General features: G+C 71.0%; 53 protein-coding genes and 1 riboswitch (1 of these 54 running past the window's edge). Of the genes, 31 read left to right on the top strand and 22 right to left on the bottom strand.

Translation table 11 applies throughout. The annotated features are described in order from the left end of the window. The 3 genes in view from ACFT32_RS40795 to ACFT32_RS40785 are tightly spaced (each overlapping or abutting the next) and all read left to right on the top strand, a layout consistent with a single transcriptional unit that may run on beyond the window. Positions 1 to 529 carry the end of a hypothetical protein gene (locus tag ACFT32_RS40795; RefSeq protein WP_382499287.1) on the top strand. Its footprint begins 983 nt before the window's first position, so the window shows 529 of its 1,512 coding nt (coding positions 984-1,512); the start codon falls outside the window, past its left edge; the stop codon is at positions 527 to 529. Next, a complete protein-coding gene (locus ACFT32_RS40790) occupies positions 526 to 1,185 on the top strand; it encodes a spherulation-specific family 4 protein (protein WP_382499284.1) in 660 nt (219 codons plus the stop codon). The genes ACFT32_RS40795 and ACFT32_RS40790 overlap by 4 nt, the downstream gene beginning before the upstream one ends. Next, complete coding sequence (locus ACFT32_RS40785) at positions 1,182 to 1,964, top strand: endo alpha-1,4 polygalactosaminidase (protein WP_382499282.1); 783 nt, start codon at positions 1,182 to 1,184, stop codon at positions 1,962 to 1,964. The genes ACFT32_RS40790 and ACFT32_RS40785 overlap by 4 nt, the downstream gene beginning before the upstream one ends. On the opposite strand, the gene ACFT32_RS40780 is transcribed toward ACFT32_RS40785, so the two are convergent. After that, positions 1,924 to 2,529 carry a hypothetical protein gene (locus ACFT32_RS40780; protein ID WP_382499280.1) on the bottom strand — a complete coding sequence of 202 codons (606 nt, stop codon included), beginning with the start codon at positions 2,527 to 2,529 and terminating at the stop codon, positions 1,924 to 1,926. The two genes, ACFT32_RS40785 and ACFT32_RS40780, sit on opposite strands and share 41 nt — an antisense overlap. A gap of 83 nt (positions 2,530 to 2,612) precedes the next feature. Then, complete coding sequence (locus tag ACFT32_RS40775; protein WP_382499278.1) at positions 2,613 to 3,395, bottom strand: adenosylcobinamide-GDP ribazoletransferase; 783 nt, start codon at positions 3,393 to 3,395, stop codon at positions 2,613 to 2,615. A 60-nt stretch (positions 3,396 to 3,455) separates the two neighbouring features. Between ACFT32_RS40775 and ACFT32_RS40770 the strand changes: the two genes are divergently transcribed. After that, positions 3,456 to 4,220, top strand: a complete 765-nt coding sequence (locus ACFT32_RS40770; RefSeq protein WP_382499277.1) for a hypothetical protein — start codon at positions 3,456 to 3,458, stop codon at positions 4,218 to 4,220. On the opposite strand, the gene ACFT32_RS40765 is transcribed toward ACFT32_RS40770, so the two are convergent. Further along, entirely contained in the window at positions 4,160 to 4,858 is a 699-nt protein-coding gene (locus tag ACFT32_RS40765; RefSeq protein WP_382499275.1) for a hypothetical protein, read from the bottom strand. The genes ACFT32_RS40770 and ACFT32_RS40765 overlap by 61 nt on opposite strands. A 141-nt stretch (positions 4,859 to 4,999) precedes the next feature. After that, on the bottom strand, positions 5,000 to 6,100 hold the full coding sequence (gene cobT, locus ACFT32_RS40760) for a nicotinate-nucleotide--dimethylbenzimidazole phosphoribosyltransferase (protein WP_382499273.1): 1,101 nt from the start codon (positions 6,098 to 6,100) through the stop codon (positions 5,000 to 5,002). Positions 6,101 to 6,256: 156 nt separating this feature from the next. Between cobT and ACFT32_RS40755 the strand changes: the two genes are divergently transcribed. Continuing rightward, the gene (locus tag ACFT32_RS40755; protein ID WP_382499271.1) at positions 6,257 to 7,294 is read left to right on the top strand and encodes a class I SAM-dependent methyltransferase; all 1,038 of its coding nucleotides are present in this window, start codon (positions 6,257 to 6,259) and stop codon (positions 7,292 to 7,294) included. Between the two features lie 116 nt (positions 7,295 to 7,410). On the opposite strand, the gene ACFT32_RS40750 is transcribed toward ACFT32_RS40755, so the two are convergent. Continuing rightward, positions 7,411 to 8,610 (bottom strand): bifunctional adenosylcobinamide kinase/adenosylcobinamide-phosphate guanylyltransferase, encoded by a 1,200-nt coding sequence (locus ACFT32_RS40750; protein WP_382499269.1) that lies wholly within the window; start codon positions 8,608 to 8,610, stop codon positions 7,411 to 7,413. Positions 8,611 to 8,831: 221 nt separating this feature from the next. Between ACFT32_RS40750 and ACFT32_RS40745 the strand changes: the two genes are divergently transcribed. Beyond that, positions 8,832 to 9,044, top strand: coding sequence for a hypothetical protein (locus ACFT32_RS40745; protein WP_382499266.1), 213 nt, complete (start codon positions 8,832 to 8,834; stop codon positions 9,042 to 9,044). 58 nt (positions 9,045 to 9,102) lie between these two features. Here ACFT32_RS40745 and ACFT32_RS40740 read toward each other — a convergent pair whose 3' ends face one another. Together ACFT32_RS40740 and ACFT32_RS40735 are read right to left on the bottom strand one after the other, a co-directional pair. Further along, positions 9,103 to 9,843 carry a class I SAM-dependent methyltransferase gene (locus ACFT32_RS40740; protein WP_382499630.1) on the bottom strand — a complete coding sequence of 247 codons (741 nt, stop codon included), beginning with the start codon at positions 9,841 to 9,843 and terminating at the stop codon, positions 9,103 to 9,105. Positions 9,844 to 9,923: 80 nt separating this feature from the next. Then, positions 9,924 to 10,523, bottom strand: coding sequence for a DUF3043 domain-containing protein (locus tag ACFT32_RS40735; RefSeq protein WP_382499264.1), 600 nt, complete (start codon positions 10,521 to 10,523; stop codon positions 9,924 to 9,926). A gap of 325 nt (positions 10,524 to 10,848) precedes the next feature. Here ACFT32_RS40735 and ACFT32_RS40730 point away from each other — a divergent pair, with 325 nt between their 5' ends. From ACFT32_RS40730 to ACFT32_RS40710, 5 genes are all read left to right on the top strand, one after another. After that, complete coding sequence (locus ACFT32_RS40730) at positions 10,849 to 11,634, top strand: PspA/IM30 family protein (protein ID WP_382499628.1); 786 nt, start codon at positions 10,849 to 10,851, stop codon at positions 11,632 to 11,634. A 23-nt stretch (positions 11,635 to 11,657) separates the two neighbouring features. Further along, the gene (locus ACFT32_RS40725; RefSeq protein WP_215121952.1) at positions 11,658 to 11,936 is read left to right on the top strand and encodes a hypothetical protein; all 279 of its coding nucleotides are present in this window, start codon (positions 11,658 to 11,660) and stop codon (positions 11,934 to 11,936) included. A gap of 163 nt (positions 11,937 to 12,099) precedes the next feature. Further along, a complete protein-coding gene (locus ACFT32_RS40720; RefSeq protein ID WP_382499262.1) occupies positions 12,100 to 13,320 on the top strand; it encodes a sensor histidine kinase in 1,221 nt (406 codons plus the stop codon). Continuing rightward, positions 13,317 to 14,000: a response regulator gene (locus tag ACFT32_RS40715; protein WP_382499260.1), complete on the top strand. Its 684-nt coding sequence runs from the start codon at positions 13,317 to 13,319 to the stop codon at positions 13,998 to 14,000. The genes ACFT32_RS40720 and ACFT32_RS40715 overlap by 4 nt, the downstream gene beginning before the upstream one ends. 159 nt (positions 14,001 to 14,159) lie before the next feature. Then, the gene (locus ACFT32_RS40710) at positions 14,160 to 17,282 is read left to right on the top strand and encodes an efflux RND transporter permease subunit (protein ID WP_382499258.1); all 3,123 of its coding nucleotides are present in this window, start codon (positions 14,160 to 14,162) and stop codon (positions 17,280 to 17,282) included. A gap of 345 nt (positions 17,283 to 17,627) precedes the next feature. On the opposite strand, the gene nadA is transcribed toward ACFT32_RS40710, so the two are convergent. After that, on the bottom strand, positions 17,628 to 18,812 hold the full coding sequence (gene nadA / locus ACFT32_RS40705; RefSeq protein ID WP_382499256.1) for a quinolinate synthase NadA: 1,185 nt from the start codon (positions 18,810 to 18,812) through the stop codon (positions 17,628 to 17,630). Between the two features lie 282 nt (positions 18,813 to 19,094). Here nadA and ACFT32_RS40700 point away from each other — a divergent pair, with 282 nt between their 5' ends. Then, positions 19,095 to 19,451 carry an iron-sulfur cluster assembly accessory protein gene (locus tag ACFT32_RS40700; RefSeq protein ID WP_261682919.1) on the top strand — a complete coding sequence of 119 codons (357 nt, stop codon included), beginning with the start codon at positions 19,095 to 19,097 and terminating at the stop codon, positions 19,449 to 19,451. Between the two features lie 95 nt (positions 19,452 to 19,546). Here the strand turns inward: ACFT32_RS40700 and ACFT32_RS40695 are convergent, their stop codons facing one another. Both ACFT32_RS40695 and ACFT32_RS40690 read right to left on the bottom strand, forming a co-directional pair. Then, on the bottom strand, positions 19,547 to 21,508 hold the full coding sequence (locus ACFT32_RS40695) for a hypothetical protein (protein WP_382499254.1): 1,962 nt from the start codon (positions 21,506 to 21,508) through the stop codon (positions 19,547 to 19,549). A 145-nt stretch (positions 21,509 to 21,653) separates the two neighbouring features. Continuing rightward, positions 21,654 to 21,863 carry a hypothetical protein gene (locus ACFT32_RS40690; protein WP_189724603.1) on the bottom strand — a complete coding sequence of 70 codons (210 nt, stop codon included), beginning with the start codon at positions 21,861 to 21,863 and terminating at the stop codon, positions 21,654 to 21,656. 132 nt (positions 21,864 to 21,995) lie between these two features. On the opposite strand from ACFT32_RS40690, the gene ACFT32_RS40685 reads away from it, so the two are divergent. Continuing rightward, complete coding sequence (locus ACFT32_RS40685; protein WP_382499252.1) at positions 21,996 to 22,970, top strand: carbohydrate kinase family protein; 975 nt, start codon at positions 21,996 to 21,998, stop codon at positions 22,968 to 22,970. Positions 22,971 to 23,061: 91 nt separating this feature from the next. Here ACFT32_RS40685 and ACFT32_RS40680 read toward each other — a convergent pair whose 3' ends face one another. After that, the gene (locus ACFT32_RS40680; RefSeq protein ID WP_382499251.1) at positions 23,062 to 24,438 is read right to left on the bottom strand and encodes a cysteine desulfurase/sulfurtransferase TusA family protein; all 1,377 of its coding nucleotides are present in this window, start codon (positions 24,436 to 24,438) and stop codon (positions 23,062 to 23,064) included. Positions 24,439 to 24,703: 265 nt separating this feature from the next. On the opposite strand from ACFT32_RS40680, the gene coxB reads away from it, so the two are divergent. The 4 genes from coxB to ACFT32_RS40660 all read left to right on the top strand — a co-directional run bounded on the left by coxB (position 24,704) and on the right by ACFT32_RS40660 (position 29,192). Further along, complete coding sequence (gene coxB / locus ACFT32_RS40675) at positions 24,704 to 25,669, top strand: cytochrome c oxidase subunit II (RefSeq protein ID WP_328338044.1); 966 nt, start codon at positions 24,704 to 24,706, stop codon at positions 25,667 to 25,669. Beyond that, positions 25,666 to 27,402 (top strand): cytochrome c oxidase subunit I, encoded by a 1,737-nt coding sequence (gene ctaD, locus ACFT32_RS40670; RefSeq protein ID WP_382499249.1) that lies wholly within the window; start codon positions 25,666 to 25,668, stop codon positions 27,400 to 27,402. Before coxB ends, ctaD begins: the two co-directional genes overlap by 4 nt. Beyond that, positions 27,399 to 27,797 (top strand): cytochrome c oxidase subunit 4, encoded by a 399-nt coding sequence (locus ACFT32_RS40665; protein WP_382499246.1) that lies wholly within the window; start codon positions 27,399 to 27,401, stop codon positions 27,795 to 27,797. Before ctaD ends, ACFT32_RS40665 begins: the two co-directional genes overlap by 4 nt. Before the next feature lie 132 nt (positions 27,798 to 27,929). Further along, positions 27,930 to 29,192, top strand: coding sequence for an Ig-like domain-containing protein (locus ACFT32_RS40660; RefSeq protein ID WP_382499244.1), 1,263 nt, complete (start codon positions 27,930 to 27,932; stop codon positions 29,190 to 29,192). 80 nt (positions 29,193 to 29,272) lie between these two features. On the opposite strand, the gene ACFT32_RS40655 is transcribed toward ACFT32_RS40660, so the two are convergent. Beyond that, a complete protein-coding gene (locus ACFT32_RS40655) occupies positions 29,273 to 29,674 on the bottom strand; it encodes a hypothetical protein (protein ID WP_382499242.1) in 402 nt (133 codons plus the stop codon). Positions 29,675 to 29,819: 145 nt separating this feature from the next. Between ACFT32_RS40655 and ACFT32_RS40650 the strand changes: the two genes are divergently transcribed. The 6 genes from ACFT32_RS40650 (at position 29,820) to ACFT32_RS40625 (ending at position 36,909) form a co-directional block, all read left to right on the top strand. Then, the gene (locus ACFT32_RS40650) at positions 29,820 to 30,440 is read left to right on the top strand and encodes a heme-copper oxidase subunit III (protein WP_184596414.1); all 621 of its coding nucleotides are present in this window, start codon (positions 29,820 to 29,822) and stop codon (positions 30,438 to 30,440) included. Positions 30,441 to 30,521: 81 nt separating this feature from the next. Continuing rightward, positions 30,522 to 31,334, top strand: a complete 813-nt coding sequence (locus ACFT32_RS40645; protein WP_382499239.1) for a c-type cytochrome — start codon at positions 30,522 to 30,524, stop codon at positions 31,332 to 31,334. Further along, a complete protein-coding gene (locus tag ACFT32_RS40640) occupies positions 31,331 to 32,401 on the top strand; it encodes a Rieske 2Fe-2S domain-containing protein (RefSeq protein ID WP_382499236.1) in 1,071 nt (356 codons plus the stop codon). The genes ACFT32_RS40645 and ACFT32_RS40640 overlap by 4 nt, the downstream gene beginning before the upstream one ends. Beyond that, positions 32,398 to 34,020 (top strand): cytochrome bc complex cytochrome b subunit, encoded by a 1,623-nt coding sequence (locus tag ACFT32_RS40635; protein WP_382499234.1) that lies wholly within the window; start codon positions 32,398 to 32,400, stop codon positions 34,018 to 34,020. Before ACFT32_RS40640 ends, ACFT32_RS40635 begins: the two co-directional genes overlap by 4 nt. A 125-nt stretch (positions 34,021 to 34,145) precedes the next feature. Continuing rightward, positions 34,146 to 35,210, top strand: a complete 1,065-nt coding sequence (trpD, locus tag ACFT32_RS40630; protein WP_382499233.1) for an anthranilate phosphoribosyltransferase — start codon at positions 34,146 to 34,148, stop codon at positions 35,208 to 35,210. A 73-nt stretch (positions 35,211 to 35,283) separates the two neighbouring features. Beyond that, positions 35,284 to 35,400: riboswitch (SAM riboswitch) on the top strand. Between the two features lie 126 nt (positions 35,401 to 35,526). Beyond that, positions 35,527 to 36,909 (top strand): aminotransferase class V-fold PLP-dependent enzyme, encoded by a 1,383-nt coding sequence (locus ACFT32_RS40625; protein WP_382499231.1) that lies wholly within the window; start codon positions 35,527 to 35,529, stop codon positions 36,907 to 36,909. On the opposite strand, the gene ACFT32_RS40620 is transcribed toward ACFT32_RS40625, so the two are convergent. From ACFT32_RS40620 to ACFT32_RS40590, 7 genes are all read right to left on the bottom strand, one after another. Beyond that, a complete protein-coding gene (locus ACFT32_RS40620) occupies positions 36,864 to 38,057 on the bottom strand; it encodes a glycerate kinase (RefSeq protein ID WP_382499229.1) in 1,194 nt (397 codons plus the stop codon). The two genes, ACFT32_RS40625 and ACFT32_RS40620, sit on opposite strands and share 46 nt — an antisense overlap. Positions 38,058 to 38,066: 9 nt before the next feature. After that, complete coding sequence (locus tag ACFT32_RS40615) at positions 38,067 to 39,482, bottom strand: SLC13 family permease (RefSeq protein ID WP_382499227.1); 1,416 nt, start codon at positions 39,480 to 39,482, stop codon at positions 38,067 to 38,069. A gap of 160 nt (positions 39,483 to 39,642) precedes the next feature. Next, entirely contained in the window at positions 39,643 to 40,302 is a 660-nt protein-coding gene (locus ACFT32_RS40610; protein ID WP_215121980.1) for a response regulator transcription factor, read from the bottom strand. Then, complete coding sequence (locus tag ACFT32_RS40605) at positions 40,299 to 41,807, bottom strand: ATP-binding protein (protein ID WP_382499625.1); 1,509 nt, start codon at positions 41,805 to 41,807, stop codon at positions 40,299 to 40,301. Before ACFT32_RS40605 ends, ACFT32_RS40610 begins: the two co-directional genes overlap by 4 nt. Next, on the bottom strand, positions 41,737 to 42,048 hold the full coding sequence (locus ACFT32_RS40600) for a small secreted hydrophilic protein (protein ID WP_382499225.1): 312 nt from the start codon (positions 42,046 to 42,048) through the stop codon (positions 41,737 to 41,739). The genes ACFT32_RS40605 and ACFT32_RS40600 overlap by 71 nt, the downstream gene beginning before the upstream one ends. 87 nt (positions 42,049 to 42,135) lie before the next feature. Beyond that, positions 42,136 to 42,417 carry an Lrp/AsnC family transcriptional regulator gene (locus tag ACFT32_RS40595; protein WP_382499224.1) on the bottom strand — a complete coding sequence of 94 codons (282 nt, stop codon included), beginning with the start codon at positions 42,415 to 42,417 and terminating at the stop codon, positions 42,136 to 42,138. Next, entirely contained in the window at positions 42,414 to 43,166 is a 753-nt protein-coding gene (locus ACFT32_RS40590) for a rhomboid family intramembrane serine protease (protein WP_382499222.1), read from the bottom strand. Before ACFT32_RS40590 ends, ACFT32_RS40595 begins: the two co-directional genes overlap by 4 nt. A 159-nt stretch (positions 43,167 to 43,325) precedes the next feature. On the opposite strand from ACFT32_RS40590, the gene ACFT32_RS40585 reads away from it, so the two are divergent. The 5 genes from ACFT32_RS40585 (at position 43,326) to ACFT32_RS40565 (ending at position 48,674) form a co-directional block, all read left to right on the top strand. Continuing rightward, positions 43,326 to 43,565 carry a hypothetical protein gene (locus ACFT32_RS40585; protein WP_184596435.1) on the top strand — a complete coding sequence of 80 codons (240 nt, stop codon included), beginning with the start codon at positions 43,326 to 43,328 and terminating at the stop codon, positions 43,563 to 43,565. A 39-nt stretch (positions 43,566 to 43,604) separates the two neighbouring features. Beyond that, positions 43,605 to 44,954: an NYN domain-containing protein gene (locus ACFT32_RS40580; RefSeq protein WP_382499220.1), complete on the top strand. Its 1,350-nt coding sequence runs from the start codon at positions 43,605 to 43,607 to the stop codon at positions 44,952 to 44,954. A 247-nt stretch (positions 44,955 to 45,201) separates the two neighbouring features. Next, positions 45,202 to 46,242, top strand: a complete 1,041-nt coding sequence (locus ACFT32_RS40575; protein ID WP_382499218.1) for an NlpC/P60 family protein — start codon at positions 45,202 to 45,204, stop codon at positions 46,240 to 46,242. A gap of 200 nt (positions 46,243 to 46,442) precedes the next feature. Then, the gene (locus ACFT32_RS40570; protein WP_382499217.1) at positions 46,443 to 47,456 is read left to right on the top strand and encodes an NlpC/P60 family protein; all 1,014 of its coding nucleotides are present in this window, start codon (positions 46,443 to 46,445) and stop codon (positions 47,454 to 47,456) included. Between the two features lie 33 nt (positions 47,457 to 47,489). Further along, positions 47,490 to 48,674, top strand: coding sequence for a hypothetical protein (locus tag ACFT32_RS40565; protein WP_382499215.1), 1,185 nt, complete (start codon positions 47,490 to 47,492; stop codon positions 48,672 to 48,674). On the opposite strand, the gene ACFT32_RS40560 is transcribed toward ACFT32_RS40565, so the two are convergent. Then, positions 48,662 to 49,192 carry a PadR family transcriptional regulator gene (locus tag ACFT32_RS40560; protein ID WP_382499213.1) on the bottom strand — a complete coding sequence of 177 codons (531 nt, stop codon included), beginning with the start codon at positions 49,190 to 49,192 and terminating at the stop codon, positions 48,662 to 48,664. The two genes, ACFT32_RS40565 and ACFT32_RS40560, sit on opposite strands and share 13 nt — an antisense overlap. 123 nt (positions 49,193 to 49,315) lie before the next feature. On the opposite strand from ACFT32_RS40560, the gene ACFT32_RS40555 reads away from it, so the two are divergent. Further along, positions 49,316 to 50,641: an MATE family efflux transporter gene (locus tag ACFT32_RS40555; protein ID WP_382499211.1), complete on the top strand. Its 1,326-nt coding sequence runs from the start codon at positions 49,316 to 49,318 to the stop codon at positions 50,639 to 50,641. Here ACFT32_RS40555 and ACFT32_RS40550 read toward each other — a convergent pair. Then, positions 50,599 to 51,837 (bottom strand): glycosyltransferase 87 family protein, encoded by a 1,239-nt coding sequence (locus ACFT32_RS40550; protein ID WP_382499208.1) that lies wholly within the window; start codon positions 51,835 to 51,837, stop codon positions 50,599 to 50,601. The genes ACFT32_RS40555 and ACFT32_RS40550 overlap by 43 nt on opposite strands. Positions 51,838 to 51,956: 119 nt before the next feature. On the opposite strand from ACFT32_RS40550, the gene ACFT32_RS40545 reads away from it, so the two are divergent. Together ACFT32_RS40545 and ACFT32_RS40540 are read left to right on the top strand one after the other, a co-directional pair. Further along, complete coding sequence (locus ACFT32_RS40545) at positions 51,957 to 53,099, top strand: glycosyltransferase family 4 protein (RefSeq protein ID WP_382499206.1); 1,143 nt, start codon at positions 51,957 to 51,959, stop codon at positions 53,097 to 53,099. 103 nt (positions 53,100 to 53,202) lie between these two features. Next, positions 53,203 to 54,789, top strand: coding sequence for a GMC oxidoreductase (locus ACFT32_RS40540; protein WP_382499202.1), 1,587 nt, complete (start codon positions 53,203 to 53,205; stop codon positions 54,787 to 54,789). A 13-nt stretch (positions 54,790 to 54,802) separates the two neighbouring features. Here the strand turns inward: ACFT32_RS40540 and ACFT32_RS40535 are convergent, their stop codons facing one another. Continuing rightward, positions 54,803 to 56,599 carry an AMP-dependent synthetase/ligase gene (locus ACFT32_RS40535; protein ID WP_382499199.1) on the bottom strand — a complete coding sequence of 599 codons (1,797 nt, stop codon included), beginning with the start codon at positions 56,597 to 56,599 and terminating at the stop codon, positions 54,803 to 54,805. Positions 56,600 to 56,711: the final 112 nt, after the last annotated feature.

Raw genomic sequence — 56,711 nt, 5'->3', positions numbered from 1 at the left:
CGTGCTGTACGCGGCCCTCGGCGACGTCCTCGCCGGTGAGACCGGCAGCGCGGTCGCGGCCCCTGCCGCCGTGGCGCTCACCCTCAGCATGGGCCCCGCGGAGTGGCTGCTGTATCGATTCCGCGGCGAGAGCCTCGCCGCACTGCGTTCCAGCCGCACCGCCGGGGCCTTCCGGCGCACCACCGCCCTCACCGTCGTCGCGTGCCTGGCCGCCTACCTCGCCACCCTGCTCTCACTGAGCCTCGCCGCCTCCGCCCTGTGGCCGCACTCCCCGGTCCCCGGCGGCCTTCGGCTGGCCGGGCTGCTCCTGCTGGGCGTGGTGCTGTGGACGGGCCTGCTCCTCCAGTCGTTCGGCGCGGTGACCGGCGCGACGGCGGTGTGCTGCGCCGCCGCCCTCGCCCAGACCCTGCTCCTCGTCACGCACACCGGGGATCCGCACATGGCGGGCCCGGCCGTGTACGGCACGGCGGCCGTCGTCCAAGGCGCCCTGGTGTGCGCCCTGCTGGGGAGGGCAACAGCCCACCGATGAGCACTCTCCTGGTCCCGTACTACGAGCACCCGTCCGTACGCCCCGCCGAATGGGAGGCGATCGTGGCGGCCGCGTCCCGCCTCTACGGGGTGGTCCTCAACCCCGCCAGCGGGCCCGGCGACCGCCCCGACGCGGCCTTCGCCGAGGTCGCCGCCCGGCTGCGGGACGCGGGCGTCCGGGTCCTCGGGTACGCCGACACCGACTACGGCCGCCGCGCCACCACCGACGTCCTCCGCGACCTCACCCGGCACCGCGACTGGTACGGCACCGACGGCGCCTTCCTCGACCAGGTCCCCTCCGGGCCCGAGCAGTTCGAGTACTACCAGCGCCTGGCGGTGGCCGCCTGGGGCGTCGGCTGCGGCACCCTCGTCCTCAACCACGGCACGGCACCGCACCCCTGCTACGCCCGCATCGCCGACGTCCTCGTCACCTTCGAGGGCAGCTGGGCGTCGTACCGCGCGCTGTGCCCCGAGCCGTGGCCCGGCGGCGGCGACGTCCGGCTCTGCCACCTGGTGTACGACGTGCCGCCCGACGCCGACCCGGAGGGCCTGGCCAGGGCGCGGGGCGCGGCGGTGCATTGTGCGGTGCCCGGCAGCGGCGATCATCCTTGGGGCACACTGCCGTACACCCTGCACCACCCGGAGAACACCCCGTGAGACGCACGTCCTTGCTCGTCGCCCTGCTCCTCCTGCTGCTCGCCGGCTGCACCCAGAAGGAGGCCGACGACAAACCGGGCCCCCGCTGGCAGCCCCGCCCCGGCACCGGCTGGCAATGGCAGCTCAGCGGGCGCCTGGACACCTCCGTCGACGTGCCGGTCTACGACATCGACGGCTTCGACCACTCCGAGGCCACCGTCACGCGCCTGCACCGCGACGACCGCAAGGTCATCTGCTATCTGTCCACCGGCGCCTGGGAGAAGTTCCGCCCGGACGCCGGGAAGTTCCCGAAGTCCGTCCTCGGGCGCGGCAACGGCTGGAAGGGCGAGCGCTGGCTGGACATCCGCCGCACCGATGTCCTTGAGCCCCTCATGGCGGCCCGGATCGACATGTGCCGCGACAAGGGCTTCGACGCGGTGGAGCCCGACAACATGGACGGCTACCGCAACGACACGGGCTTCCCGCTGAAGGCCGCCGACCAGCTCCGCTACAACCGCCTCATCGCCCGCCTGGCCCACGACCGGGGCCTGGCCGTAGGCCTCAAGAACGACCTGGACCAGATCCCCGAGCTGGTCGGGGACTTCGACTTCGCGGTCAACGAACAGTGCGCCCAGTACGGCGAGTGCGCGGCCCTGAAGCCGTTCGTCGACGCGGGCAAGGCCGTCTTCCACGTCGAGTACGAGGTGCCCACCCGCCGCTTCTGCGCCGAGTCCCGCCGTCTGAAGCTCAGTTCGCTGCTCAAGAAGTACGAACTAGGGGTGTGGCGACAGGCCTGCTGAGCCCGACGCCGGAGACCGCCGTGCCCGCCACCTGGTCGGCGAGGGAACGCCGGCCGGGGGAGAGGACCGGCAGCGCGTTCAGCAGGAACAGCACCACCGCGACCGCCCACACCAGCACCGACAGCACGATCCGGCCCTCGACCAGCAGCACGCAGGCCACCGCGTACACGGCGACGTCCGCGGCGGTGGTGACGGCCGCCCGCCGCGCGGCCCGGCGTGGGAGGCTCGGCGTGACCTTCAGCCCGACCAGGGCCTTGCCGACCGTGCGCCCGGCCAGCGCCAGGCACGCCCACTGGTAGAGGAACACCGTCAGCACCAGCAGCCCGAAAGCCTGCTCGACGTACAGCACCGACTTGTCCCACAGCCTGAGCCCCAGGTCCTGGGAGGCGTCGAGCATGTCGCCGCGCGAGGTCAGCAGGTCAAAGCCGCCGCGGGCGGCGAGTTCGGGCACGTCGGTGACGAGCGCGGAGATCCGGTGGAAGGTGAGCACGGCGAGCGCCGAGGCCAGCGCCACCACCAGCGCGAAGTCGACGGACCAGGCCACGGCACGGCGCAGCTTCGGCATGAACATCCCCCGATCACTTGTGTGTTCGGGGGACGAAGCTAGCGGCCGGGCGGCCGGTGCAGGAGAGGGACGAGGAGATCGTTTCAGCCCAGTGACAGAACGACCAGCGCCGTCGTCGCCGCCGTCTCCGCGAGCCCGCCGAACACATCCCCGGTGACCCCGCCGAAGCGGCGCGTGCAGTGCCGCAGCAGCGCTTCGGCGGCGGCCAGGGACAGGACGACCGCGCACACGGTCCGGACCACGTCGAACGGCCCCCAGAAGGCACTCCCCGCTGCCGCCGCCCCCGTGACGGCGACGGCGGTGAGCAGCGCCCCGCGCAGGGGCACCACGCCCGCGACCGCCGCCCCCAGCCCCTCCGGCCGGGCCGCCGGCACCCCGGCCCGGGCCGCCAGGGTCAGGGCCAGCCGGGCGACCGTGGCGGAGACGACCGCCGCGAAGGCGCCCCGGGCCCAGGAGGCGTCGTAGGCCTGGGCGAGGGCGGCGACCTGCGCGAGCAGGACGAGGACGAGGGCGATGACCCCGAACGGCCCGATGTCCGACTGCTTCATGATCCGCAGCGCGTCCTCGGCGGGCTTCCCGCTGCCCAGCCCGTCGGCGGTGTCCGCGAGCCCGTCGAGATGCAGCCCCCGGGTGAGGACGGCCGGCACGGCCGCGGTGGCCACGGCGGCGAGCAGCCCGCCCGCCCCGAGGAACAGCAGCACCAGCCCGACGGCGGCGGCGGCCACGCCGACGGCCAGCCCCGCGAGCGGAGCGCTGAGCATGCCCCCTCGCGCGGCCTCCCGGTCCCACCGGGTCACCCGGACCGGGAACACCGTGAGGGTGCCGAAGGCGAAGCGGAGGCCGTCGAGGGGCGAGGTTGCGGGCACCGGCGCAGGCTACCGGTCGGTCAGGAGAGCGGGCACGGCGGCCGAGGATAAAGTTCACATATGGGATGGTTCGAGCGGAACATCATGGAACCCGGCAAGCTGCCGCTGCTTCTCGCTCTCATCTCCTTCGTGATGACCTTTCTGATCACCCGGGGCATCACCCGTCTGATCCGGGCGGGCAAGGGTCCCTTCCGCAACATCAGCGGCAGCGGGGGTGTCCACGTCCACCACGTGGTCCCCGGCGTCATCCTGACGATCGTCGGCGGCTTCGGCGCGGTCGCCGGCGGCCAGGAAGGCGTCGGCTCGTGCCTGGCCGCGGTGCTCTTCGGCATCGGCGCGGGACTCGTCCTCGACGAGTTCGCCCTGGTCCTGCACCTCGCCGACGTCTACTGGACCCCGGACGGCCGCAAGAGCGTCGAGATGGTCGTCCTCACCGCCTCCCTCGTCGGCCTGCTCCTGCTCGGCTTCTCGCCGCTGGGCGTCAACGACCTCTCCGAGGACCAGCAGCAGAACCGCGCCGTCGTCCTCGCGAACGTCGTCGTGAACTTCGGGTTCGCCCTGATCGCCCTGTTCAAGGGCAAGGTCCGTCTCGCCGTCCTGGGCGTGATCATCCCCCTGGTCGCCCTGATCGGCGCCGTACGGCTGGCCCGCCCCACCTCGCCGTGGGCCAAGCGGTTCTACCGCAACCGCCCCCGCGCGCGGGCGAAATCCGGCCTGCGGGCCTACCACCACGACCGCCGCTGGGTGGGCCCCCGGCGCAGATTTCAGGACTGGATCGGCGGCGCGCCCGACCCCGAGCCCGTCCGGTCCCTCGAACACCACTGACGCAGCGCACCGGCCGCGTACAGCACCAGCACGGCCGTGATCGCCGCCAGATGCTCCTTGCCCGCGAGGTTCTCCTTCAGGGCGACCTCGGCCACCATGGCCACGATCACCACCGCCGCCGTGACATACGCGCGATAGCGCAGGCCCAGGTAGACGGCGAGACCCACCACCGCCGCCGAGGGCCCGGTGTCCACGACCCACGCGTCCGAGGCGGGCAGACCCAGCGGGGAGTCCGGGCCAAGCCAGATGCCCAGCCGGGCGTAGAGCGTGCCCGCGAGCGTCGCGAGGTAGGCGATGAACAGGGCCCGCCGCCACCCCAGGCAGAGCTCCGCGATACCGAACACCAGCAGGAGCTGCGCCAGCGCGCCCCACACCGGCAGATCCAGCGCGGGCACGAACAGCGACAGCGGAGTCCGCAGCAGCGCGAGCCACAGCGGGTCCTCGGCCCGCACGGCACCGACGTTCTGAACGAACTGGTACCCCCACGACTGGTTGTGCGCGAAGTGCAGCACGGACGTCAGGCACACCGCCCCGGCCGCCATCGGCACCGCCCGCAGCCGCCGCTCCCGCAGCGGCCCGCGCACCGCGGCGTACAGCGGCCCCCATTCGGCACGGGCCCGGCGGGCGAGCGTGGTCATCGGGTCGTCCTCGTCCATGGGCCGGTGCGGCAGCGGGTGTGCGCGGTGTCTGTGGCTCAGTCAAACCGACACCACACGCGAAGACCGACCGGAACGGGACGAAGTTGAGCCAGGTGTGCGTGACCTGGATCTCCCGGGCGTTTACTCCTCCGAGGGAACCTCGGAGTCGTCCGTGACCTCCGGCTGCTCCGACTCCTTCGGCTTCTCGGGCAGCTCCGCCGCCAGCGCCGCGGCGGCCTGCACCAAGGGGAGCGCCAGCAGACCGCCCGCGCCCTCGCCGACGGTCACACCCTGGGTCAGCAGCGGCTCCAGGGCCATCCGGTCCAGCGCCTTCGCCTGCCCGGGCTCGCCACTGTCGTGCGCGGCCAGCCACCAGTCCGGCGCCCGGAACGCGATCCGCTGCCCGACCAGCGCGCACGCGGCCGTCACGACCCCGTCGAGCACCACCGGCAGCTTCCGCACGGCACTCTGCAGCAGGAAGCCCGTCATCGCCGCGAGATCGGCCCCGCCCACCGTCGCCAGCAGCTGCAACTGGTCCCCGAGCACCGGCCGGGCCCGGCGCAGCGCGTCCCGGATCGCCGCGCACTTGCGCATCCAGGCCAGGTCGTCGATCGCCAGCCCGCCGCGCCCGGTGACCACCGACGCGTCGACGCCGCACAACGCCGCGACCAGCACACCCGCCGCCGTCGTCCCGCCGACGCTCACATCGCCGAGCACCACCAGATCCGTACCGGAGTCGGCCTCCTCGTCGGCCACCGCGACCCCGGCCCGGAACGCCGCCTCGGCCTCCTCCAGGGTCAGCGCGTCCTCGATGTCGATCCGCCCGCTGCCGCGCCGCACCCGATGCCGTACGACGTCCTCGGGCAGGACCTCGGGGTCACAGTCCAGGCCCATGTCGACGATCCGCACCGGCACGCCGAGCCGCCGCGCCAGCACCGAGACGGGCCTGCCGCCCTCCAGCACCTCACGCACCAACTCCCCGGCGCCGCCCGCCGGCCGGGCCGAGACGCCCAGCTCCGCCACGCCGTGGTCACCGGCGAAGAGCACCACCCGCGGCCGGTCGACCGGCCGCACCGGCACCGCGGACTGCGCCGCCGCCAGCCACTCACCCAGGTCATCGAGGCGGCCCAGCGATCCTGGCGGCACGATCTGCCGCTCCCGGCGCGCCTCGGCGTCACGGCGGACCCCGCCGTCCGGACGCTCGATCAGATCGGTGAAGTCGTCGAGATTAAGCGAGCTCATTCGCCGAACAGTACCGGCAGCGATCGAACAGCACGGCGCCACATCGCGACTCCGTCACGGCGACGTCGTTGCACCCAAGATCGGCATCCCATACGTTCCCGTTTGCAGCGGATTGTCGTACGTCCCTGCCGTACGTCTCGCGCCCGGGAGCCGCCCATGCCCGAACTTCCCGCCCCCTCCGTCCCCCAGGCGCCCGCGCCGGTCCACGAACCGCGCCGCGAGGACTGCCCCTGGTGCGGCTCCGGTCGGCTGCGCAACCGGCTTCGCACCGGTGACCTGCGGCAGTACAAGCCGGGCAACTTCACCGTCGACGACTGCCGCGACTGCGGCCACACCTTCCAGAACCCCCGCCTCACGGCCGAGGGCCTCGCCCACTACCGCCGGACCGTGCGCGGAGCGCCCAGGGACCCCACGGCCGACGCCCTCGTCGCACTGCGCGCCGGACAGCACCGCCACCGGTCGGCCGCCCGGGCGATGCTGCCGTTCGGGGAGCCGGAGAGCTGGCTGGACGTGGGGACGGGCCACGCGCGCTTCCCTGCGACGGCCCGGGAGTTCTTCCCGTACACCTCGTTCGACGGCCTGGACGACACCCCGGACGTGGTCCGGGCCGTCCCGGCCGAACGCGTCGAGGAGGCCCACGTCGGCCGGCTGTCGGACCCCCGGATCTCGGGCCCGCTGCGCGCCCGCTACGACGTGGTCAGCATGCTCCACCACCTGGAGGGCGCCCCCGACCCCCGCGCGGAACTCCGCGCCGCCCTCCACGTCCTGCGCCCCGGCGGCCATCTGCTCATCGAGACCCTCGACCCCCGCAGCGTCTTCGCCGCGCTCCTGGGCCGCTGGTGGCTCCCCTACGACCAGCCCCGCCACCTCCACCTGCTGCCCCCGCGCAACCTACGGGCCGAACTGGAGACGACCGGCTGCACGGTCCTCACCCTCGACCACCGCCCCACTCACATCCCCCACGACCTCTCCGGCGCGACGTCCCTGGCCCTCTCCCACGCCCTCCCGGCCCCGGACACCCCCTGGCGAGCCATCCCCCCACCCCCCTTCCGCCGCCACGCCCGCGAGGCCCTCCTCCGAGCGGGCCTCCCCCTGGTGGGGGCAGCGGCCCTGGCAGACCACCTACTGGCCCCGGTGGCCCGCCGCACACGCTTGGCGAACACGTACCGAGTCATCGCCCACAAACCGGCCTAGCTCGCGCCCTAGCTGCGGGCATGCGTGCCGCTAGGGGCGGCACGGGTGGGCGCAGCGGCACCTCGTCGCGCCGAGCTGCGCACCCACCCGGCCTCAGCCCCCACCCACAGCACCGGTCATCCCCGCAGCACCAAGGCCTGCCCCGCCACCACCAACAGCACCTGCTCACACTGCTCCGCGAACCCCGCGTTCAACCGCCCCAGTTCATCCCGATACCGCCGCCCCGACGCGGTCGACGGCACAATCCCCGACCCCACCTCGTTCGACACGGCGACAACGGCCCGCCGACTCGAACGCACCGCCTCCGTCAGCTCCCGCACCCGCTCCCGCAACGCCTTCTCCCCCCGCTCCGCCCACACCGCGTCGTCCCACGCCCCGACGGAGTCCATCGCGTCCGTCAGCCACAACGACAGACAGTCGACCAGCACCGGTGGCCCCTCCTCAGCCAGCAGCGGCACCAGATCGCAGGTCTCCACCGTCCGCCACGACCCAGGCCGCCGCTCCCGATGCGCGGCCACCCGCACCGACCACTCGGTGTCCCCGTTGCGCGACCCGCCCGTCGCCACGTACAGCACGTCGGGAAAGGCCTCCAGCCGGCGCTCGGCCTCCACCGACTTGCCCGACCGCGCCCCGCCCAGCACCAGGGTCCGCCGCGGTACGTCCGGCACGTCCTCGTACGCCCCCACCGCCAGCGTCGTCCCGTCCGGCACCGTCCGCGCCCCGGCCGCCGCGAGCCGCCGCCCGAGCTCCGGGCCCGGCGGCACGTCGTGGTCCAGATGGACGGCGACCACATCGGTCGTCGGCCCCACCGCCCCCACCGCCCGCAGCTTCGCCAGCGCGTCCGGCCGCCCCGCGACATCCGCGAGGACCATGTCGTACGGCTCCGCCGGTTCCGCCAGCCCCGCCGGCGCCCCGCCCGGCGGCAGATACAGCAGCCGCTGGCCCTCCGGCCCGGTCACCGCGTACCCGGTGCCCGGCGCGTCCATCGCCACCGCCCGCACCCGGTGCCCCGTCAGCAGCGTCAACTCCTGCCGGTCCGGCACCCGTCCGGGTTGCGGCAGCCCGGCAGGCACCTCGACCGCGGGCCCGTCATGCGGATGCGACAACAGCACCTGCCGCACACCGGTCAGCGAACGCCCCGCCCGAGCCGCCGCGAACGCCGCCCCGGGCGTCAGATCGAGCAACAGCGCCCCGTCCAGCAGCAGCGCGGTGGCCGCCCGGGAATCCGGCCCGAGAGCAGCCGCACAAGCCGCACAGGGACAATCGGGACGGGGAAGCCCCGCAGGAGCGCCAGTACCAAGCAGAGTGAGTTCCACGCCCCGATTCTCACCCCTGGCCCTGGGGCATGCGTGGCGGAGACGCCCCTAAGGGGCGCGGGGAACTGCGCGACCAGCCCAATGCGGCCCGCGCACGCCCAATCACCCGCACTCCTGGGACGCCTGTCCCGCCCAACCCAGCGGACCGCTTACGCTCGGGGCAGGAGCCGGACCAAGATCCGGCTCCCGCTGTGCAGTGTGCTCACACATGGGAGGCGTACATGGCGGCATGGACGTGGCGGTTCGAGAAGACCGACGGGGCGGAGGTCCAGCCCGCGGTACCGCCGGAGGACTTCCCCACCCAGGGGGATGCCGAGTCCTGGATCGGGGAGCACTGGAAGGCCCTCCAGGAGGGCGGCGCCGACCAGGTGCGGCTGTTCGAGGACGCCACGGAGATCTACGGCCCGATGAGTCTGCACGCGGCCGAGGCGTGAGCCCGGGGGCGGGGGCCGACGGCCCTCGCCCACCTCCTCTTCCGTGGCCCCGGGGGCGTCAGCCCCGCACACCGCACAGGTGCAGCAGCGCCGCCACCCCGCGGTACGGATCCGTCCGCCCGGCCTTCTCCTCCACCGCGAGCAGCGTCGGCGCGTCACCCGGGACCTCGGCGTCGTCCGCCACCGAGTCGGTGAACACGCTCACCCCGTACCAGGCGTGCAGCGGCGCCCCGATCCCCGCGAGCGTGGACGTCAGATCCTTCAGCCGGTCGGCCCGTACGTCGAGCCCCAGCCGGATGGGGGTCCCCTCGTTCGAGTCTTTTCGAGAATGGGGGAGGTTGGCCGTCGTGTCGAAGGCGGTCAGCGCGTCGGCCCAGGCGCCGGACAGCCCCGGCCGCAGCGCCAGCGCGTCCCCGTTGCGCACGAGCAGGGACAGCAGCCCGCCGTGCGCCAGCATCCGGGCGAGACCCGCCAGCAGCGGGTCGGGCTCCTCCACGTACATGAGCACGCCATGACACAGCACCACGTCGAAAGCGCCCGGCAGGAAGTGCACACCGGTGTCCCGGCCGTCGCCCTCGATGATCCGCATCCGCTTCCGGATGCCCTCGGGTTCCCCCGCGAGGGACTCCCGGGCCACGGCGACCATCTTCGGGTCCTGCTCCAGACCGGTCACCTGGTGCCCGGCCCGGGCCAGCCGCAGCGCCTGCGTGCCCCGGCCCATGCCCACGTCGAGCACCCGCAGCCGCTGCCCGACTGGGAACCGCCCGGATATCTGCTCGTCCAGCTGGCGGGCGACCAGCTCCTGCCGGACCACATCGCGCAGCCCGCCCGGCCCGGTCACCCGGGCATCCGCCGCGCTCTCGGAAAACGGCGTCGCGGTCAGGGCCGCTCTCCGCGCTTGACCTGCGGCTTCGGCAGCCGGAGCCGACGCATCTGGAGAGAGCGCATCAGGGCGTAGGCGACCGCGCCACGCTTGTTCTCGCCGGCGAACCGCTCGGCCAGCTGCTTCTTCAGGCGGAAGGCGGAGATGAACGAGTCGAGCACGATCATCACGATCACCACGAGCCACAGCAGCAGCGCGACGTTCTGCAGCGAGGCCACGCGCACCATGCTCAGCACGAGGATGACCACGGCCATCGGCAGGAAGAACTCCGCGATGTTGAACCGCGAGTCGACGAAGTCGCGCGCGAACCGGCGGACCGGTCCCTTGTCGCGGGCGGGCAGATACCGCTCGTCGCCGCTGGCCAGCGCCTGACGCTGGCGCTCCATCGCGGTACGGCGCTCCGCGCGCTGTCGCTTGGCGGCCTCCTTGCGCGTCGTCGACGTGTTGGCCACGCTGCGGCGCTGCGACTGGGCCGCGCTGCGCTTGGGCGTGGGGCGGCCCTTGCGGGCCTCGGGGTGACGGGGCTGACTGGAGTCGGTCTCCGGCGCCTTCACGGCGTCCTGGGCCTTCTCATCCTTCGCACGGCTACGGAACACAAAACCCAAGGGTAAGGGCTTCCGGGCATGGACCCCAGTCCCGTGGGGAACGATCCGGCAACACCAGTCGTCTGTATGGGGACAGAGGGGACGATGTGTACGGCTCCGACGGTTTCCCGGGATGTAGGCCTCCGGTAACCCCGGGGACCACCTACTCCCTACGCCGGAGCGGGACCGTCCACAGTCGTCCTTGGGGATGAGCGCATCCGTCCCCGAACAGTGCGGTAATGGATGCAGGGCCCGTACTGTGGGTTCTGTCGCAGGAGCTGGAGCCGGTTCGGTCAGAAGGGGGCGCGCGAAGCCCATGAGCGGTGTCATGAAGCGTATGGGGATGATCTTCCGCGCGAAGGCGAACAAGGCCCTTGACCGGGCCGAGGACCCGCGCGAGACCCTCGATTACTCGTACCAGAAGCAGCTGGAGCTCCTCCAGAAGGTGCGCCGCGGCGTCGCCGACGTGGCGACCAGCCGCAAGCGCCTGGAGCTGCAGCTCGCCCAGCTGAACAAGCAGTCCACCACGCTGGAGGACCAGGGCCGCAAGGCGCTCGCGCTGGGCCGTGAGGACCTGGCCCGCGAGGCGCTGTCCCGCCGGGCCGCCCTCCAGCAGCAGGTGACCGACCTGGAGACCCAGCACGCGACGCTCCAGGGCGAGGAGGAGAAGCTCACCCTGGCGGCCCAGCGGCTCCAGGCCAAGGTCGACGCCTTCCGTACGAAGAAGGAGACGATCAAGGCGACGTACACGGCGGCCCAGGCGCAGACCCGGATCGGCGAGGCCTTCTCCGGCATCTCGGAGGAGATGGGCGACGTCGGCCTGGCCATCCAGCGTGCCGAGGACAAGACGGCCCAGCTCCAGGCCCGCGCCGGCGCGATCGACGAGCTGCTCGCCTCCGGGGCGCTGGACGACCCCTCCGGCATGCACAAGGACGACATCCAGGCCGAGCTGGACCGGCTCTCCGGTGGTACGGATGTAGAGCTGGAACTGCAGCGGATGAAGCAGGAGCTGGCCGGGGGCCCGGCCGCCGGGCAGCAGGCCATCGAAGGTGGTGGCACGAGCCAGTCGCAGCAGCAGGACCGGCAGCAGCCGCAGGACACCCCGCGCTTCGACAAGCAGTAGGGGCCCACGCCTAGGAGGGCGACATGATCGTACGGATCATGGGGGAGGGCCAGGTGAGGCTGGCCGACGGCCACCTCACCGAACTGAACAAGCTGGACGACGAGCTCCTGGCCGAAATGGAGAACGGCGACGGCCCCGCCTTCCGCCGCACCCTCCAGGCCCTGCTGACCAGGGTCCGCGACCTCGGCGACCCCCTCCCGGACGACTCCCTGGAACCATCGGAACTGATCCTCCCGTCCCCGGACGCGACCCTCGAAGAGGTCAGGGACTTCCTGAGCGACGACGGCCTGATCCCGGGCTGACCCCGCTGCGGGCATGCGTGCCGCTAGGGGCGGCACGGGTGGGCGCAGCGCGGCACCCCGCCACGCCGGGCTGCGGACCCACCCGACCCCAGCCCCGACGCCGAGCACCTCACACCCCACCGCCCATACCCCCGTACACCCCGCCCGGCTACCGTAATCAGCCGTGAGCACCCTCCAAAGGGCCAAAGTCCAGGCCAAAGCACACCCCCTGGCCGTGGACGCGGTCCTGGCCGCAGGAGTCCTGGCCTGTATGGTCGCCGGCTCCTTCGTGGAGCCCCGGCACCGCGACACCGTCAGCTGGGCCCTGCGCACCCCCGTCCCCCTCAGCCTCGTCCTCATGGTCCTCGGCGCCGCCGCGCTGGTCTTCCGCCGCCGCGCCCCCATGACGGTCCTGGTCCTCACCGGCACGGTCTCCGTCGTGGAGTCCGTCACCGGCGACCCCCGCACCCCCGTCGCCATGTCCGCCGTCATCGCCCTGTACACCGTCGCCTCCACCACCGACCGCCCCACCACCTGGCGGGTCGGCCTGCTCACCACGACCGTGCTGACCGGCACCGCCATGGCCGCCGGCTCCCTGCCCTGGTACGCCCAGGAGAACCTCGGCATCGTGGCCTGGGCCGGCATCGGCGCCACCGCGGGCGACGCCGTCCGCAGCCGCCGCGCCTTCATCCAGGCCATCAGGGAACGCGCCGAACGCGCCGAACGCACCCGCGAGGAGGAGGCCCGCCGCCGGGTCGCCGAGGAACGCCTGCGCATCGCCCGGGACCTGCACGACGTCGTCGCCCACCACATCGCCCTGGTCAACGTCCAGGCCGGCGTCGCCGCCCACGTCATGGACAAGCGCCCCGACCAGGCCAAGGAGGCCCTCGCCCACGTCCGGGAGGCCAGCCGCTCCGCCCTCAACGAGCTGCGGGCCACCGTCGGGCTGCTCAGACAGTCCGGCGACCCGGAGGCCCCCACCGAACCCGCCCCCGGCCTGGACCGCCTCGACGAACTCGCCGGCACCTTCCGCAACGCCGGACAGCGCATCGAGGTCGCCCGTACCGACCAGGGCACCGCCCTGCCCGCGGCCGTCGACCTGGCCGCCTACCGGATCATCCAGGAGGCCCTGACGAACGTGCGGAAGCACGCCGGGTCACACGCCAAGGCGGAGGTCAGCGTCGTACGGGTCGGACCGAACATCGAGATCACCGTGCTCGACGACGGCAGCGGCGAGGACGCGGACCCGGGCAGCGGCGGCGGCCACGGCCTGCTCGGCATGCGGGAGCGCGTCAGCGCCCTGCGCGGCACCCTCACCACCGGTCCCCGCTACGGCGGCGGCTTCCGCGTCCATGCGATCCTGCCCGTCAAGAACCGCACACCGACCGGGGAGGACCCCGCATGACCATCCGTGTCCTGCTCGCCGACGACCAGGCGCTGCTGCGCAGCGCCTTCCGTGTGCTCGTCGACTCCGAGCCCGACATGGAGGTGGTGGGCGAGGCGTCCGACGGCGCGGAGGCGGTGCGGATGACCAAGGAGCAGCACGCCGACGTCGTCCTCATGGACATCCGGATGCCCGGCACCGACGGTCTCGCCGCGACCCGCATGATCAGCGCCGACCCCGAACTCGCCGACGTCCGCGTGGTCATCCTGACGACGTTCGAGGTCGACGACTACGTCGTGCAGTCACTGCGCGCCGGCGCCTCCGGCTTCCTCGGCAAGGGCTCCGAGCCCGAGGAACTGCTGACCGCGATCCGGACCGCCGCCGGCGGCCAGGCCCTGCTGTCCCCGGCGGCCACCACCGGCCTCATCGCCCGCTTCCTCGCCCAGGACCCGGCCGACGACGGCGAGCGCGACCCGGCCCGCGCCGAGCGGCTCGACTCGCTCACCGGGCGGGAGCGCGAAGTGCTCGTCCAGGTCGCCGGAGGACACTCCAACGACGAGATCGCCGAGCGCCTGGAGGTCAGCCCGCTGACGGTGAAGACGCACGTCAACCGGGCCATGGCCAAGCTGGGCGCCCGGGACCGTGCCCAGCTCGTGGTCACCGCGTACGAGTCCGGCCTGGTCCGTCCAAGGGTGGAGTGAGCTCGACCCGGGTGTACTGCGCCCGGAGTATGCGCCGCATAAGGAAATGGACCTGGGGCCTACGAAACCCGGGTCCTCCATGGCTCAGGGTGTTAGGGCGGGTGCTCATCTGCGCGCTCGCTGCCGCTTCTGCCGCTAACAGAAGAGAGACCCTCACCCATGTCCTGGCTGTCGAAATTCAGCCTCGCGCAACGGGCCCTGATAGGGCTGATGTCGATCATCGCGCTCGTCTTCGGGGCGATCGCGATACCCCAGCTCAAGCAGCAGCTGCTGCCCACCATCGAACTGCCCATGGTGTCCGTGCTGGCGCCGTATCAGGGCGCGTCACCGGACGTGGTCGAGAAGCAGGTCGTCGAACCCATCGAGGACAACCTCGAATCCGTCGACGGCATCAGCGGCGTCACCTCCACCGCCAGCGAGGGCAACGCCGTGATCATGGCGTCCTTCGACTACGGCAACGACACCAAGCAGCTCGTCGCCGACGTCCAGCAGGCCGTCAACCGGGCCCGCGTCCAGCTCCCGGACGACGTCGACCCGCAGATCGTCGCCGGTTCCACGGACGACATGCCGACCGTCGTCCTCGCCGTCAGCTCCGGCCGGGACCAGCAGGCCCTGGCCGACCAGCTCGACAAGACCGTCGTGCCGGACCTCAAGAGCATCGACGGCGTCGGCCAGGTCACCGTCGACGGTGTGCGAGACCTCCAGGTCGCCGTCACCCCCGACAACGCGAAGCTCGCGAAGGCGGGCCTCACCCCGCAGTCCCTCATGCAGGCGCTCCAGGCGGGCGGCGCGACCGTCCCGGCCGGCTCCTTCGACGAGGACGGCGCCAACCGCACGGTCCAGGTCGGCGGCGGCTTCACCTCGCTGAAGCAGATCCAGGACCTGATGGTCACGGGCGAGCCCGGCAAGGGCGAGCCGGTGCGCCTCGGCGACGTCGCCACGGTGAAGCAGCAGGAGGCCCCGGCCGACTCCATCACCCGCACCGACGGCAAGCCCAGCCTCTCCGTCGCCGTCACCATGGACCGCGACGGCAGCGCGGTCGCGATCTCCGAGGCCGTCCAGGACAAGCTCCCCGACCTCCGCAAGGACCTCGGCTCCGGCGCCGACCTCACGGTCGTCAGCGACCAGGGCCCGGCGGTCTCGAAGTCCATCAAGGGCCTGACCACCGAGGGCGCGCTGGGTCTGCTCTTCGCGGTCCTGGTGATCCTGGTCTTCCTGGCCTCGATCCGCTCCACCCTCGTGACCGCGGTCTCCATCCCGCTGTCCGTGGTCCTCGCCCTGATCGTGCTGTGGACGCGTGACCTGTCGCTGAACGTCCTGACGCTGGGCGCGCTGACGATCGCCATCGGACGGGTCGTCGACGACTCGATCGTGGTCCTGGAGAACATCAAGCGGCACCTCGGCTACGGCGAGGAGCGCCACTCGGCGATCCTCCAGGCCGTCCGTGAGGTCGCGGGCGCGGTGACGTCCTCGACGCTCACCACGGTCGCGGTGTTCCTGCCGATCGGCCTGGTCGGCGGCATGGTGGGCGAGCTGTTCGGCTCGTTCAGCCTGACGGTGACCGCCGCGCTGCTGGCGTCCCTGCTCGTCTCCCTGACGGTCGTCCCGGTCCTGTCGTACTGGTTCCTGCGTCCCCCGAAGGGCACCCCCGAGGACGCGGACGAGGCACGCCGGATCGCCGAGGAGAAGGAGGCCAAGAGCCGCCTCCAGCGCATCTACGTCCCGGTCCTGCGCTTCGCGACCCGCCGCCGCCTCACCAGCGTGGCCCTCGCGATCGTCGTCCTGGTCGGCACGTTCGGCATGGCGCCGCTGCTGAAGACGAACTTCTTCGACCAGGGCGAGCAGGAGGTCCTCAGCGTCAAGCAGGAGCTGAAGCCCGGCACCAGCCTGGCGGCGACCGACGCCCAGGCGAAGAAGGTCGAGAAGCTGCTCGCCGACACCAAGGGCGTGAAGGACTACCAGGTCACCATCGGTTCGTCCGGCTTCATGGCCGCCTTCGGCGGCGGCACGGACTCCAACCAGGCCTCGTACCAGGTGATGCTGGACGACTCGGTGCCGTTCGAGGACGTCCAGGACGACGTCGAGAAGGGCCTGGCCGGCCTGAAGGGCATCGGCACGACCACCATCGCCGCCGGTGACGGCTTCGGCAGCCAGGACCTCAGCGTCGTGGTGAAGGCCGCCGACGCCGATGTCCTGCGTACGGCGTCCGAGGAGGTCCGCAAGACGGTCGCCGAGCTCGACGACGTCACGGACGTCACCAGCGACCTGGCGCAGAGCGTGCCGCGCATCTCGGTGAAGGCCAACGACAAGGCGGCCGCGGCCGGCTTCAACGACCAGACCCTGGGCGCAGCCGTCGCGCAGGCCATCCGCGGCACCAACGCGGCCAAGGCGACCCTGGACGACAGCGAGCGCGACGTCGTCATCCGCTCGGCCGAGCCCGCGCGGACACTGAAGCAGCTTCAGGACCTGCGCCTGGGCGCGGTGAAGCTCGGCGACATCGCGACGGTGAAGCAGATCGACGGTCCGGTGTCCATGACCCGGATCGACGGCCAGCGCGCGGCCACCATCTCCGCGAAGCCGACCGGTGACAACACGGGCGCGGTGAGCACCAAGCTCCAGTCCGAGATCAGCGCGCTGAAGCTCCCGGACGGCGCCACGGCGTCGATCGGCGGTGTCTCCGAGGACCAGGACGAGGCGTTCCTCAACCTGGGCCTGGCGATGCTGGCGGCCATCGCGATCGTCTTCATGCTGCTGGTCGGCACCTTCAAGTCCCTGGTCCAGCCGCTGATCCTGCTCGTCTCCATCCCGTTCGCGGCCACGGGCGCCATCGGTCTCCTGGTGGCGACCGGCACCCCGATGGGTGTCCCCGCGATGATCGGCATGCTGATGCTGATCGGCATCGTGGTGACGAACGCGATCGTGCTGATCGACCTGATCAACCAGTACCGCAAGCAGGGCTACGGCGTCGTCGAGGCCGTGATCGAGGGCGGCCGGCACCGACTGCGCCCGATCCTCATGACCGCCCTGGCGACGATCTTCGCCCTGCTCCCGATGGCCCTCGGCATCACCGGCGAGGGCGGCTTCATCGCCCAGCCGCTGGCCGTGGTCGTGATCGGCGGCCTGGTGACGTCGACGCTGCTGACGCTGCTGCTCGTACCGACGCTGTACGCCATGTTCGAACTCCGCAAGGAGCGCCGGGCGAAGAAGCGCGCGGCGAAGAAGGGCGGCCTTCCGGCCCAGCGCACGGAGACGGCGGAGGAGCCGGAGCCGGCGCAGGTCTGACAGCAGTAGATATGGCGAGGGGCGCCCCGTGGCTCACGGGGCGCCCCTTCGTGCTCAGGCCTCAGCGGGGAGGGTGTCTTGGCCCTTGAGGCACGTGACGAGCGCTTCCCAGGCGGTGGCCGGGAACGAACGCCGCGTCCAGCCGGTCGGGGGTCCCTCATGCGAGCGGTCGCATGGGGGTCGTCCAGCCACACTCGGCGGTCCGGACGAAGGAGGCCCGGTCCGGGTTCCCAACCCCCGTTCGCCGAGTGGTTCGGCGTTGTGCCGGCAGGAGAGCCGCTGGTGAGGTGCCGCTCCAGCAGAGAGGGTGACGTCGGCCAAGGTCGCCGTCACCCTTGCTACGGGCTACGGCAGCGCCAGCATCCGCTCCAACGCCAGCTTCGCGAACGCCTCCGTCTCCTTGTCCACCTCGATGCGGTTGACGAGGTTGCCCTCGGCCAGGGACTCCAGGGCCCAGACCAGGTGGGGGAGGTCGATGCGGTTCATCGTGGAGCAGAAGCAGACCGTCTTGTCGAGGAAGACGATCTCCTTGCCCTCCGGTGCGAAACGGTTTGCCAGGCGGCGGACCAGGTTCAGCTCCGTGCCGATGGCCCACTTGGAGCCGGCCGGGGCGGCTTCCAGGGCCTTGATGATGTACTCCGTCGAGCCGACGTAGTCCGCCGCGGCCACGACCTCGTGGCGGCACTCGGGGTGGACCAGGACGTTCACGCCCGGGATGCGCTCGCGCACGTCGCGCACCGAGTCGAGGCTGAAGCGGCCGTGCACCGAGCAGTGGCCGCGCCACAGGATCATCTTCGCGGCGCGCAGTTCCTCGGTCGTCAGCCCGCCGTTCGGCTTGTGCGGGTTGTAGAGGACGCAGTCCTCCAGGGACATGCCCATGTCCCGCACGGCGGTGTTGCGGCCGAGGTGCTGGTCGGGAAGGAAGAGGACCTTTTCGCCCTGCTCGAAGGCCCAGTCCAGGGCCCGTTTCGCGTTCGAGGAGGTGCAGATCGTGCCGCCGTGCTTGCCCGTGAACGCCTTGATGTCGGCGGACGAGTTCATGTACGAGACGGGCACGACCTGCTCGGCTATCCCGGCCTCGGTCAGCACGTCCCAGCACTCGGCGACCTGCTCGGCCGTCGCCATGTCGGCCATCGAGCAGCCGGCGGCCAGGTCGGGCAGGACGACCTTCTGGTCGTCGGAGGTCAGGATGTCCGCGGACTCGGCCATGAAGTGCACACCGCAGAACACGATGTACTCGGCCTCCGGGCGGGCGGCGGCGTCCTTGGCCAGCTTGAAGGAGTCACCGGTGACGTCGGCGAACTGGATGACCTCGTCGCGCTGGTAGTGGTGGCCGAGCACGAAGACCTTGTCCCCGAGCTTCTCCTTCGCCTTGCGGGCGCGCTCCACCAGGTCCGGGTCGGACGGCGAGGGCAGGTCGCCGGGGCACTCCACGCCACGCTCGCTCCTGGGGTCGGCCTCACGGCCGAGGAGCAGCAGGGCGAGGGGCGTCGGCTGTACGTCGAGCTCCTGGGGCTGGGCGGTGGTCACGACACGCACCCTTTCTGTTCCGCGACTTTTCGTCGATTTGACGCTATCTATCATAACTGCTTCACGTCACTTTGACGACGGCCATAGCGTCTGTGTGACGTGAATCCCGGTGAGCCGCCGTTCATTCCCGGGAACACCGGGAAAGAGCCGTTTTCCGGTTCGCGGCGCGTGTGCGAGCATGAAACGGAGCCGTAAATCGAGCGCCCGGCCCGGAATGAATCCGCGGCCCCGCCGGTTGGACCCGTCGGCAAGCAGTCTCCGTACAACCCGGGAGAGATGTAGATGTCCGTATCGGACGAGACCACCACCGTCAGCGACGGCATCATCCTGACCGACGCCGCCGCGGACAAGGTCAAGACCCTGCTCGACCAGGAAGGCCGCGACGACCTCGCGCTGCGCGTCGCCGTCCAGCCCGGCGGCTGCTCCGGCCTGCGCTACCAGCTCTTCTTCGACGAGCGTTCCCTCGACGGCGACGTCAAGAAGGACTTCGGCGGTGTGAAGGTCGTCACCGACCGCATGAGCGCCCCGTACCTGGGCGGTGCCACGATCGACTTCGTGGACACGATCGAGAAGCAGGGCTTCACGATCGACAACCCGAACGCCACCGGCTCCTGCGCCTGCGGCGACTCCTTCAGCTGAGCCTGCGGGGCCGCCACCGGCGGCAGCGGACATGACGAAGGCGGCGGCCCCCTCCGACGGGGCCGCCGCCTTCGCGCTCGCTAGCTACTGAAGGACTACCGCTCCCGCGTCGGGGGAGCCGGCAGCCGCGCGCCCTCCCTGGCCAGCGAGACCGCCTTGCCGTCCGAGTCCACGACGGCACGGTCACCCAGCGGCTCGTCCAGCTGCACGGTCTGCTGGAACTGCTTCGCGATCATGATGCAGACCTTGTCCGGCCACGCGGTCGAGGTCACCTCGACCGTCACCTCGTCGCCCTTCTCGCTCGCCTTCACGTCGTAGTCGGCGCACACACCGCCCGTGAAGGTCACGGTCAGCTCCGACCCCTCGGCCCGGTAGCCGTCCACCTCGACGTTGCGCGGCCCGGGCGTCGACGTCGGCTTGTCACTCGGCTCGCTCGGCGTAGCGGGGGTCAGATATTTCGGGTCGACCGCCGGGTACGTCACCGTGAACGGGTCCTTCGCACCCGGCGCCGTCACCTCGAACAGCCAGGACGGCACGAGCGCCTGGCGCCCGTCCACGAAGTGCGAGGCCAGTCCGAACACCGCGTTCTCGACCGTGACCGTGTCCTGCTCCGGAGCGTCGCTCGCCGACGATCCGCAGGGCTGCTCCAGCCGGTCCTTCAGCGGCACGGCGCTCGCACAGCCGCCGATGCCCATCCGGTGGTCGGTCTTCGGCCGGGTCTCCATCAGCTCCAGCGCCTTCTTGGCGCTGACCACGGGGTACGTGTCCCCCTTCACCGGCGCCTTCAGCTGACCGCTGCCGCCGACGACCTCGCCCTCGGCGCCGACCGTGACCCCGGTGTTCCAGCCGTGCGTCGGCAGTCCGCCGACCTCGGGAGCGGCGTTCACCACCCGCTGGGCGCCCATGACCTGGCTCGCGTCTAGCTTCGCGTCGTCCTGACCCAGCGCCTTCAGCACGGGCGCCGCGGCCTTCTCGGCCTCCGCCTCGCTCACCGGGGTGCCGGACTGCGGAGCCGTGCAGGTGTCGGTGCCCTTGCAGTTGTCGGTGCCCGGGGCGTAGCGGTTGAAGGTCCAGGCTCCCGGCGCCTGCTTGTTCACCTGGAGGTTCGGTCCCGAACCGTCCTGACCGGCCCCGACCTTCCAGGCCTCGCCCTGTGCCACCGGCGTCCCCTCGACCCCGAGGGCCTTGGCCAGCCGGGCCACGTCGTCCTTGGTGACCTCGCCCTGCGCCCGGTACACCGGGGCCTCGCGGGGGCCGTCCGGCAGCGTGCCGCCGAGCTTGTAGGTGGCGCCGTAGGGGTTGGGCTCGCCGGGCGCGATGCCGTTGCCCTCGCCGGAGGTCGATTCCGAGTACCCGTCGAGCGCGAGCGGCGGGGGAGTGTCGTCCCCACCGGGGGCGCCGGACGTCTGTCCGCCGCCCGACCCGTCGGCCACGTTGGTGGCGAGCCAGGCCCCGCCCCCGCCGATCAGCAGCACGGCGGCGGCGGCGACGGCGATGATCGCGGGCGTCCGGGGCCGCCCGCCGCCCGGGCGGACCAGTTCCTCCTGGTCGCGGGGCACGTCGCTGTCCGGCACCTCGGTGGCTGCCGCGTCTACCGCGTCTACCGCGTCTGCCACGTCTGCCGCCCGGTCCGGGGCCGAGCCGGCTTCGTCGACGCCGGTGCTCTCGGCGCCGGCCTCGGGTTCCGGTGCGGATGCCGCCGCCTTCGCCGTGTCGTCGGCCGAGGCTTCAGGGGCCGGGTCGGCCTCAGGAGCCTGCTCCGTCTCGGCGACCTCGGGCGTGTCGGCCTCACGGGACTCGGAGTCCGGAGCGTCGGAATCCTGGCTGGTTTCGGCGCCCTCCGCCTGGTCCTGGGCGTCAGCCGAGGCCCAGTCCTGGGGTTCCGCCGAGCCCTCGTCCTCGGCGGAAGCCGAACCCGCCTCCGTCTCGTCCTGCGCGTCCGCCGAACCCCGTTCACCGTCGGAGACGCCCCCGATGTCCCGGGCAGGGTCGGCGGCGGCTCCGGCGCCGCCCGCTTCCCTGGCGTCGTCGTCGTTGTCGGGTCGCTCGGTGTTCACCGCATCGCTCCTTCGGCTGCACAGCCATCCCATGGGACCCGGACCGGTCACACACGGGCGGCTGGTGGGTCGTATCCCGCCTCCCCTTTACGGGGGACAGCGATGGGACGCAGCGGGGGAGCACACGGTTCCCGCAGGGGCCCGCTCAGTCCCCGTAGTCCGACATGGCGTCGAGCAGCCGGGCCGACGCCGGGGGTACGGTCACACCGTGAATCAGGGCCGGGGAGACGGGCCGGGAGGCGATCCGGTCGGGGGCCGCCCAGTGGGGAGCCATCCGCGCCCCGTCACCCGGCAGCGACGCCAGATCGCCTTCGAGGTCGACCGGAACGGGTGCCTGGACCTTGAGGTTCGTCATAGCGGCACCGTAGGCACGCTCGAGCTCGCGGAGAAAGATCTACTATCGGGTAGTTTCGATGCCTTCAGAGCTGCCCCGTCCACCCGATAGCGTGAAGTGTCAAGGCCCGCCTCCCTCAGGAGAATCCACGCCGTGCGCATCGCAGTCACCGGCTCCATCGCCACCGACCACCTCATGACCTTCCCCGGCCGCTTCGCCGACCAGCTCGTCGCGGACCAGCTGCACACGGTCTCGCTGTCGTTCCTGGTCGACAAGCTCGACGTCCGCCGCGGCGGCGTCGCCGCGAACATCGCGTTCGGTATGGGACAGCTCGGCACCCGGCCGATCCTGGTCGGCGCCGCGGGCGCGGACTTCGACGAGTACCGCGCCTGGCTCGACCGGCACGGCGTCGACACCGACTCCGTCCGCATCTCCGACACGCTGCACACCGCCCGCTTCGTGTGCACGACCGACGCCGACCACAACCAGATCGGCTCCTTCTATACGGGCGCCATGAGCGAGGCCCGCCTCATCGAGCTGAAGACCGTCGCCGACCGGGTCGGCGGACTCGACCTGGTCTCCATCGGCGCGGACGACCCGGAGGCGATGCTCCGCCACACCGAGGAGTGCCGCTCCCGGTCCATCCCGTTCGCCGCCGACTTCTCCCAGCAGATCGCCCGGATGGACGGCGAGGAGATCCGCATCCTGCTGGACGGGGCGACGTACCTCTTCTCCAACGAGTACGAGAAGGGCCTCATCGAGACCAAGACCGGCTGGAGCGACGCGGAGATCCTGTCCCGGGTGGGCCACCGGGTGACCACCCTCGGCGCGCGCGGCGTCCGCATCGAGCGGGTCGGCGACGACCCGATCGAGGTCGGCACGCCGGACGAGGAGCGCAAGGCCGACCCCACGGGCGTCGGCGACGCGTTCCGCGCGGGCTTCATGTCGGGCCTCGCGTGGGGCGTCTCCCTGGAGCGGGCGGCGCAGGTCGGCTGCATGCTGGCGACTCTCGTCATCGAGACGGTGGGGACGCAGGAGTACCAGCTGCGGCGTGGGCACTTCATGGAGCGGTTCACCAAGGCGTACGGGGATGAGGCCGCGGTGGAAGTGCAGGGGCATCTGGCCTGACCGTCGCCGAGTGCGGGTGCGTGGGGGCTGGTCGCGCACCGCGGCGGTAGCCGCATATCGACACAGCCCCGCGCCCCTAAATGCAGGGCGTTCAGCTCACCCGGCGGACCAGGTACGCGGTTCCCTTGTCCGCCGGCTTCTCCCCTACGTACTCCTGGCCCCGCATCTCGCACCACGCGGGAATGTCCAGCCGCGCCGCCTCGTCATCGGAGAGGACCCTCACCAGGCCGCCCACCGGCACATCGCCGATGACCTTGGCGAGCTCGATGACCGGAATCGGGCACCTCTTGCCCAGAGAGTCCACGACCAGCACGTCGGCCTCCCGCACCACCGTCTCGGAGGGCGCCCCCAGCTTCTCCCGCACCGCGGCCACAGCCCGGGGAAGCACCTCCAGGAAGCGCTCCACCTCCTCCTCCGCCGCCCCCGGCGGCAGCGAGACCCGCACATTCCCCTCGCTCAGCACACCCATCGCCCGCAGCACATGGCTCGGCGTCAGCGTGCTGCTCGTGCAGGACGATCCGGACGAGACCGAGAACCCCTCCCGGTCCAGCTCGTGCAGCAGCGCCTCTCCGTCGACATAGAGACAGGAGAAGGTGACGACCCCGGGCAGCCGGCGCACCGGGTCCCCGACCACTTCGACGTCGGGCACCAGCCCCGGCACCCGGGCCCGGATCCGCTCCGTCAGCTCCCGCAGCCGCGCGGCCTCCCCGGCCGCCTCCGCCCGTACGGCCCGCAGTGAAGCCGCCGCGGCCACGATCGCCGGGATGTTCTCGAAACCGGCCGCCCGCCCCGACTCCCGCTCGTCCACCGGCCCTTGCGCCGAGAACCGCACGCCCTTGCGCACCACGAGCAGCCCGACCCCCGACGGCCCGCCCCACTTGTGCGCACTGGCCGTGAGCAGCGACCAGTCCCCTTCCACCGGCCCCCACCCGAGCGACTGCGCGGCATCCACCAGCAACGGCACCCCGGCCTCCCGGCACCGCTCGGCCACCGCCGCGACGGGCTGCTCCGTCCCCACCTCGTGATTGGCCGACTGGAGACAGGCCAGCGCAGTGTCCCCGCGCAGGGCATCGCCGTACGCCGCCGGATCCACCGCCCCGCCCCGGTCGACCGGCACCTGGGTGACGGAACCGCCGCCCGCCTCGTGCACCTCGGCCGAATGGAGTACCGAAGAATGTTCGACCGCCGACACGATCAGGTGGCGCCCGACCCGCCGCCGCCCGGCCAGCGCCCCCGCAATCCCCGCATGCACGGCACGCGTTCCGGACGAGGTGAACACCAGCTCGTCCGCCCGGCACCCCACCGCCTCGGCAGCGGCTTCCCGCGCCGCGTCCAACAGCATCCGGGCCCGCCGCCCCTCCCTGTACAGCCGCGCGGGATCCGCCCACCCCTCATCGAGGGAGGCCAGCAGAGCCTGCCGGGCAACGGAATGAAGCGGAGCACCAGAAGCAGCATCGAAGTAGGCCACACAGCAACGCTAGAACGTCCAGCACAGGGACGCCCCAAAGGGGCGCGGGGAACTGCGCGAACAACCACAACCAAGGCCGCACCCGCCAATCAAGCGAACACCCCACCCCACTAGGCACCCCTCCTAGAGAACCCCCGGAGGGCGTCGGCTAGGGTTTGGTCCGCATAAACATCCAAACCCCTGCCCGACGCAGGGCGGCGACCGACCAGCGAGAAGGCCAGGCCGCAGCCGATCCGCGCGGGCGAGACTCTCGGGAAGGCGCTACGTGAGTCCCAACGGCTCCGACCGCTCGCCGCGGCGCCCGATGCGGCGGAAGCTGCTGCAGGCACTGACCGCGGGCTTGGTCTTGGCGACAGCCACCGGTTGCTCGTACAACTGGGAAGACTTCCCCCGCCTTGGTATGCCCACCCCGACCACGGAAGAGGCTCCGCGGATCCTCTCCCTGTGGCAGGGGTCCTGGGCGGCTGCGCTCGCCGTTGGCGTGCTGGTGTGGGGTCTGATCCTGTGGAGTGCTTTCTTCCACCGGCGCAGCCGCACCAAGGTCGAAGTTCCCCCACAGACCCGGTACAACATGCCCATCGAGGCGCTGTACACCGTGGTCCCGCTCATCATCGTCTCGGTGCTGTTCTACTTCACCGCCCGTGACGAGTCCGAGCTGCTCAGCCTCAAGAAGAAGCCCGACGTCACGGTCAACGTGGTCGGCTTCCAGTGGAGCTGGTGCTTCAACTACATCGAGCCCGTCGCGGGTTCCACCGGTGACGCCAAGACCTCCAAGGACCTGGACGCGATTCCGGACCGGTTCAAGGAAGACTTCCCGGCCAACGCCGGCGGCGCCTACGACTGCGGCACCCCCGGTACGCGGAACCCGCAGACCAACAACCCCGGTCCGACGCTCTGGCTGCCCAAGGGCAAGACGGTCCGCTTCGTGCTGACCTCGCGTGACGTCATCCACTCCTTCTGGGTGGTGCCGTTCCTGATGAAGCAGGACGTCATCCCGGGCCACACCAACGCCTTCGAGGTGACCCCCAACAAGGAGGGCACCTTCCTGGGCAAGTGCGCCGAGCTCTGCGGCGTCGACCACTCTCGGATGCTGTTCAACGTGAAGGTCGTCTCCCCCGAGCGCTACGAGCAGCACCTCAAGGACCTCGTGGACAAGCAGCAGAACGGTTACGTTCCTGCCGGCATCGCGCAGACGAGCCACGAGAAGAACCGGGAGACGAACAACCTGTGAGCATCCTCAACGAACCCCAGGGTGCCGCGGCAGCAGGGTCCCACTACCAGGACGAGCTGCCGGTCAGGCGCCAGAACCGCGGCAGTGTCGTGGTCAAGTGGCTGACGACGACGGACCACAAGACGATCGGCACGATGTACCTGATTACATCGTTCGCCTTCTTCGTCATCGGCGGTGTGATGGCGCTGTTCATGCGCGCCGAGCTGGCCCGTCCGGGTCTGCAGATCATGTCGAACGAGCAGTTCAACCAGGCGTTCACGATGCACGGCACGATCATGCTGCTGATGTTCGCGACGCCGCTGTTCGCCGGCTTCGCGAACTGGATCATGCCGCTGCAGATCGGCGCGCCCGACGTGGCGTTCCCGCGGCTGAACATGTTCGCCTACTGGCTGTACCTCTTCGGCTCGCTCATCGCGGTCGGTGGCTTCCTCACCCCGCAGGGCGCGGCCGACTTCGGCTGGTTCGCCTACAGCCCGCTCTCGGACGCCGTCCGCAGCCCGGGCATCGGCGCCGACATGTGGATCATGGGTCTGGCCTTCTCCGGCTTCGGCACCATCCTCGGCTCGGTCAACTTCATCACCACGATCATCTGCATGCGCGCCCCGGGCATGACGATGTTCCGCATGCCGATCTTCGTGTGGAACGTGCTGCTGACCGGTGTGCTGGTCCTGCTCGCCTTCCCGGTCCTCGCGGCCGCGCTGTTCGCCCTGGAGGCGGACCGCAAGTTCGGAGCCCATGTCTTCGACTCCGCCAACGGCGGGGCGTTGCTGTGGCAACACCTCTTCTGGTTCTTCGGCCATCCAGAGGTGTACATCATCGCGTTGCCGTTCTTCGGCATCATCTCCGAGGTCATTCCGGTCTTCTCCCGTAAGCCGATGTTCGGTTACACGGGTCTGATCGGCGCGACCATCGCGATCGCGGGTCTGTCCGTGACGGTGTGGGCGCACCACATGTACGTCACCGGCGGTGTGCTGTTGCCGTTCTTCTCCTTCATGACGTTCCTCATCGCCGTACCGACCGGTGTGAAGTTCTTCAACTGGATCGGCACCATGTGGAAGGGCTCGTTGTCCTTCGAGACACCGATGCTCTGGGCGACCGGCTTCCTGATCACCTTCACCTTCGGTGGTCTGACCGGTGTCATCCTGGCCTCGCCGCCGATGGACTTCCACGTCTCCGACTCGTACTTCGTGGTCGCGCACTTCCACTACGTCGTCTTCGGCACCGTGGTATTCGCGATGTTCTCCGGCTTCCACTTCTGGTGGCCGAAGTGGACCGGCAAGATGCTGGACGAGCGCCTCGGCAAGATCACCTTCTGGACGCTGTTCATCGGCTTCCACGGCACGTTCCTGGTCCAGCACTGGCTGGGTGCCGAGGGCATGCCGCGTCGTTACGCGGACTACCTCGCGGCCGACGGCTTCACCGCGCTGAACACGATCTCGACGATCAGCTCGTTCCTGCTCGGCATGTCGATCCTGCCGTTCTTCTACAACGTGTGGAAGACGGCCAAGTACGGCAAGCCGGTCGAGGTCGACGACCCGTGGGGCTACGGCCGCTCCCTGGAGTGGGCCACCTCCTGCCCGCCGCCGCGGCACAACTTCATCACCATGCCGCGGATCCGCAGTGAATCCCCGGCGTTCGACCTGCACCACCCGGAGATCGCCGCTCTCGACCAGCTCGAGAACGCGGGGCACGGCGAGAAGGCCCTCGCCGGCGGCAAGGAGGCCGGCAAGTGAAGATCCAGGGCAAGATGTTCATGTGGCTGAGCTTCTTCGTCCTCGTCATGGCGGTCGTCTATGGCGTGTGGTCGAAGGAGCCGGCCGGCACCACGGCCCTCTTCCTGACCTTCGGCCTGTGCATCATGATCGGCTTCTACCTCGGCTTCACGGCCAAGCGGGTCGACGTCGGTGCGCAGGACAACAAGGAGGCGGACGTCGCGGACGACGCCGGCGAGGTCGGGTTCTTCAGCCCGCACAGCTGGCAGCCGCTCTCCCTGGCCATCGGAGGCGCCCTCGCCTTCCTGTCGGTCGCCATCGGCTGGTGGCTGATGTACTTCTCGCTGCCGATCATCCTGGTCGGCATCTGGGGCTGGGTCTTCGAGTACTACCGCGGTGAGAACCGCACCCAGTAGCACGCGCCGAGCGCCTCAGGGGCCCGGACACTCCGAGAGGAGCGTCCGGGCCCCTGCTGCTTGCCGCAATATGCATCACTCGTACGAGTCTCTCGGCGTGCCGGTGTTGACGGGGCTTCCTAGCGTGAGGTCATGAGCCACACAGCGATACTCAGGCCCCGCACCGTCGTCAGTTGCACGCTGCTGGTGATAGCCCTCAGCGCGGGCGTCATCACCGCCTGCGGCTCGGACGGCAACCCGCTCTCCCACCGCCCCTACGACGCGGCGGACCAGATCTCCTTCAACGGCCCTCCTGAGGGCCGTGAGAAGGCCGACCCGGACAAGCCCCTGGAAGTGGTCGCCGAGGACTCCGACGGGCGCATCACGGACGTCACGGCCTACGACGCCGCCGGACGCTATCTGGCGGGCGAACTCGCCGCCGACGGCAGCCGCTGGCACAGCACCGCGCCGCTCGCCGCCAACGCCGGCTACACGGTCCGTGTGAGCACCGAGGACGAGGACGGGGCGCCCGGCCGCAAGGTCGTCACCTTCGACACCGGCAAGCCCACCACCAAGAAGCGCCTGGACGTCACCTTCGGCCCCAGGGCGGGCACGTACGGCGTCGGCCAGCCCGTCACCGCCGAGCTGAGCCGGCCCGTCAAGGACGGGGCCCAGCGGGCCGTCGTCGAACGCGCGCTCAAGGTCTCCTCCATACCCGCGGTGGACGGCGCCTGGCACTGGGTGGACGACAAGAAGCTCCACTACCGCCCGAAGGACTACTGGCCCGCACAGGCCACCGTCCAGGTCCGCAGCAACCTGGAGGGCATCAAGATCGGCGACCGCCTGTGGGGCGGCGGCAAGGCCAAGCCGCTGACGATCAGCACCGCCGACAAGCTCATAGCCGTCACGGACGCCTCGGCCCATCAGATGACGGTCTACAAGAACGACGAGATCGTCCGCCAGATACCGGTGACGACGGGGATGCCCGGCTACGACACCCGCAACGGCGTCAAGGTCGTCCTGGCCAAGGAAGGCACCGTCCGCATGACCAGCGCCAGCATCGGCGCCTCGGACTTCTACGACCTGATCGTCCACCACTCCGTCCGGGTCACCAACAGCGGCGAGTACGTCCACGCCGCCCCCTGGTCGGTCGGCTCCCAGGGCGCCGCCAACGTCAGCCACGGCTGCACCGGCATGAGCACCGAGAACGCCGCCTGGTTCTACGACACCGTCCGCGAGGGCGACATCGTCAAGGTCATCAACTCCGGCGGCGACACGATGGCCCCGTTCGGCAACGGCTTCGGCGACTGGAACCTCGACTGGCAGAAGTGGCGCACAGGCAGCGCCCTCCTGGGCGGCACCCCGGACGGCCCGGCAGCGGCGGACAGAGCCCGTCTACGCCCTCAGAGCGTCTAGACGCCCCTCAGGGGCGCGGGGAACTGCGCGACAAGCCACAGCCCACCCGCACTCGCCGAACAACCGATAGCCCCGAGCTCCTAGGCGTTCAGGGCCTTCTTCTCCCGCAGCAAAGCAGCCAGGGCGGCCGCGAACTCCACCGGCTCCACCGGCAACGTCACAGCCGACTCCGCACGACTCCAGGTCGCCAGCCACGCGTCCTGCGGCCGCCCGATCAGCAGCAGCACCGGCGGGCAGTCGAACACCTCGTCCTTGATCTGCCGGCAGAGCCCCATGCCCCCCATCGGCACGGCCTCACCGTCCAGCACACAGACATCGATCCCACCCCGGTCCAGCTCCTTGAGCACCGCGTCCGGAGTCGCACACTCCAGGAACTCCACCACAGGGACGTCCGGAGCCGGCCGCCGGCCCGTGGCGAGCCGCACCTGTTCGCGGGTGTTGGAGTTGTTGCTGTAGACCAGCACCGTGGCGGTCGGCTGCATTGTTCCTCCGTGACGTCAGCGTCGTAAGGACAGGCCCGATGGGCGGGATGCTACTCCCTTGAACACCACGTCAACACCGGTACGACAGGCGAAGACACTCCGAACGGCACCCCCCGGAGTGAGGGCGGGATAAGCGACCGACATAATGTCGGTCGTGGCGACAGCAACGACAGCAGAAACCGGGCACGCGCACCCGTCGGTCAACCGGCCGAACCTCACCAGCGTCGGAACCATCATCTGGTTGAGTTCCGAGCTGATGTTCTTCGCGGCCCTCTTCGCGATGTACTTCACCCTGCGATCGGTGACGGGTCCCGATCACTGGAAGGAGATGGCTGCCCATCTCAACTTCCCGTTCTCGGCGACGAACACCACCATCCTGGTGCTCTCCTCACTCACCTGCCAGCTCGGCGTCTTCGCCGCCGAGCGCGGTGATGTGAAGAAGCTCCGGATGTGGTTCATCGTCACCTTCGTGATGGGTGCGATCTTCATCGGCGGTCAGGTCTTCGAGTACACGGAGCTGGTCAAGGACGCGGGCCTGTCCCTGTCCTCCGACCCGTACGGCTCGGTGTTCTACCTGACCACCGGCTTCCACGGCCTGCACGTGACAGGCGGTCTCATCGCCTTCCTGCTGGTCCTCGGCCGGACCTACGCGGCCAGCAGGTTCACCCATGAGCAGGCGACCGCCGCGATCGTCGTGTCCTACTACTGGCACTTCGTCGATGTCGTCTGGATCGGCCTCTTCGCCACGATCTACATGATCAAGTAGCAGGGCCCGCATCCACGCGTGCTCGACGAAGCGCGCATCCCAGAAGCATCGACGCAGAAGATCCTGACACCGGGGTAATCCGTGAAAAAGCTCTCCGCACGACGACGCCACCCGATGGCGGCGCTCGTCGTCCTACTCCTCGCGCTGGCATGCACCGGGGGGCTGTATGCCGTGTTCGCACCGACGAGCCCGGCGAAGGCCGACGAAACCGCCCAGTCCCTCACCATCGAGGAGGGCAAGAAGCTCTACTCGGTCGGCTGCGCCAGTTGCCACGGCACCGGCGGTCAGGGCACCTCCGACGGGCCGAGCCTGGTGGGTGTGGGCGCCGCGGCCGTCGACTTCCAGGTGGGCACCGGCCGCATGCCGGCCGCCACCTCGCAGGGCCCGCAGGTCCCGGCGAAGAAGAACATCTACTCGCAGGCCGAGATCGACCAGCTCGCGGCGTACATCGCCTCGCTGGGCGCCGGTCCGTCCATCCCGACGGAGGAGCAGTACGGCCCCGAGGGCGCCGACATCGCCGAGGGCGGTGAGCTGTTCCGCACCAACTGCGCGCAGTGCCACAACTTCACCGGCAAGGGCGGCGCGCTGACGCACGGCAAGTACGCGCCGACCCTCGAGGGCGTCTCCGCGAAGCACCTCTACGAGGCCATGCAGACCGGCCCGCAGAACATGCCGTCCTTCCCCGACACCACGCTGTCGGAGGAGAACAAGAAGGACATCATCGCTTACCTCGACGCGGTCAACAGCGACAAGACCGAGAGCCCCGGCGGCCTCGAGCTCGGCGGCCTCGGGCCGGTCAGCGAGGGCCTGTTCGGCTGGATCTTCGGTCTCGGCGGACTGATCGCCGTCGCCGTGTGGGTCGCCGCCCGGACCGCAAAGGCCAAGAAGTCATGAGTAGCCAAGACATTCCAGAAGAGAACCTGCCCGCCGAGCACGCGGGACGTGACGAGCACGGGCACGACGCGGTGAGCGTCCCGGACGACAAGCACCCGTTCGCCGACCCGGGCCTGCCTCCCCACGAGCACCGGATCCAGGACGTCGACGAGCGGGCCGCCAAGCGGTCCGAGCGTTCGGTCGCCCTGCTGTTCACGGTGTCGATGCTGGCCACCGTCGCCTTCATCGCCGCGTTCGTGGCGATCCCGGTCGACAAGTCGGTCTTCATCTTCCCGCTGGGTCACATCAGCGCGCTGAACTTCGCGCTGGGCATGACGCTCGGCATCGCGCTGTTCTGCATCGGCGCGGGCGCCGTCCACTGGGCGCGCACCCTGATGTCCGACGTGGAGGTCGCCGACGAGCGGCACGCGATCGCGGCGACGCCCGAGGTCCGCGAGAAGGTCTTCGCGGACTTCAAGCAGGGCGCCAAGGAGTCCGCGCTCGGCCGCCGCAAGCTGATCCGCAACACCATGCTCGGCGCGCTCACGCTGGTGCCGCTCTCCGGTGTCGTGCTGCTGCGCGACCTCGGCCCGCTGCCCGGCACCAAGCTCCGCCACACGCTGTGGTCCAAGGGCAAGCTGCTCGTCAACATGAACACGGACGAGCCGCTGCGTCCCTCGGACGTCGCGGTCGGTTCGCTGACCTTCGCCAAGCCCGAGGGCCTGGAGGAGCACGACCACGAGTTCCAGAACGAGATCGCCAAGGCCGCCCTGATGATCGTCCGGATCCAGCCGGAGAACATCAAGGACAAGCGCGAGCTCGAGTGGTCGCACGAGGGCATCGTCGCCTACTCGAAGATCTGCACCCACGTCGGTTGCCCGATCTCCCTGTACGAGCAGCAGACGCACCACGTGCTCTGCCCCTGCCACCAGTCCACCTTCGACCTCTCCGACGGTGCCCGAGTGATCTTCGGTCCCGCCGGTCACGCCCTGCCGCAGCTCCGCATCGGCGTGAACGACGAGGGCTATCTTGAGGCGCTCGGCGACTTCGACGAGCCCGTCGGCCCTGCTTTCTGGGAGCGCGGATGAGCACTGCACAAGAACGCCGCAAGGCACCCGCGGGTGAGCGGGTCGCCGACTGGGCCGACGGCCGCCTGGGGATCTACTCCCTGGCCAAGGCCAACATGCGCAAGATCTTCCCGGACCACTGGTCCTTCATGCTGGGTGAGATCTGCCTCTACAGCTTCATCATCATCATCCTCACGGGTGTGTATCTGACGCTGTTCTTCCACCCGTCGATGAACGAGGTGGAGTACCACGGCAGTTACGTCCCGCTCCAGGGGCAGCTGATGTCGGAGGCGTTCGCCTCCACCCTGGACATCAGCTTCGACGTCCGCGGCGGTCTGCTGATCCGGCAGATCCACCACTGGGCGGCGATCATCTTCCTCGCCGGCATGTTCGTGCACATGATGCGCGTCTTCTTCACCGGCGCGTTCCGCAAGCCGCGCGAGATCAACTGGATGTTCGGCTTCCTGCTGTTCGTCCTGGGCATGTTCACCGGTTTCACCGGCTACTCGCTCCCGGACGACCTGCTCTCCGGCACCGGTGTCCGCTTCACGCAGGGCGCGATCCTGTCCGTGCCGATCGTGGGCACGTACATCTCGATGTTCCTGTTCGGCGGGGAGTTCCCGGGCACCGACTTCGTCGCCCGGTTCTACTCGATCCACATCCTGCTGCTGCCGGGCATCATGCTCGGGCTCGTGGTCGGCCACCTGATCCTGGTCTTCTACCACAAGCACACCCAGTTCGCGGGTCCCGGACGGACCAACAAGAACGTCGTCGGCATGCCGCTGCTGCCGGTCTACATGGCCAAGGCCGGAGGCTTCTTCTTCCTGGTCTTCGGTGTCATCTCGGCCCTCGCCGGCATCGCGACGATCAACCCGATCTGGGTCCTGGGCCCCTACCGTCCCGACCAGGTGTCGACCGGTGCCCAGCCCGACTGGTACATGGGCTTCGCCGAGGGCCTGATCCGCGCGATGCCGGGCTGGGAGGTCAACTTCTGGGGCCACACGCTGGTCCTGGGCGTGTTCATCCCACTGGTGTTGTTCGGTGTCTTCCTCGGGATCATCGCCCTCTACCCGTTCATCGAGTCGTGGGTCACCGGGGACAAGCGCGAGCACCACATCCTGGACCGGCCGCGCAACGCCCCGACCCGTACCGGTGTCGGTGTCGCGTGGGTCACCGGCTACATCATCATGCTGATCGGCGGTGGCAACGACATCGTCGCCACGCACTTCCATCTGTCGATCAACTCGGTCACCTGGTTCGTCCGGATCGGGTTCTTCCTCGGACCGGTCCTCGCGTTCATCGTCACCAAGCGCATCTGCCTCGGCCTTCAGCGCAGGGACAAGGAGAAGGTGCTGCACGGCCGCGAGTCGGGCATCATCAAGCGCCTGCCGCACGGTGAGTTCATCGAGGTGCACGAGCCGCTCAGCCAGGAGCAGATGTACACGCTCACGGCGCACGACCAGTACCAGCCGGCCGAGATCGGTCCGACGACCGACGAGAACGGTGTCGAGCGCAAGGTGAAGGGCTCCGAGAAGCTGCGCGCCAAGCTCAGCGAGTCCTACTACGGCGAGGGGGCCCAGATCCCGAAGCCCACCGCCGAGGAGTACCGGGAGATCACGAGCGGCCACGGCCACCACTGATCGCTGCTTCGCCACGCCACAGAAGGGCCTCGTCCGGTGTTCGGACGGGGCCCTTCGCGGTGCCCGGGGCTGGATAGGGTGGGACCACTGCTTTTACGTGACATACGAGGACCCAGGAGCGGCTTATGAGCGCTGTGACCCCCGCTGGAGGCGACACCGCGGCGGGCCGCTCCTGGCCCGCCCTGCTGAACGGCCTGCTGGACCGCCGGGACCTGACCGCCGACGACACCGCCTGGGCGATGGACCTGATCATGCGCGGTGAGGCGACGGACGCGCAGATCGCCGGGTTCGTGGTGGCGCTGCGCGCCAAGGGCGAGACCGTCGAGGAGATCGCCGGATTCGTCCGGGCGATGTACGAGCACGCGAACGTGATCGAGGTGCCGGGCCCGGCCGTCGACATCGTCGGCACGGGCGGCGACGGGGCGAAGACCGTCAACATCTCCACGATGTCGGCCATCGTCATCGCCGGCACCGGTGCGAAGGTCGTCAAGCACGGCAATCGCGCCGCGTCGTCGGCGTCCGGGGCGTCGGACGTCCTGGAGAAGCTCGGCGTCAACCTGGAGCTGCCCACGCACCGGGTGGCCGGGGTCGCCGAGGAGGCCGGGATCACCTTCTGCTTCGCGGCGAAGTTCCACCCCGCGATGCGGCATGCGGGAGCGGCCCGTGGCCAGTTGGGGGTCCGCACGATCTTCAACGTCCTCGGTCCGCTGACCAACCCCGCGAAGGTGCGGGCACAGGCCGTCGGTGTGGCGGACCCGCGCATGGCGCCGATCGTCGCGGGCGTCTTCGCCGAGCGCGGCAACTCGTCCCTGGTCTTCCGCGGCGACGACGGCCTGGACGAACTGACCACCACGGCCACGTCCCGGGTGTGGATCGTCCGGGACGGCAAGGTGACCGAGGAGCCCTTCGACCCGCGCGACGTGGGCCTCGAACTGGTCCCCGTGGAGGCCCTGCGCGGCGCGGACGCCTCCTACAACGCCGAGGTCGCCCGCCGCCTGCTGGAGGGCGAGACCGGCCCGGTCCGCGACGCGGTCGTGCTGAACTCGGCGGCGGCGCTGGTGGCTCTGGAGCCGACGGTGGCACCGCTGGCCGACCAGATCCGTGCCGGGATGGCGAAGGCGGCGGAGTCGATCGACTCGGGGGCGGCGAAGCGGACCCTGGAGCGCTGGGTGGCTGCCAGCAACGCGTAACCGAGGTGAGCGCGGTCCCGCGATGCGGACACGAGTTGCGGGACCGCGATCACTTCACGTACTTTCCTGATCAGGTCATGAGTGACAGTCATGAGGCCCCGGCCGACTGTCCGGCAACCCTCCGTCCGTGGCGGGGTGCCCCGGGTGAAGACCAGGCCGTAGGCAGCGAGGTCTACGGCAAGCGCGGACCCCTCGCGATACCAGGGGTCCTGGTCGTCGAGGAGTCTTCCGTGAGCAAGCGAATGCGATAGGGCCGCAGAGCCCCGCCTCCGCACAGCCCTTTTCTCTCACCCCTGTCTCTCACGGGAGTTCCGCCATGTCCGTCTCCACCGCTGCCGCCGACCAGTCCGTTTGTGCCTCGCTGCCCGTTCTCGGCCGGGATGTCACCGTGCCGCTCGTGACCGGGGGCGAGGTCACCTACGCCGCGCTCGACTACGCCGCCAGCGCCCCGGCGCTCCAGCGCGTCTGGGACGACGTGGCCGCCTACGCGCCGTACTACGGCAGCGTCCACCGCGGTGCCGGGTACCTGTCCCAGCTGTCGACCGACCTCTTCGAGAACGCCCGGCGGACCGTCGCGGAGTTCCTCGGCTGCCGGGACGGTGACCAGGTGGTGTTCACCCGGTCCACCACCGACTCCCTGAACCTCCTCGCCGCCGCGCTCCCGGCCGACTGCCAGGTCTTCGTCTTCGAGACCGAGCACCACGCCTCCCTGCTGCCGTGGCGGAACACGCACGTCACCTACCTCGACGCCCCGAGCAGCCCGCGCCAGGCCGTCGAGACCCTGGAGCGCGCCCTCGCCGACCGGACTGTGTCGATCGAGGGGGGCTACGGGCCGGCCCTCGTCTGCGTCACCGGCGCCTCGAACGTCACCGGCGAGCTGTGGCCCGTACGGGAGCTCGCGGCGGCCGCGCACGCCCATGGCGCCCGGATCGTGCTGGACGCCGCCCAACTGGCCCCGCACCACCCGGTGTCCGTCGCGGACCTCGACGTCGACTGGGTCGCCTTCTCCGGGCACAAGCTGTACGCGCCCTTCGGCTCCGGCGTCCTGGCCGGCCGGGCCGACTGGCTGCGTGCGGCGGACCCCTACCTCGCCGGCGGCGGTGCCTCGCGGAAGGTGGCGCGGCGTACGGACGGCGGCGTAGACGTGGAGTGGCACGAGAGCGCCGCCCGGCACGAGGCGGGCTCCCCGAACGTCATCGGCGCCTACTCCATCGCCTCCGCCTGCACGGCGCTCACCGAGGCCGGGTTCGACAACCTGGTCGCGCGCGAGCAGTACCTGATCGAGAAGGTGCGTACGGGCCTCGCCGAGGTGCCGGAGGTCCGGATCCTCTCCCTCTTCGGCGATGACGCCCCGCGTGTCGGCGTCATCTCCTTCGTCGTCGAGGGCTGGAACAGCTCCCACTTCGCCGCCGCCCTCTCCGCCGAGTACGGCATCGGGGTGCGGGACGGGCTGTTCTGCGCCCACCCCCTCCTGCGGACCCTGCTGGGCAGCGACCCGCAGACCCAGGGCGAGTGCGGCGCACCGGAGGCGGCTCCCGGCGAGAAGTCCCTCAACGCCATCCGCGTGAGCTTCGGCGCGGGCACGCCCGACGAGCACGTCGAGCGGTTCGTCAGCGCCGTCAAGGAGCTGGTCCAGGACGGCGCGCGGTGGAACTACCGTACGGAGGACGGCCGTTGCGTCCCGGACACCTCCGCGTGAGCCGGTAGCCGGGCGCCCAGCAGGATCATCCGCAGGGCGCGTTCGGTCGCGTCCGTGAGGAGTTCGGAGGCCCGCACCAGGGCCTCCGCCAGGGCCATCGGCGCCGGCAGGATGCCGCTGAAGGCGTCCACGCCCGGCACCTCGTGCGCGCCCTCGCCGAGCGTGCCCGCGAGGGCCAGGACCGGGCGGCCGTGGAGCTTGGCCCGGCGGGCCACCTCGGCCGGGACCTTGCCGCGCGGTGTCTGGTGGTCCAGGGCGCCCTCGGCGGTGACGACCAGGTCGGCGCGGGCCAGCCTGGCGTCCAGGTCGAGATGGTCGAGCAGCACGTCGAAGCGAGGGAGAAGCCGGGCGCCGAGGGCGGCGAGGCCGGCTCCCAGACCGCCGGAGGCCCCCGTTCCGGGACCGTGGCGGAGGTTCGTGTCCGGGACGGCGACATCGCGGGTGAGGACGAAGGCCCAGTTCTCCAGGCCGGCCGACAGCTCCTCGACCTGGGCCGGCGTCGCGCCCTTCTGCGGGCCGAAGACCCGGGCGACGCCCCGCTCCCCGCACAGCACGTTGTAGGGGTTGCAGGCCACGAGCAGCTCCACCTCCGCCAGCCGGGAGTCCAGGCCCCGCGGATCGATGCGGTGCAGACGCGCCAACGCGGCTCCTCCGTACGGCAGTTCCCGGCCCTCCTCGTCCAGGAGCCGGGCCCCGAGCGCCTGGAGCGCGCCCGCGCCGCCGTCCGAGGTGCCCGAGTCGCCGCAGCCGACGAGGATCCGCCGCACGCCCAGGTCGAGCGCGGAGCGGATCAGCTCGCCGACGCCGTAGGTCGTGGTGGCGCCCGGGTCGCGCAGGTCGCGCGGGACGAGGGAGAGGCCCGCGACCGCCGCCATCTCCACCACCGCCGTGTCCCCTGAGCCCAGCAGGGCGAAATGGGCGCCGATGGTCTCCCCGACGGGGCCGGTGGCGGGAACGGTGACGAGCCGGCCGCCGGTCGCGGCGGCCAGGGAGACGGCCGTGCCCTCGCCGCCGTCCACCAGCGGAACCAGGTCGATCTCGGCGTCGGGCAGGACACGGCGGACACCGGCGGCGATGGCGTCGGCCGCCGCCTCCGCGGACAGGGACTCCTTGAAGCCGCTGGGGGCTACGACGACACGGGTCAGCATGAGGACTCCTCAACGGGTGACGGACACGCCGAGCAGCGGCCACACCGCGACGGCGAAGAGCAGGACGAGGGCGGCGGTCAGCGGCGCCAGGAACGCGGACAGCCGCAGCAGGTCGCGCGGGGTGTAGGTGGGCGTGCCGGGGATCTGCGCGAAGAGCGTGACCGGCTTGGCCGAGGCGGGCAGGGTGTGGCAGAAGCCCGCGGCGGCGGTGGAGGCGAGCGCGGCGGCGACCGGGTTGACCCCGACGCCGACGGCAGCGGTCACCACTAGCGGGACCAGGACCGACGAGCGGGCCGAGCGGGACTGCAGGACCAGGTGGGCCGCCGTACTGACGGCGATCACGATCGCCAGGAACACCACCGGCGCCTCGCCCGTCGGCAGCCCCGAGACCAGCCACTTCGCCGCTCCCGAGTCGGCGAGCGCGACGCCCATCGCCATCGTCGCCGCCATGAACAGCAGCAGCGACCAGGGGACGGTCTTCAGCGCGTCCTTCAGACGGACGGTGCCGAGGGCGGGGGAGGAGGCGATGACGGCGCCGATCAGCGCGACCAGCGCGGGCGGCACCCGGTGCAGCGGCTCACTGCACCACAGCAGCACCACCGTGGCGAGGAGCAGGGCGCAGCGCTTCTCGGCCTGGCTCCAGGGGCCGGTCACCGGCTGCTCGCTGTGCTCCTGGATCTGCTCCGGGGTGATGCTGACCGGGCCGCGGCGGTCCGCCCGCCGGGTCGTCGTCAGCATCACCAGCTCGGCCGCCAGATGGGACGAGGCCACGGCCAGCGGCAGACCCAGCAGCAGCCACTCCGCGAAGCCGATGTGCTGCCCGGTCGTCTCCCACAGCACCGACACGGTGATCAGATGCGCGCCCGCACCGATCAGGGTCGCCACCGCCGACAGAAGGATCACGGTCGGAAACAGCAACGCCAGCATCACGACCAGTCGCTTCCGGTCGGCGAGGACCTTGGCGAGGGCGAGGAACACCGGCAGCGCGAGCGCGGCCCGGCCCGAGGTGGCGGGCACCGCGAACGCCGTGACGACCAAGGCGGCCGTCGTCAGGTGCACGAGCTGCCGTACGGTGCGTGCCCCGCTGACCAGAAACACCGCCGCCCGGCCCGCGAGCCCGGTCCGGCTCACCGCGGCCGCCAGCACGAACGCGCAGATCAGCAGCCACACCGTGGCATCGCCGAGCGTGCCGAACAGGGTGTCGCTGCTGATCACCCCGGTCACCGTGAGCGCGAGTCCGGCGCCCAGCGCGATGTAGGTGTCGTCGATCGACGTCCCGATCCACGCACAGGTCGCGAACACGAACACGGCGAGCGTGAAACGGGCGTCGCCGCCGAGTCCCGGGAAGTTCCCGGGGACCGCGAGCAGCGCGCACAACGACAGCGCCAGGCACAGGGCGGTGGTGGAGCGCGGATTCAGGGTCACGTCATCGAGGTTCGGCGATCGTGGTGAGCCGCCCATGAGCCTCACATGAAGGAGCTTTCACACGCCTTCAGGGGCGCGGGGCTGTATCGATGTGCGGCTCCGCCGCGTGGGCGCGACCAGCCACAGACGGCCCGCACCCGGCAACGGCGCACACATGGCACTACGGCACCCGGTAACCCATCCCCCGCACCGTCTCCACCCGCTCCGCCCCCAGCTTCTTCCGCAGCGTCCGCACATACACATCCACGATGTTGGACCCCGGATCGAAGTCGTACCCCCACACATGGGACAGGATCTGCTCCCGGGACAGCACCTGGCCGGGATGCCGCAGGAACAGTTCCAGCAGCACGAACTCACGCGCCGTCAGATCGACCGTCCGCTCCCCGGAACGGGCCCGGCGCGTGCGCAGATCGAGGCTCAGGGAGCCCGACCTGAGCACCGTCACCTCCGGCGCCCGCGCCGCCGTACGGAGCCTCAGCCGTACCCGGGCGAGCAGCTCCTCGAAGCGGAACGGCTTGGTCATCCAGTCGTCGGCACCGCCCTCCAGGCCGGCCACCGTGTCCCGTACGGAGTCCCGTGCGGTCAGCACGATCACCGGCACCGACACCCGCGCCTCCCGCAGCTCGCGCAGGATGGTGAAGCCGTCCCGGCCGGGCAGCCCGATGTCCAGGACGACGAGGTCGAAGCCGCCGGTCAGGGCGTACTCGTAGCCCGCGTCGCCGTCGGTGACGACGGTCGTGGTGAAGCCGTTGGAGCGCAGGCCCTTCTCCACGAAGGAGGCGATGCGCTCCTCGTCCTCGACGATGAGGATGCGGTTCACGAGGGGTCCCCTTCCGGTGCCCGGGGTGCGTGCAGAACGAGGGCGAAGCCGGCGCCGCCGCCGGGCGAGCCGTAGAGCCGTACCCGGCCCCGGTGGCCCTCGGCGATCGCCTTGACGATGGACAGCCCGAGGCCGGCGCCGGAGCCCCGGGTGCCGCGGCGGGCCGTGCCGCGCCGGAAGCGTTCGAAGATCACCTCGGCGTCCTGGGGCTGCACACCGGGCCCGGAGTCGGCGACGTACAGCTCCAGGTCAGGGCCCTCGGTGCGGGAGCCGATGCGGATGGTCTGGCCGGTCGTGGTGTGCTGCACGGCGTTCTGCGCGAGCTGCACCATGGCCTGGGTGATCCGCTGCGGATCCAGCTCGGCCTCCAGATCAACGACCCCGTCGAGCCGCCAGTCGCGTTCGCCCAGGGTGCGGGCCTTGACGTAGACGTCGGCGGTGAGTTCGGCGATCTGCACCGGCTCGGGCGTGACGAAGTCGGGGCGTTCGGCCTTGGCGAGCAGCAGCAGGTCCTCGACGATGCGGCTCATCCGGTCCAGCTCGTCGGTGACCAGCCGGACCGTCTCCTCGCGTTCGGCCGGATCGTCGCCCATCAGCTCCAGATGTCCGCGCACGATGGTGATGGGGGTACGCAGTTCGTGTCCCGCGTCGTCGACGAACTCGCGCTGGGCGGCGAAGGCCCGCTCCAGCCGGTCGAGCATGCCGTTGAACGTCTCGGCGAGGGCGGCTATGTCGTCGTTGCCGTGCACCGGGATCCGCCGGGTGAGGCCCTGCTCGGTGAGCTGCGCCGCCGCGGTGCGCACCACCCGCACCGGTTTGAGGATCCGCCCGGCGACCGCCCAGGCGATGCCGACGGTCAGCAGCAGGGCGGCGCCGGAGATGACGAGCAGCGTGCGGAACATGTCGTTCACCCGTGCCCGCTCGCGCTCCGGGTGGAAGGCGACGACGAACGCGGCGTCCGGCGCCCGGCCCTGCCGGGCCACGGTGACCTTGGCCCAGCGGATCTCGCCCTGAGGCCGCCGCAGCACCCCGGAGGACTCGGGTGACTCGAAGACGGCGCGCTTGGCCCGGGGATCCCGGTGCAGGGGCAGGGCGACGGGCAGGTCGTGCCGCTGGCGGATCTGCCGGGGGCCGCCGCCCGCCCGGCCGACCAGGCCGATCAGCTCCTCGTCCGCGTCGGGGTACTGCCGTTCGAGGAACACCGTCAGCAGCCGGTTGGCGTCGGTGAACGGGCGGCCCGTCTGCGGGTCCCCGCCCCGTTCCTCGAAGTTGGCGAACTCGCCGGTCTCCTGGGTGAGGAGGCGGTTGATCCGGTTGTCGACGTCCCGCAGCAGGAAGGAGCGGGTGGTCATGGCGACCGAGGCGAGCGCCACCGCCATCACGAGCAGCAGCCAGAGCAGGATGCGGACCCGCGCGGAGACGCGCCGCCGGCCGTCAGTTGTCGGAGCCGGGTCCGTCGTCGCCCGGTCCGTCGTCTCCGTTGCCCTGGCCGCGGTCGTCGTCATCATCGTCACCAGCCGAGCTGTCGGTCACCGGAGGCCGCGAGACGACCTCGTCGCCAGGCGTGGGTTTCGGGGTGGGGCCGAGCGTGGAGGTGGGGGTGGGTGTGCCGCTGTCCAGCTCGACCTGCTGGGACGGGACCTTCGGCGACTGAGGGCTGTCCGTGAGGGCGTAGCTGGTCGCCGCGATGCCCAGGGGGATCAGCACGACCGCGGAGAGGGCGGCCATACGACGGGAGAATGCCATGCGCCCGATCCTGCGGACGGAACCCGCGGCGGATGATGAACCCCGGATGAAGAACCCTTCATCCGGAGCCGGTCATGCGTGCGAGTCCTAGTTGTCCAGCCCGATGGAGAACGCCGCCTCCAGGTCGTGCTGCGAGTACGTACGGAACGCCACGTGCGTGTCCGTGCCCTCGACGCCGGGGATCTTGCTGATCCGGCCGGGGATGACGTCGGCGAGGTTCTCGTGCTCCTTCACCCGGACCATCGCGATGAGGTCGTAGGTGCCGGTGACCGAGAAGACCTCGCTGACGCTGTCCAGCGCCGCGATCGACTCCGCGATCTCGGGGATCCGGTCCACGCTGGTCTTGATGAGGACGATCGCGGTGATCACGGTTGGTTCTCTCCCTCGGGGGCCGGAGCAGGGGCGGCCTTCACTCTAGTGGGGCCGGTGGGGCGGCCGTAGCGGACCGAGGCGTAGCAGAAGCCCAGACCGAATCCGACCAGGTGGGCGAGGTAGGCCACCCCGGGCCCGTCCGAGGCCCGCCCCGCCGCCAGCCACTGCAGCCCCGCCCAGAACGGCAGCACGACCCAGGCCGGGAAGCGCACCGGCAGGAAGAAGAGGAACGGCAGGAGACTGGTCACCCGGGCACGGGGGAACAGGTACAGGAACGCGCCGAGGACCGCCGAGATCGCCCCGGAGGCACCGACCAGGGGCTGCTCGGAATCCGCGTTGGCGACGGCGTACCCGAGCAGGGCCAGGTAGCCGCAGCCGACGTAGAACAGGGTGAACTGCACCCGTCCCATCCGTTCCTCGGTCATCGCCCCGAAGACGTAGAGGAAGAGCATGTTGCCGAGCAGGTGCACCCAGGTGCCGTGGACGAAGAGCGCCGTCACCGGGGTGAGGGCCGACCCGGGGGATCCCTCGAACAGTTCTGCGGGGATCACGCCCCAGTGCCGGAAGTAGGCCCGCTGCGCGGCGAGCAGATCGTCGCCCGAGCCGTACGCCGGGCCGATGCCCGAGGCGGGCCCGGCCAGGAAGACCGTGCAGCACAGGGCGATCAGTGAGTACGTCACCGGCGCCGACGACCCCCTGATCGAGCCGCTCGCCCGGGTGATCGACGCGCTCCACTTGCTGATCATGGCTACAGAGCATGACGTAACCGGACGCAACCGCCCAGACCGCCTCGCCGCCGTGGACACGCAGGCGATGAAGACCCGGCAGGCCGTAGGGTTACGAGCCACACGCACCGGGGAAGCCGGTGGCGTCGCGGACACTAGAAGGAAAGAGAACAGGCCACGATGACGGTTCCCCTGCCGACCGCCGAGACGCGGTGGCGCTGCACCCTCTGCGGCAACCTCACGCGCTTCGACGTGACCCGCTCGTCGAAGGTCGTCGAGTACGTCCACCTGGACCTGGCCGGAGAGGCCAAGGTCGAGGAGCGCGAGGTGCTCAGTGAGACCATCGAGTCGGTGCGCTGCCGCTGGTGCAACGCGGTGGACCAGGTGGAACTCGTGGACAGGCCGGGCGCCGGCTCCTGAGGGGAGCAGGGCCCCCGCACAGGCATTGGGGTGTGACGGATGGTGGAGACCACAGGCGGGGGGCCGGGCGACGGCGCCGCCGAGGTGCTCGACCGTCCGCTGCCCGACGGTGTGCGCCGCAAGGTCGTGCAGATCGTCTCCGACGGCTTCGGATCGCTGACGGTCGGCGAGCTGCCCGCACAGCTCAGGCAGTACGCCCGGTTCGCCCCGAACCGCAGGGCCAAGTTCGCCGGCAACGCCATGGCCTCCGCGCTGGAGACCGACCCGCTGTTCCGGCAGCGCATCGGGGAGAAGCTCAGAGAGGCCCAGCCGGAACTCGCCGGCGCTCTCGACTCAGGCTCCCCGCCCCCGGCCGCGGACCCGCTCGACGTGGCGGCCGCGGCCTACGTACTGCGGCCGACCGACTGGGTGAAGCTGGTGACCGCCGCCGGCGAGGAGGCCCAGCGGGCCGACGCCGAGCGGGCCGACGAGGAGAGCCGGGCCGAGCTGGAGCGGCTGCGCGCCGAGCTGGCCCGGGCCCGTGACCACACCAGGGCCGAGACCGAGCGGCTGCGCACGGAGCTGGAATCGGCCAAACGGGAATCCGAGTCGCTGCACCGCAAGCTCCGCGCCGCCCTCAGCGACGTCAAGCGCGGCGAGGCCGCCCTGCGCAAGGCGCACGGCGAGATGGAGGCCGTCCGCGCCGAGGGGCACGCCCAGCTGTCCGCCGCCGAGAGCGAGACCCGGCGGCTCAAGGCCAGGCTGGGGGAGACCGAGGCGGCCCTCGAGGCCACGCGCCGGGCGGCCCGTGAAGGCCGCAGCGTCGAGGACATGCGGGTCCGGCTGCTGCTGGACACCCTGCTGGACGCCACCCAGGGGCTCCGGCGCGAACTGGCCCTGCCACCGGTGTCGGTACGGCCCGCCGAGACCGTGGACGCCGTCGAGCCGGGCCGGATGACCCCGAAGGACATCGCCGCCCGCGCGCTCTCCGAGAACGACCCGCAGGTCCTCGACCAGCTGCTGGCGCTGCCGCAGGCCCATCTGGTCGTCGACGGCTACAACGTCACCAAGACCGGCTATCCGCAGATGCCGCTGGAGAAGCAGCGCCTCAGGCTGCTGGGGCAGCTCTCGCAACTGGCGGCGCAGAGCGGCGCCGAGGTGACCTGCGTCTTCGACGGGGCGGAACTGGCCGCGCCGGTCCTGCTGGCGCCGCCGCGCGGGGTACGGGTGCTCTTCTCGAAGCCGGGCGTCACCGCCGACGAGCTCATCCGTCAACTCGTGCGCGCCGAACCACCCGGAAGGCCGGTCATCGTGGCGTCCACCGACCGGGAGGTCGCCGACGGGGTGGCCCGCGCCGGCGCACGCCCGGTGGCCTCGGCGATGCTCCTCAAGCGTCTTTCGCGGTCCTAGGCGCCCTTCGGGCGTTGCGTAACGTCCGGGCGTGATGCCCGAATTGATGAGACCTGTGGGCCACGTTAAGTCAAGTGAGTCTCACCGCCTGTGAGTCCAGGGGAAAAGTTGGCTCACTGTGACGCATTTTTTCATCTGAGGATTTGAACTGATCACAGGAAGGTCACTAGGGTCAGGCTCCGAAACCTCCGCTCGGGTGATCACTCATCGGGAGAGACGGCGGAGGGGGCAGAAGGAGCTTTCACCCGTGGCGTCCCACCGTCGTCCGAAGCAGCCGAGCCGCGCACGTGTGACCGTGCTGACCACCGCCGCCGCCGCTGCCGTCGCCTTCAGCGCGCAGGCCGCCAACGCGGCCCCCAGCGAGAAGCCGAGCAAGGACGAGGTCAAGGCGAAGGTCGACAAGCTCTACGAAGAGGCGGAGCAGGCCACCGAGAAGTACAACGGGGCCAAGGAGAAGCAGGAGAAGCTCCAGAAGGAGATCTCCACCATCCAGGACAACGTCGCCCGCGGCCAGGAGGAGCTCAACGAGCTGCGCGACAGCCTGGGCATCGCGGCCGCGTCGCAGTACCGCACCGGCTCCATCGACCCCTCGGTGCAGCTCTTCCTGTCCTCGAACCCGGACGACTACCTCGACAAGGCCTCCACGCTCGACCAGTTGAGCAGCCAGCAGGTCGAGGCGCTGAAGAAGGTCCAGGAGAAGCAGCGCGAACTCGCCCAGGAGCGCGCCGAGGCCTCCGAGAAGCTCAAGGACCTCGCCTCCACCCGCACCGAACTCGGCAAGAAGAAGAAGGAAGTCCAGGGCAAGCTCGGCTCCGCGCAGAAGCTGCTCAACAGCCTCACCGCCGCCGAGAAGCAGGCGCTCGCCGCCGAGCAGGACCGCGCCAGCCGGGACAGCCAGCGCGACGCCCTGACCGGCAACGTCCCGCAGGGCTCCGGCCGGGCCGCCGCGGCCTTCGCCTTCGCCCAGAGCCAGCTCGGCAAGCCCTACGTCTACGGCGCCACCGGCACGAGCTCCTACGACTGCTCCGGCCTCACCTCCCGGGCCTACGCGGCGGCCGGCATGCAGATCCCGCGCACCTCCGAGGCGCAGTCCCAGATCGGCACCAGGATCTCCTCGGTCAGCCAGCTCAAGGTCGGCGACCTGGTCTTCTTCTTCAACGACCTGCACCACGTCGGCCTCTACGCCGGCAACGGGCAGATCATTCACGCCCCGCGCACCGGCACGGTCGTCCGCTACGAGTCGATGGACACCATCGGCGGCCCGTTCATGTTCGGCGTCCGCGTCTGACGAACGGCACCCCCCGAGGACACGTGTCCGCCATTCGGGGGAATCACCACATCCTCGAGTAAGCCCACGCCCCGCCGGTGACCTGCGTCAGCGGCGGGGCGTCGTGCCGCGTACCCACGGATGGTCGTTGGCTGCTCCCGGTCGCGGGGCTACTGTCTGCCGCGTTTCCAAGTCCGTCAGCGGAAGGAGAGCGGCTTCCCGTGGGGTCCCATCGCCGACTTGCACCGTCCGGGTTCGACCGGGGCGCCGGTGCCGCGGTCGGTTTCCTGTCCGTCGCGGCCACCGCCCTGTGCGCGGTACCGGCCGCGTCCGCACCGCACGACGACACCCGGGCCGAGGTGGACCGCCTCTACGAGCAGGCCGAGAAGGCCACCGAGGCCTACAACAAGGCCGACGAGCGCGCCGACGAGCTGCGCGAGGAGGCCGGCACCGCCCGGGACCGGATCGCCCGGCAGCAGCAGCGCATCAACTCCATGCGGGAGTCCCTCGGTTCGCTCGCCGGCGCCCAGTACCGCTCGGGCGGCCTCGACCCGTCCCTCGCCCTGCTGTTCTCCGACGACCCGGAGGACTACCTCGACAGGGCCGCCCGGCTGGACCGGGTCACCGCCCACCAGGCCGGTGAGCTGAAGGACCTCCAGGACGCCATGCGCGAACTCGCCCAGGACCGCGAGGAGGCCGCCGGGAAGCTCCGCGAACTGGAGAAGAGCCGCAAGACGGTCGCCGTCCACAAGAAGTCCGTCGAGAAGAAGCTGGCCGCGGCCCGGCGGCTGCTCAACTCCCTGCCGGAGTCCGAGCGCGCCGCCTACGACCGGGCCTCCCGCTCCGGCCGCGGCGACCTGCCCTACCTCGGGAACGCCACCGCCGCCTCGGGACGCGGGGCCGCCGCCGTCGCCGCCGCCCGCAGCGTGGTCGGCAGGCCCTACGTCTGGGGCGCCAACGGCCCCTCGGGCTTCGACTGTTCGGGTCTGACGCAGTGGTCGTACGCGCAGGCCGGGGTGTCCCTGCCGCGCACCTCGCAGGCCCAGCGGTACGCCGGCCGGCAGGTCCCGCTGTCCGAGGCGCGCCCCGGTGACCTGGTCGTCTACCGGGACGACGCCAGCCATGTCGGGATGTACATGGGCAACGGCCAGGTCATCCACGCGCCCTACCCCGGCGCACCCGTGCGCTACGACCCGGTCGGGATGATGCCCGTCTCCTCGGTCACCAGGGTCTGACCCGCGCGGCCGGGCGCCCGTACGATCGGGAACGTGGCTGGTCGAAGGTCGGGGTCCGCGGTGGTGACGCTCGTCGTGCTGCTCGTCGCCCTGGTCGGGTGCGGCGGGCGGTCCGCCGCCGACAGCGCCACGGCCGACGTACAGCGGCTCCTGGACCGGCGGGCCGCCGCGGTCCTCGACCGCGACGAGCGGGCCTACGAACGGACGGGCGCGGGGGTGGATTTCGCCCGGCTGCGCGCGCTGCCCCTGGCCGACTGGTCGTACCGGGTGACCGATATGCGCCGCACCGGCGACAGCGCCACCGCCGACGCCGAACTGCGCTACCGCGTCGCCGGGTACGACCGGGCGCCGGTGACCGCGGGCCGCACCCTGCGGCTGAGCCGGGACACGGACGGGCGGTGGTCCGTCGAAGCCGACCGGCCCGCCAAGAAGTCCGCCCAGCAACTGTGGGACCAAGGGGCGGTGCAGGCCGTCCGGGGCGCCCGCAGCCTCGTGCTCGGCGTCGGGCAGTCCGGCAAGTCGCTGCGTGACTTCGCGGAACTGGCCGACCGGGCGGTGCCCGCCGTGTCCGAGGCGTGGGGCACCGGCTGGTCCCGGCACGTCGTCGTGCTCGTGCCGAAGTCCCTGGAGGGGATGGCGGGGCTGCTCGGCTCGCCCGCCTCCTCCTACCGCGGGATCGCGGCGGTGACGACCGGCGAGACGGGCGCTCCGGCCCGGGCGCCGGCGGACCGGATCATCGTCAATCCGGACGCCTTCGCGCTCCTCGGCGGCCTCGGCGAGCAGGTCGTCGTCACCCACGAGACCACCCATGTCGCCACCCGCGCCCACACCAGCGCCGCCACCCCCCTCTGGCTGTCCGAGGGTTACGCCGACTGGGTCGGCTACCGCGCCACCGGCCGTATCCCCTCCGAGGCCGCGCCCGAGCTGTCCAGGGCCGTGAGCCAGGGGCAGGTCCCGGCCGCGCTGCCGGAGGACGAGGACTTCGGCTTCAGCGGGGACGCGAGCCGCCTGGCCCGGGCCTACGAGAGCGGCTGGACGGCGTGCCGGCTGATCGCCGACCGCTGGGGCGAGTCCCGGCTGGGCGAGTTCTACCGGGCCGTCGGGGACCACCGGAAGCGGGCCGGGGCGGTGGCGGAGGCTATGCGCGAGGTGCTGGGGACGACGCCGGAGGCGTTCACGAAGGAGTGGCAGGAGTATCTGCGGGCTCAGCTCGGCTGACCGAGCAGTGCGACGGTCTCCCGCAGCCAGGCCCGCTCCGCCTCGCCCGTCGCTCGCGCGACCCGGAGCATGCCCTGGCGGAACAGGTCGTCCGTCTCCTCGGCGCGGACCGGTTTGCCGGACGCGTAGAAGAAGCTCGTCGGGCTCTCCAGGAAGTCCAGCCGGCGGCGCAGCACCGCGGCCTGCTCGTGCCGGTCGGGCAGGTGGCGCAGGAACGCCAGGACCGTGTTGAAGCGGACGTGGTCGGTGATCTCGGTCTGCTTCGGCCGGCGCAGCCGCTCCAGCAGTTCCTCGCGGCCCCGGTCGGTGAGGGCGAGGATCCGGCGCGGGGCCGCGCTCGCGCCCGGCTCGGTGTGCTGGTCGAGCAGGCCCGCCCCGACCAGGCGTGTGATCGCCGGGTAGAGCGCGCCGTCGCTCACCGGCCGGACATGGCCGGTCAGCGCCTTGATGCGCTCCTTGAGCTCATAGCCGTGCAGGGGCTCCTCGGCCAGGAAGCCCAGGATCGATAGCTCCAGCATGGTCCTCCTTCGGTCCTCCTTGCGGGTGACGTGTGACGCATGCTACCTCTTAACGAGTTACCTCGAATCGATATAGCTCGTATCGAGGGTCATGAGAACTCGGGGACCAGGGGGACAGACACCGTGAACGCCCATCGCAAGCACCTCCTCCTGCTCGCCGGACCCGTCTACCTCTCGCTGCTCGCCTCCGTCGCCGCGGGGATCATCAACACCGTCTGGGTCGCGCGGCTGGGCGGCCCGGCCGTGGCCGCCGTGGCCGTGGCGACCAACACGGAGAACGTGCTGCTCGGCGTCGCCCTGGTCTTCGGCTCCGGTACGACCGTCCTGGTCGCACACGCACGGGGCGCACGCGACCCCGTGGCCGTCAGGGCGGCCGTGCGCGGCGGATGGGCGCTGTGGGCGCTGGTGACGCCGCTGGTCGTGGCGGGCGGTCTGCTGGGGCGCGAACCGCTGGCCCGGCTGGTGCTGGGCGGGCCCGACAGCGCCGCTCTCCCGCTAGCCGTCGCCTACTTCACCCTCTCCCTGCCGGGCATGGCCGTCTTCTTCGCCCAGCAACTCGTCGACGGCATCCTCAAAGGCACCGGCGACACGAGAACCCCGCTGCGGCTCGCCCTGCTCTCCAACGGCCTGATCCTGGCCCTCGACCCGCTCTTCATCCACCTCTACGGCGTCCGGGACGCCGCCGCTGCCACGGTGCTGTCCCGGTCCGTGGCGCTCGCGGCGGGACTCGTCGCGGTGCGGCGCAACGCGCTGCTGCGCAAGGCACGCGAGGCGGAGGCGGGCGAGTCCCTGGCCGTCTCCCTGCGCCGGACGCTGACGACCGGTCTGCCCATGTCCGCCGACTTCACCGTGCGGCAGACGGGCGCCCTGGTCCTGGTCGCGATCGTGGCGCGGCTCGGGGTGACGGCGGTGGCCGGGTACGCGATCGCCTACAAGGTCATGTACGTGGCGACCATGGCCTTCTACGCCGTCCGCCAGGCCGCCGCCATCCACACCGCGCACACCCGAGGCGCCGGAGAGGACGAGCGACGGGCGATCGGGCGGCAGGCCGTGCTCCTCTCCGGCGCCCTCGGCCTCAGCGCGGCCGTACTGTCGGCCGCCGGTGCCCCCTGGCTCATGGCCGCCTTCGGCGCCGGGCCCGGGGTCGCTCATGAGGGTGCGGTGTTCCTGCGCTGCGTCGGGCCCTATCTGCTGCTGATGGCCTGTCTCATCGCGCTCGGCGGGGTCTTCGAGGGCAGCGGGGGCGCCTCGGTGCTGCTGCGGGTGACCTTGCTCGGGACCGCGGTCCAGCTGGCCCTCGCGTACAGCCTGACGGGGCTCGGCCTGCCGGGGGTGTGTCTCGCGCTGGCGCTCGCGACGGCGGTGCAGTGCGGGCTGGCGGGGGTGCTGTTCCGGCGGGCCCCGGCTCAGGAGGAGACGGGGGTCTCCCCGGCACGGGCGGCCGGCTGAGACGGCAGGGGAGCGGGGACCGTGCGCGGCACCGTCGCCTTCCACAGGGCGCGGGCCGCGAGGAGGGTGGCGACCACCAGGAGGCCGTTGCGCAGGAACAGCAGGGTGAGGCCGAGGCCGTCGCTGGCCACCACGTTGGCGAAGTAGAGCGGGAACTCCAGAACCGTCACGAAGCACGCCACCAGGACGAGGCCGACCGGCAGCCGCATCCGGCTCCCGGGGAAGCAGAGGCACACCGCGGCCAGCCCGACCAGCCACACCATGTACTGCGGGCTGATCACCCGGCTGGTGGTCGTGAACATCAGCACCGCCACGAAGGCCGCGTCGGCGAGCGTGTGATCCTCGAAGCGCCGCGCCAGCAACCGCCACAGCACCAGCCAGCCGAAGGCCGCACCCGTCAGGAACAGCGCGCCCGTGCTCACCTCGCTCACATACGGCCCGAGGAACTCGATCGAGCCGTAGTTCAGCCGCACCTCGCCCTGCCAGCCGAAGTGCCGGGCGACATGGAAGACGAGCGCGCCGAGCGACTCCACCTCGGTGCCCCGGTCGCGCTGGAAGGTCAGGAAGGCGAACCCGCCGGGCATGACCAGGGCGAAGACGCCCGTCACCGCGATGCCGGTCACCAGGGCCGACACCCAGGCGCTCCGCCGGCGGGCGGCCAGCAGGAGCATCGCCGGCCAGACCTTCAGCAGCGCGCCGAACGCCGCCAGCGCCCCCATCGCCTTCGGGTGCCGGACCCCGGCGAGCAGCGCCGCCACCGCCACGGCCGTGACCATCACGTCGTAGCGCGCGTACACCGTCGGACCCAGCAGCGGCACGCCCGCCACCCAGACCCAGGCGCCGCGCAGGGTCCGGCCGGGCCGCCGCCCGGCGTACGCCAGCAGAGCCAGGACGGCCAGATCGGTGACACAGACCAGGACGAAGAACGCGGTCGCGTAGTGCAGGAAGGGCAGCAGCGCGGGGGAGAGGATCGCCAGGGCGGCGGCGGGCGGGTACTGCCAGGTGACGTCGTTCTGAGGGAACGTTCCGGTGCGCAGGATCTCGTACCAGCCCTGGTAGATCACATGCACGTCGCTCGTCACGTCCGGGCCCGGGAAGACGTACACCTTCATCACGAACAGCAGCAGCGACAGCCTCGTGAGACACCAGATCACCGGCAGCCATGCCAGGGACCGCCTCGTGCCCGTCGTCTTCACCTGATCCCTGCCCGTCCGCGTGCTCTGTCGATGGGGTCATGATGTCCCGGAGAGCTGTGAGCGTGCCATAAGAGCCGCCGCGCACGGCTGTGAGGGTCGGGTTCGGTAGGGTCGGCGGCGTGCGCAAGACCCTGATCGTGACCAACGACTTCCCGCCCCGGCCCGGCGGCATCCAGGCGTTTCTGCACAACATGGCGCTGCGGCTGGACCCGCAGCGGCTGGTCGTCTACGCGTCGACGTGGAAGCGGAGCCGGGAGGGTGTCGAGGCGACCGCCGCCTTCGACGCCGAACAGCCCTTCACCGTCGTACGGGACCGTACGACCATGCTGCTGCCGACGCCCGCCGTCACCCGGCGCGCCGTCGGGCTGCTGCGGGAGCACGACTGCGCGTCGGTGTGGTTCGGGGCGGCGGCGCCGCTCGGCCTGATGGCACCGGCGCTGCGCGACGCGGGCGCCGAGCGGCTGGTGGCCACCACGCACGGGCACGAGGCCGGCTGGGCCCAGCTGCCCGCGGCCCGGCAGCTGCTGCGCCGGATCGGGGACTCCACGGACACGATCACCTACCTGGGCGAGTACACGCGCTCGCGGATCGCCGGCGCGCTGAGCCCGCAGGCCGCCGCCCGGATGGCGCAGCTGCCGCCCGGGGTCGACGAGAAGACCTTCCACCCGGACTCGGGCGGCGACGAGATCCGGGCGCGGCTCGGGCTGACGGACCGGCCGGTGATCGTGTGCGTGTCCCGGCTGGTGCGGCGCAAGGGGCAGGACACGCTGATCCGGGCCATGCCCCGGATCCTCGCCGCCGAGCCGGACGCCGTACTGCTGATCGTCGGCGGCGGACCGTACGAGGGCGACCTGCGCAAGCTGGCCCAGGAGACCGGCGTCGCCGCTTCCGTACGCTTCACCGGCGCCGTGCCCTGGTCCGAGCTGCCCGCCCACTACGGCGCCGGTGACGTCTTCGCGATGCCGTGCCGGACCCGGCGCGGCGGCCTCGACGTCGAGGGCCTCGGGATCGTCTATCTGGAGGCCTCGGCGACCGGGCTGCCCGTCGTCGCCGGCGACTCCGGCGGCGCGCCGGACGCGGTCCTCGACGGCGAGACGGGCTGGGTCGTCCGGGGCGGCTCGGCGGAGCAGACCGCCGAGCGGGTGGTCACGCTCCTCGGTGACGCCGAGCTGCGCCGGAGGATGGGGGAGCGGGGACGGGAGTGGGTCGAGGAGAAGTGGCGCTGGGACCTGCTGGCGGAGAAGCTCAAAGCTTTGCTCTGAGCGGGGCCCGCGGACCCTAGGCGGAACGTAAAAATCCGCACATGCTGCGCGCATGGCAGCAAAACTGATACAGCATCAGCTGACGAGACGTCAAATCTTGGGCATGGTGGCCCTCCAGACGGCCGCCGCGTCCGGTCTCACCCGCATCGGTCTTTCGTCGGCGTCGGCCGCCGAACCCGCCGCCGTCGACAACGCCCCGGCGATCGTGATCGGTTCCGGCTACGGCGGTGCCGTGGCCGCCCTCCGCCTCGGTCAGGCCGGCATCCGCACCCTCGTCCTGGAGATGGGCGGGCTCTGGAACACCCCGGGCCCCGACGGGAAGATCTTCTGCTCCACCCGCACCCCGGACCGGCGCTCCATGTGGTTCCGCACCCGCACCGAGGCCCCGCTTGCCACCTTCCTCTGGCTGGACCTGGTCAACAGGGACATCAGCGCCTACCCGGGCGTCCTGGACCGCGTGCACTACGACCACATGTCCGTGTACGTCGGCCGGGGTGTCGGCGGCGGTTCCCTGGTCAACGGCGGCATGGCGGTGACCCCGCTCCGGTCCTACTTCGCCGAGCAGTTCCCGACCGTGGACACCGCGGGGATGTACGGCACGTACTTCCCGCGCGCCCGCTCCATGCTCGGCGTCAACACCATCGACCCGGCCTGGTTCGAGTCCACCGAGTGGTACCGCTTCACCCGGATCTCCCGCAAACACGCGGACAACGCCGGGCTGAAGACCACCTTCGTGCCCAACGTCTACGACTTCGGCCACATGGAGCGCGAGGCGGCCGGCACGGCGACCAGGTCCGCGCTGGCGGGCGAGGTCATCTACGGCAACAACCAGGGCAAGCGCAGCCTCGACAAGACCTACCTCGCCTCCGCGCTCGGCACCGGGAACGTCACCATCCACACCATGGAGCGGGTGACGTCGATCAGCAGGGCCGCCGACGGGACGTACGTCCTGAGCGCCGAGCGGATCGACGACACCGGCACCGTCGTCGAGACCAAGGAGTACGCCTGCACGTACCTCTTCCTCGGCGGCGGCAGCATCGGCACGACGGAACTCCTCGTCCGCGCCCGGGAGTCGGGCACCCTGCCCGCCCTGGACGCGAGCGTCGGCACCGGCTGGGGCACCAACGGCAACGTGATGCTCGGCCGGGCCAACCACCTGTGGGACACGGTGGGCGCGAACCAGTCGACCATGCCGGTCATGGGCATCGACGACTGGGCCAACACCGCCAACCCCGTCTTCGCCGAGATCGCGCCCCTGCCCATGGGGCTCGAACACTGGGTCAGCCTCTACCTGGCGATCACCAAGAACCCGGAGCGGGCGTCCTTCACGTACGACTCGGCGAGCGGCGCCGTGCGGCTCGGGTGGAGCGCGGCGCAGAGTGCCGTGTCGGTGGGCATGGCGAAGAAACTGTTCGACCGGGTCAACAGGGCGAACGCCACGATCTACCGCTACGACCTGTTCGGCTCGGGCAACAAGGTCTTCGCCGACGACTTCACGTACCACCCGCTGGGCGGCTGTGTACTGGGCCGGGCGACGGACGACTACGGCCGGCTCAAGGGCTACCGCAGGCTCTACGCCATCGACGGCTCACTGGTGCCCGGCTCGATCGGCGTCAACCCCTTCGTGACCATCACGGCCCTCGCCGAACGCACGATGGCGCGGGTCCTCACCGAGGACACCGCGCCATGACGCCGTACGCGCACTACTTGGCGTAGATCGCCTCGACCTCGTGCGCGTAGTCCTTCGCCACCACGTTCCGCTTCAGCTTCAGTGAGGGGGTCAGGTGGCCCGACTCCTCCGTGAACTGGGAGGACAGAATGCGGAACTTCCGCACCGATTCCGCCTTCGACACCGCGGCGTTGCCGTCGTCGATCGCCGCCTGGATCGCGGCCAGCAGGTCCGGGTCCTCGCAGAGCGACGCCGCGGTGGAACCCGCCGGCTTGCCGTGGTCCGCGCACCAGCGGCCCAGGAACTCGTCGTCGATGGTGACCAGCGCGCCGACGAACGGCCGCCCGTCGCCCACCACCATGCACTCCGCGACCAGGGCGTGCGCCCGGATGCGGTCCTCGATCACGGCCGGGGCGACGTTCTTGCCGCCCGCGGTGACGATGATCTCCTTCTTGCGGCCGGTGATCTTGAGGTAGCCGTCCTCGTCGAGGGTGCCGATGTCACCGGTGTGGAACCAGCCGTCGGCCAGCGCCTCCCCGGTCGCGCCGGGGTTGTTCCAGTACTCCTTGAACAGGTGCTCGCCGTGCAGCAGCACCTCGCCGTCGTCGGCGATCCGGACCACCGAGCCGGGCAGCGGCTGACCGACCGTGCCGATCTTCTGCCGGTCCCAGGGGTTGAACGCGGTGGCCGCGCAGGACTCGGTCAGGCCGTAGCCCTCCAGGACCGTGAAGCCGATGCCGCGGAAGAAGTGGCCCAGGCGCTCGCCCAGCGGGGCCCCTCCGGAGATGGCGTACTCGCCCCGTCCGCCGAGGACCGCGCGGAGCTTGCTGTAGACGAGCTTGTCGAACGTCTTGTGTTTGATCTTCAGGCCGAAGGACGGGCCCGAGGGGGTGTCCAGCGCCTTGCTGTAGGCGATCGCGGTGTCGGCGGCCTTGTCGAAGATCTTGCCCTTGCCGTCGGCCTGCGCCTTGGCGCGCGCCGAGTTGTAGACCTTCTCGAAGACGCGCGGCACGCCGAGGATCAGCGTCGGGCGGAACGAGGCCAGCTCGTCGGTGAGGTTCTTGATGTCCGGGACGCAGCCGAGCTTGATCGGCGCCATCATCGGCGCGATCTGCACCAGCCGCCCGAAGACGTGCGCGAGCGGCAGGAAGAGGAGCACCGAGCACTCGCCCGTGCGGAAGAGCGGACGCAGCCGCTCCACGATGTTGCCGCACTCGGCGAAGAAGCTGCGGTGGGTGAGCACACAGCCCTTGGGGCGGCCGGTGGTGCCCGAGGTGTAGACGATGGTCGCCGGGTCGTCGGCCTTGGCGATCGAACCGCGCTCCTCGACCGTCCGGTCGGTGACGTCCTGCCCGAGCCGGCCCAGTTCCTCGAGACCGCCGCCCTCGATCTGCCACACGTGCTTCAGCGCCGGCAGATGGTCGCGCACCGACTCGACGGCGGCCGTGTGCGCGTCCGACTCCACGATGCACGCGGTGGCGCCCGAGTCACCGAGGATCCACTGCACCTGCTCCGGCGAACTGGTCTCGTACACCGGCACGGTCACCGCGCCCGCACTCCAGATCGCGAAGTCCAGCAGCGTCCACTCGTAGCGCGTGCGGGACATCAGGCCGACCCGGTCGCCCGGCTGGACACCGGCGGCGATCAGCCCCTTCGCGGCCGTGTGCACCTCGGCGAGGAAGGCGGTGGCCGTGACGTCCTGCCAGCTACCGCCGATCTTGCGGGCGATGACGGCGACGTCCGGGTGCTGCGCGGCGTTTCTGCGGACGATGTCGGTGAGATTTCCGTCCGCAGGGACCTCGTACAAAGCCGGAAGGCTGAACTCGCGCAAGACTGCTGCTCCTCATAGGGCGCCGGCGCCACGACGTTGTGTGCTGCGACGGTGCGGTCCAAGGCTCGGGCAGGTACTCAGGCATTCACTTGTTGAAATGCAGAGCACAACT

The organism is Streptomyces sp. NPDC057002, from assembly GCF_042673825.1.
GTDB lineage: Bacteria > Actinomycetota > Actinomycetes > Streptomycetales > Streptomycetaceae > Streptomyces.
The sequence above is the reverse complement of the archived record's forward strand: the minus strand, read 5'-3'. Positions and strand labels throughout refer to the sequence as shown.

Excerpts from the sequence above, each read along its gene's own strand:
- ACFT32_RS40700 (WP_261682919.1), top strand. The coding sequence starts at position 19,095 with ATGTCCGTATCGGACGAGACCACCACCGTCAGCGACGGCATCATCCTG.
- ACFT32_RS40590 (WP_382499222.1), bottom strand. The coding sequence starts at position 43,166 with ATGATCAGCAAGTGGAGCGCGTCGATCACCCGGGCGAGCGGCTCGATC.
- ACFT32_RS40635 (WP_382499234.1), top strand. The coding sequence starts at position 32,398 with ATGAGCACTGCACAAGAACGCCGCAAGGCACCCGCGGGTGAGCGGGTC.
- ACFT32_RS40560 (WP_382499213.1), bottom strand. The coding sequence starts at position 49,192 with ATGCTGGAGCTATCGATCCTGGGCTTCCTGGCCGAGGAGCCCCTGCAC.
- ACFT32_RS40710 (WP_382499258.1), top strand. The coding sequence starts at position 14,160 with ATGTCCTGGCTGTCGAAATTCAGCCTCGCGCAACGGGCCCTGATAGGG.
- ACFT32_RS40660 (WP_382499244.1), top strand. The coding sequence starts at position 27,930 with ATGAGCCACACAGCGATACTCAGGCCCCGCACCGTCGTCAGTTGCACG.
- ACFT32_RS40640 (WP_382499236.1), top strand. The coding sequence starts at position 31,331 with ATGAGTAGCCAAGACATTCCAGAAGAGAACCTGCCCGCCGAGCACGCG.
- ACFT32_RS40730 (WP_382499628.1), top strand. The coding sequence starts at position 10,849 with ATGGGGATGATCTTCCGCGCGAAGGCGAACAAGGCCCTTGACCGGGCC.
- ACFT32_RS40620 (WP_382499229.1), bottom strand. The coding sequence starts at position 38,057 with ATGCTGACCCGTGTCGTCGTAGCCCCCAGCGGCTTCAAGGAGTCCCTG.
- ACFT32_RS40605 (WP_382499625.1), bottom strand. The coding sequence starts at position 41,807 with ATGACGACGACCGCGGCCAGGGCAACGGAGACGACGGACCGGGCGACG.
- trpD (WP_382499233.1), top strand. The coding sequence starts at position 34,146 with ATGAGCGCTGTGACCCCCGCTGGAGGCGACACCGCGGCGGGCCGCTCC.
- ACFT32_RS40770 (WP_382499277.1), top strand. The coding sequence starts at position 3,456 with ATGGGATGGTTCGAGCGGAACATCATGGAACCCGGCAAGCTGCCGCTG.
- ACFT32_RS40745 (WP_382499266.1), top strand. The coding sequence starts at position 8,832 with ATGGCGGCATGGACGTGGCGGTTCGAGAAGACCGACGGGGCGGAGGTC.
- ACFT32_RS40755 (WP_382499271.1), top strand. The coding sequence starts at position 6,257 with ATGCCCGAACTTCCCGCCCCCTCCGTCCCCCAGGCGCCCGCGCCGGTC.
- ACFT32_RS40790 (WP_382499284.1), top strand. The coding sequence starts at position 526 with ATGAGCACTCTCCTGGTCCCGTACTACGAGCACCCGTCCGTACGCCCC.
- ACFT32_RS40655 (WP_382499242.1), bottom strand. The coding sequence starts at position 29,674 with ATGCAGCCGACCGCCACGGTGCTGGTCTACAGCAACAACTCCAACACC.
- ACFT32_RS40600 (WP_382499225.1), bottom strand. The coding sequence starts at position 42,048 with ATGGCATTCTCCCGTCGTATGGCCGCCCTCTCCGCGGTCGTGCTGATC.
- ACFT32_RS40780 (WP_382499280.1), bottom strand. The coding sequence starts at position 2,529 with ATGCCGAAGCTGCGCCGTGCCGTGGCCTGGTCCGTCGACTTCGCGCTG.
- ACFT32_RS40765 (WP_382499275.1), bottom strand. The coding sequence starts at position 4,858 with ATGACCACGCTCGCCCGCCGGGCCCGTGCCGAATGGGGGCCGCTGTAC.
- cobT (WP_382499273.1), bottom strand. The coding sequence starts at position 6,100 with ATGAGCTCGCTTAATCTCGACGACTTCACCGATCTGATCGAGCGTCCG.
- ACFT32_RS40625 (WP_382499231.1), top strand. The coding sequence starts at position 35,527 with ATGTCCGTCTCCACCGCTGCCGCCGACCAGTCCGTTTGTGCCTCGCTG.
- ACFT32_RS40650 (WP_184596414.1), top strand. The coding sequence starts at position 29,820 with ATGTCGGTCGTGGCGACAGCAACGACAGCAGAAACCGGGCACGCGCAC.
- ACFT32_RS40690 (WP_189724603.1), bottom strand. The coding sequence starts at position 21,863 with ATGACGAACCTCAAGGTCCAGGCACCCGTTCCGGTCGACCTCGAAGGC.
- ACFT32_RS40725 (WP_215121952.1), top strand. The coding sequence starts at position 11,658 with ATGATCGTACGGATCATGGGGGAGGGCCAGGTGAGGCTGGCCGACGGC.
- ACFT32_RS40540 (WP_382499202.1), top strand. The coding sequence starts at position 53,203 with ATGGTGGCCCTCCAGACGGCCGCCGCGTCCGGTCTCACCCGCATCGGT.
- ACFT32_RS40715 (WP_382499260.1), top strand. The coding sequence starts at position 13,317 with ATGACCATCCGTGTCCTGCTCGCCGACGACCAGGCGCTGCTGCGCAGC.
- ACFT32_RS40580 (WP_382499220.1), top strand. The coding sequence starts at position 43,605 with ATGGTGGAGACCACAGGCGGGGGGCCGGGCGACGGCGCCGCCGAGGTG.
- ACFT32_RS40585 (WP_184596435.1), top strand. The coding sequence starts at position 43,326 with ATGACGGTTCCCCTGCCGACCGCCGAGACGCGGTGGCGCTGCACCCTC.